This is a genomic window from Sphingobium cupriresistens LL01, assembly GCF_001046645.1.
GTDB classification, from domain to species: domain Bacteria; phylum Pseudomonadota; class Alphaproteobacteria; order Sphingomonadales; family Sphingomonadaceae; genus Sphingobium; species Sphingobium cupriresistens.
On record NZ_KQ130434.1, the window covers coordinates 2,103,262 to 2,160,932 of the forward strand.

Annotated in this window: 50 protein-coding genes and 1 pseudogene (2 of these 51 only partly in view); 20 read left to right on the forward strand and 31 right to left on the reverse strand. The window is 64.1% G+C overall.

The annotated features are described in order from the left end of the window. Both V473_RS10135 and V473_RS10140 read left to right on the forward strand, forming a co-directional pair. Window positions 1-119: the 3' end of a S8 family serine peptidase gene (locus V473_RS10135; RefSeq protein ID WP_066603350.1), read on the forward strand. 1,165 nt of this gene lie to the left of the window's left edge; only the last 119 of its 1,284 coding nucleotides appear in the window; its start codon lies beyond the left edge, outside the window; it ends in the stop codon at window positions 117-119. 104 nt (window positions 120-223) lie between these two features. Next, on the forward strand, window positions 224-925 hold the full coding sequence (locus V473_RS10140) for a hypothetical protein (protein WP_066603353.1): 702 nt from the start codon (window positions 224-226) through the stop codon (window positions 923-925). A 116-nt stretch (window positions 926-1,041) separates the two neighbouring features. On the opposite strand, the gene V473_RS10145 is transcribed toward V473_RS10140, so the two are convergent. The 3 genes from V473_RS10145 to V473_RS10155 all read right to left on the reverse strand — a co-directional run bounded on the left by V473_RS10145 (window position 1,042) and on the right by V473_RS10155 (window position 3,793). Further along, window positions 1,042-1,734 carry a pentapeptide repeat-containing protein gene (locus tag V473_RS10145; protein WP_066603356.1) on the reverse strand — a complete coding sequence of 231 codons (693 nt, stop codon included), beginning with the start codon at window positions 1,732-1,734 and terminating at the stop codon, window positions 1,042-1,044. Between the two features lie 153 nt (window positions 1,735-1,887). Further along, complete coding sequence (gene ctrA, locus V473_RS10150; RefSeq protein WP_066603360.1) at window positions 1,888-2,595, reverse strand: response regulator transcription factor CtrA; 708 nt, start codon at window positions 2,593-2,595, stop codon at window positions 1,888-1,890. A gap of 304 nt (window positions 2,596-2,899) precedes the next feature. Continuing rightward, a complete protein-coding gene (locus V473_RS10155) occupies window positions 2,900-3,793 on the reverse strand; it encodes a LysR family transcriptional regulator (protein WP_066603363.1) in 894 nt (297 codons plus the stop codon). Window positions 3,794-3,899: 106 nt separating this feature from the next. Between V473_RS10155 and V473_RS10160 the strand changes: the two genes are divergently transcribed. From V473_RS10160 to V473_RS23530, 3 genes are all read left to right on the forward strand, one after another. Further along, window positions 3,900-4,619: a pirin family protein gene (locus V473_RS10160; RefSeq protein WP_066603367.1), complete on the forward strand. Its 720-nt coding sequence runs from the start codon at window positions 3,900-3,902 to the stop codon at window positions 4,617-4,619. Between the two features lie 105 nt (window positions 4,620-4,724). Beyond that, a complete protein-coding gene (gene wrbA, locus V473_RS10165; RefSeq protein WP_066603370.1) occupies window positions 4,725-5,324 on the forward strand; it encodes an NAD(P)H:quinone oxidoreductase in 600 nt (199 codons plus the stop codon). 307 nt (window positions 5,325-5,631) lie between these two features. Further along, window positions 5,632-6,078 (forward strand): hypothetical protein, encoded by a 447-nt coding sequence (locus V473_RS23530; protein WP_129925976.1) that lies wholly within the window; start codon window positions 5,632-5,634, stop codon window positions 6,076-6,078. Here the strand turns inward: V473_RS23530 and V473_RS10175 are convergent. Further along, a complete protein-coding gene (locus V473_RS10175; protein WP_066603375.1) occupies window positions 6,075-7,034 on the reverse strand; it encodes an acyltransferase family protein in 960 nt (319 codons plus the stop codon). The genes V473_RS23530 and V473_RS10175 overlap by 4 nt on opposite strands. 74 nt (window positions 7,035-7,108) lie before the next feature. Here V473_RS10175 and V473_RS10180 point away from each other — a divergent pair, with 74 nt between their 5' ends. From V473_RS10180 to V473_RS10200, 5 genes are all read left to right on the forward strand, one after another. Further along, complete coding sequence (locus V473_RS10180) at window positions 7,109-7,786, forward strand: RluA family pseudouridine synthase (RefSeq protein WP_066603378.1); 678 nt, start codon at window positions 7,109-7,111, stop codon at window positions 7,784-7,786. After that, window positions 7,773-8,177, forward strand: coding sequence for an alternative ribosome rescue aminoacyl-tRNA hydrolase ArfB (gene arfB / locus V473_RS10185; RefSeq protein ID WP_066603380.1), 405 nt, complete (start codon window positions 7,773-7,775; stop codon window positions 8,175-8,177). The genes V473_RS10180 and arfB overlap by 14 nt, the downstream gene beginning before the upstream one ends. Before the next feature lie 92 nt (window positions 8,178-8,269). After that, window positions 8,270-9,481 carry a glycosyltransferase family 87 protein gene (locus V473_RS10190; protein ID WP_244884366.1) on the forward strand — a complete coding sequence of 404 codons (1,212 nt, stop codon included), beginning with the start codon at window positions 8,270-8,272 and terminating at the stop codon, window positions 9,479-9,481. A 32-nt stretch (window positions 9,482-9,513) separates the two neighbouring features. Beyond that, window positions 9,514-9,996 carry a GAF domain-containing protein gene (locus V473_RS10195; RefSeq protein ID WP_066603389.1) on the forward strand — a complete coding sequence of 161 codons (483 nt, stop codon included), beginning with the start codon at window positions 9,514-9,516 and terminating at the stop codon, window positions 9,994-9,996. 176 nt (window positions 9,997-10,172) lie between these two features. Beyond that, on the forward strand, window positions 10,173-11,270 hold the full coding sequence (locus V473_RS10200; RefSeq protein WP_066603393.1) for an RcnB family protein: 1,098 nt from the start codon (window positions 10,173-10,175) through the stop codon (window positions 11,268-11,270). A gap of 367 nt (window positions 11,271-11,637) precedes the next feature. On the opposite strand, the gene V473_RS10205 is transcribed toward V473_RS10200, so the two are convergent. Continuing rightward, the gene (locus V473_RS10205; RefSeq protein WP_066603396.1) at window positions 11,638-12,456 is read right to left on the reverse strand and encodes an arginyltransferase; all 819 of its coding nucleotides are present in this window, start codon (window positions 12,454-12,456) and stop codon (window positions 11,638-11,640) included. Between the two features lie 112 nt (window positions 12,457-12,568). Then, window positions 12,569-13,816, reverse strand: coding sequence for a threonine ammonia-lyase (locus V473_RS10210; protein WP_066603399.1), 1,248 nt, complete (start codon window positions 13,814-13,816; stop codon window positions 12,569-12,571). 95 nt (window positions 13,817-13,911) lie between these two features. Between V473_RS10210 and V473_RS10215 the strand changes: the two genes are divergently transcribed. Both V473_RS10215 and V473_RS10220 read left to right on the forward strand, forming a co-directional pair. Then, window positions 13,912-14,781 carry an NAD(P)-dependent oxidoreductase gene (locus tag V473_RS10215; protein WP_066603402.1) on the forward strand — a complete coding sequence of 290 codons (870 nt, stop codon included), beginning with the start codon at window positions 13,912-13,914 and terminating at the stop codon, window positions 14,779-14,781. Continuing rightward, window positions 14,778-16,481, forward strand: coding sequence for an amidohydrolase (locus V473_RS10220; RefSeq protein WP_066603404.1), 1,704 nt, complete (start codon window positions 14,778-14,780; stop codon window positions 16,479-16,481). Before V473_RS10215 ends, V473_RS10220 begins: the two co-directional genes overlap by 4 nt. A gap of 15 nt (window positions 16,482-16,496) precedes the next feature. Here V473_RS10220 and V473_RS10225 read toward each other — a convergent pair whose 3' ends face one another. The 15 genes and pseudogenes from V473_RS10225 to V473_RS10295 all read right to left on the reverse strand — a co-directional run bounded on the left by V473_RS10225 (window position 16,497) and on the right by V473_RS10295 (window position 36,233). Beyond that, on the reverse strand, window positions 16,497-17,627 hold the full coding sequence (locus tag V473_RS10225) for a glycosyltransferase (protein WP_066603407.1): 1,131 nt from the start codon (window positions 17,625-17,627) through the stop codon (window positions 16,497-16,499). Between the two features lie 3 nt (window positions 17,628-17,630). After that, complete coding sequence (locus tag V473_RS10230; protein ID WP_066603409.1) at window positions 17,631-18,980, reverse strand: sugar transferase; 1,350 nt, start codon at window positions 18,978-18,980, stop codon at window positions 17,631-17,633. A gap of 160 nt (window positions 18,981-19,140) precedes the next feature. Beyond that, window positions 19,141-21,036 (reverse strand): XrtA/PEP-CTERM system amidotransferase, encoded by a 1,896-nt coding sequence (locus V473_RS10235; protein WP_066603413.1) that lies wholly within the window; start codon window positions 21,034-21,036, stop codon window positions 19,141-19,143. A gap of 11 nt (window positions 21,037-21,047) precedes the next feature. Beyond that, entirely contained in the window at window positions 21,048-22,583 is a 1,536-nt protein-coding gene (gene xrtA, locus V473_RS10240; RefSeq protein WP_066605474.1) for an exosortase A, read from the reverse strand. Continuing rightward, window positions 22,580-23,806: a TIGR03087 family PEP-CTERM/XrtA system glycosyltransferase gene (locus V473_RS10245; protein ID WP_066603420.1), complete on the reverse strand. Its 1,227-nt coding sequence runs from the start codon at window positions 23,804-23,806 to the stop codon at window positions 22,580-22,582. Before V473_RS10245 ends, xrtA begins: the two co-directional genes overlap by 4 nt. Continuing rightward, complete coding sequence (locus V473_RS10250) at window positions 23,803-24,876, reverse strand: FemAB family XrtA/PEP-CTERM system-associated protein (protein WP_066605476.1); 1,074 nt, start codon at window positions 24,874-24,876, stop codon at window positions 23,803-23,805. The genes V473_RS10245 and V473_RS10250 overlap by 4 nt, the downstream gene beginning before the upstream one ends. Before the next feature lie 65 nt (window positions 24,877-24,941). Further along, on the reverse strand, window positions 24,942-26,012 hold the full coding sequence (locus tag V473_RS10255; RefSeq protein WP_066603423.1) for a FemAB family XrtA/PEP-CTERM system-associated protein: 1,071 nt from the start codon (window positions 26,010-26,012) through the stop codon (window positions 24,942-24,944). Beyond that, complete coding sequence (locus V473_RS10260) at window positions 26,009-26,854, reverse strand: XrtA system polysaccharide deacetylase (protein WP_066603433.1); 846 nt, start codon at window positions 26,852-26,854, stop codon at window positions 26,009-26,011. The genes V473_RS10255 and V473_RS10260 overlap by 4 nt, the downstream gene beginning before the upstream one ends. An 852-nt stretch (window positions 26,855-27,706) precedes the next feature. Further along, a pseudogene (locus V473_RS22905) lies at window positions 27,707-28,621 on the reverse strand (XrtA/PEP-CTERM system-associated ATPase); the annotation flags it as partial. A 23-nt stretch (window positions 28,622-28,644) separates the two neighbouring features. Then, window positions 28,645-30,246 carry a hypothetical protein gene (locus V473_RS10270; RefSeq protein ID WP_066603444.1) on the reverse strand — a complete coding sequence of 534 codons (1,602 nt, stop codon included), beginning with the start codon at window positions 30,244-30,246 and terminating at the stop codon, window positions 28,645-28,647. After that, window positions 30,243-31,178, reverse strand: a complete 936-nt coding sequence (locus V473_RS10275; protein WP_066603450.1) for an AAA family ATPase — start codon at window positions 31,176-31,178, stop codon at window positions 30,243-30,245. Before V473_RS10275 ends, V473_RS10270 begins: the two co-directional genes overlap by 4 nt. Window positions 31,179-31,192: 14 nt before the next feature. Beyond that, the gene (locus tag V473_RS10280; protein ID WP_066603455.1) at window positions 31,193-32,713 is read right to left on the reverse strand and encodes an XrtA system polysaccharide chain length determinant; all 1,521 of its coding nucleotides are present in this window, start codon (window positions 32,711-32,713) and stop codon (window positions 31,193-31,195) included. Between the two features lie 2 nt (window positions 32,714-32,715). Beyond that, window positions 32,716-33,360: an XrtA/PEP-CTERM system exopolysaccharide export protein gene (locus V473_RS10285; protein WP_066603463.1), complete on the reverse strand. Its 645-nt coding sequence runs from the start codon at window positions 33,358-33,360 to the stop codon at window positions 32,716-32,718. A 132-nt stretch (window positions 33,361-33,492) separates the two neighbouring features. Beyond that, entirely contained in the window at window positions 33,493-34,725 is a 1,233-nt protein-coding gene (locus tag V473_RS10290) for a pyridoxal-dependent decarboxylase, exosortase A system-associated (protein ID WP_066603465.1), read from the reverse strand. Beyond that, on the reverse strand, window positions 34,722-36,233 hold the full coding sequence (locus V473_RS10295; protein ID WP_066603467.1) for an acyl-CoA ligase (AMP-forming), exosortase A system-associated: 1,512 nt from the start codon (window positions 36,231-36,233) through the stop codon (window positions 34,722-34,724). Before V473_RS10295 ends, V473_RS10290 begins: the two co-directional genes overlap by 4 nt. Window positions 36,234-36,332: 99 nt before the next feature. Between V473_RS10295 and V473_RS10300 the strand changes: the two genes are divergently transcribed. Together V473_RS10300 and V473_RS10305 are read left to right on the forward strand one after the other, a co-directional pair. Continuing rightward, window positions 36,333-37,337, forward strand: coding sequence for a GNAT family N-acetyltransferase (locus V473_RS10300; protein ID WP_066603468.1), 1,005 nt, complete (start codon window positions 36,333-36,335; stop codon window positions 37,335-37,337). 27 nt (window positions 37,338-37,364) lie between these two features. Next, on the forward strand, window positions 37,365-37,652 hold the full coding sequence (locus tag V473_RS10305; protein ID WP_066603469.1) for a phosphopantetheine-binding protein: 288 nt from the start codon (window positions 37,365-37,367) through the stop codon (window positions 37,650-37,652). Between the two features lie 28 nt (window positions 37,653-37,680). Here the strand turns inward: V473_RS10305 and trxB are convergent, their stop codons facing one another. Then, window positions 37,681-38,643 carry a thioredoxin-disulfide reductase gene (trxB, locus tag V473_RS10310; protein ID WP_066603472.1) on the reverse strand — a complete coding sequence of 321 codons (963 nt, stop codon included), beginning with the start codon at window positions 38,641-38,643 and terminating at the stop codon, window positions 37,681-37,683. 704 nt (window positions 38,644-39,347) lie between these two features. Here trxB and V473_RS10315 point away from each other — a divergent pair. Further along, window positions 39,348-39,701 (forward strand): YbaN family protein, encoded by a 354-nt coding sequence (locus V473_RS10315; protein WP_066603475.1) that lies wholly within the window; start codon window positions 39,348-39,350, stop codon window positions 39,699-39,701. 102 nt (window positions 39,702-39,803) lie between these two features. On the opposite strand, the gene V473_RS10320 is transcribed toward V473_RS10315, so the two are convergent. Next, window positions 39,804-41,027, reverse strand: a complete 1,224-nt coding sequence (locus tag V473_RS10320; protein WP_066603480.1) for a polyhydroxyalkanoate depolymerase — start codon at window positions 41,025-41,027, stop codon at window positions 39,804-39,806. 127 nt (window positions 41,028-41,154) lie between these two features. Between V473_RS10320 and V473_RS10325 the strand changes: the two genes are divergently transcribed. Further along, entirely contained in the window at window positions 41,155-41,811 is a 657-nt protein-coding gene (locus V473_RS10325; protein ID WP_066603481.1) for a glutathione S-transferase, read from the forward strand. Window positions 41,812-41,855: 44 nt separating this feature from the next. Continuing rightward, the gene (locus V473_RS10330) at window positions 41,856-43,502 is read left to right on the forward strand and encodes a M28 family metallopeptidase (protein ID WP_066605479.1); all 1,647 of its coding nucleotides are present in this window, start codon (window positions 41,856-41,858) and stop codon (window positions 43,500-43,502) included. Window positions 43,503-43,520: 18 nt separating this feature from the next. On the opposite strand, the gene V473_RS10335 is transcribed toward V473_RS10330, so the two are convergent. The 4 genes from V473_RS10335 to acnA form a co-directional block, all read right to left on the reverse strand. Next, the gene (locus tag V473_RS10335; protein WP_066605482.1) at window positions 43,521-44,870 is read right to left on the reverse strand and encodes a glycoside hydrolase family 27 protein; all 1,350 of its coding nucleotides are present in this window, start codon (window positions 44,868-44,870) and stop codon (window positions 43,521-43,523) included. Between the two features lie 52 nt (window positions 44,871-44,922). Then, window positions 44,923-45,624, reverse strand: a complete 702-nt coding sequence (locus V473_RS10340; protein ID WP_066603482.1) for a glutamine amidotransferase — start codon at window positions 45,622-45,624, stop codon at window positions 44,923-44,925. Between the two features lie 253 nt (window positions 45,625-45,877). Then, complete coding sequence (locus V473_RS10345; protein ID WP_148648357.1) at window positions 45,878-46,504, reverse strand: hypothetical protein; 627 nt, start codon at window positions 46,502-46,504, stop codon at window positions 45,878-45,880. A gap of 153 nt (window positions 46,505-46,657) precedes the next feature. Beyond that, complete coding sequence (gene acnA, locus V473_RS10350; protein WP_066603486.1) at window positions 46,658-49,327, reverse strand: aconitate hydratase AcnA; 2,670 nt, start codon at window positions 49,325-49,327, stop codon at window positions 46,658-46,660. 256 nt (window positions 49,328-49,583) lie between these two features. Here acnA and V473_RS10355 point away from each other — a divergent pair, with 256 nt between their 5' ends. After that, window positions 49,584-49,784, forward strand: a complete 201-nt coding sequence (locus tag V473_RS10355; RefSeq protein WP_066603488.1) for a hypothetical protein — start codon at window positions 49,584-49,586, stop codon at window positions 49,782-49,784. A gap of 164 nt (window positions 49,785-49,948) precedes the next feature. Here V473_RS10355 and V473_RS10360 read toward each other — a convergent pair whose 3' ends face one another. The 3 genes from V473_RS10360 to V473_RS10370 all read right to left on the reverse strand — a co-directional run bounded on the left by V473_RS10360 (window position 49,949) and on the right by V473_RS10370 (window position 54,946). Continuing rightward, entirely contained in the window at window positions 49,949-52,714 is a 2,766-nt protein-coding gene (locus V473_RS10360) for a bifunctional aconitate hydratase 2/2-methylisocitrate dehydratase (protein WP_066603491.1), read from the reverse strand. 217 nt (window positions 52,715-52,931) lie between these two features. Then, window positions 52,932-54,689 (reverse strand): DUF885 domain-containing protein, encoded by a 1,758-nt coding sequence (locus tag V473_RS10365; RefSeq protein ID WP_066603494.1) that lies wholly within the window; start codon window positions 54,687-54,689, stop codon window positions 52,932-52,934. A 53-nt stretch (window positions 54,690-54,742) separates the two neighbouring features. Continuing rightward, complete coding sequence (locus tag V473_RS10370) at window positions 54,743-54,946, reverse strand: DUF5818 domain-containing protein (protein ID WP_066603497.1); 204 nt, start codon at window positions 54,944-54,946, stop codon at window positions 54,743-54,745. A 125-nt stretch (window positions 54,947-55,071) separates the two neighbouring features. Between V473_RS10370 and V473_RS10375 the strand changes: the two genes are divergently transcribed. After that, window positions 55,072-55,854 carry a helix-turn-helix domain-containing protein gene (locus V473_RS10375; RefSeq protein WP_066603498.1) on the forward strand — a complete coding sequence of 261 codons (783 nt, stop codon included), beginning with the start codon at window positions 55,072-55,074 and terminating at the stop codon, window positions 55,852-55,854. A 710-nt stretch (window positions 55,855-56,564) separates the two neighbouring features. Next, window positions 56,565-56,894 carry a hypothetical protein gene (locus tag V473_RS22910; protein WP_082679059.1) on the forward strand — a complete coding sequence of 110 codons (330 nt, stop codon included), beginning with the start codon at window positions 56,565-56,567 and terminating at the stop codon, window positions 56,892-56,894. Between the two features lie 31 nt (window positions 56,895-56,925). Here V473_RS22910 and V473_RS10380 read toward each other — a convergent pair whose 3' ends face one another. Next, on the reverse strand, window positions 56,926-57,671 hold the 3' portion of the coding sequence (locus V473_RS10380; protein ID WP_066603501.1) for a DNA adenine methylase. Its footprint extends 58 nt past the window's final position; only the last 746 of its 804 coding nucleotides appear in the window; its start codon lies beyond the right edge, outside the window — the gene reads right to left on this strand; it ends in the stop codon at window positions 56,926-56,928.

A 57,671-nucleotide genomic window follows, 5' to 3' on the forward strand; every position in this document is an offset into this window, starting at 1 on the left:
CGCCGCTGGTCGCGGGTCGGTTGCTGATGCGTGGCGACATCGCCGCGCTGCGCGCCGAAGCGACCCCGCCCACTAAAGGCAAGACGCCGGTCATCTGCGGTACTTGTAGAAATAATTAATAATTTTCAGTGACTTGAAATTTTTCCTGGGCCATCGGGATTAAAGCGAACGTCCCTTCCGTTCTCCTTTCATCGCATCGATATGCACATGAAGGAGACGAGTGATGAAAGCCAAGTTCCTGATCGCGACCGCCTGCCTCGCCGCCCTGACCGCGACGCCCGCCTCGGCCCAGCTTCTGGGCGGCGGCGGTGGCCTGGGCGGATCGCTGGGCGGCGCTTTGGGCGGCGCAGGCGGCGGCCTTGGCGGATCGCTGGGCAGCACGCTTGACGGCGCAGGCAGCCTCGACCGTAGCGTCGATCTCGATAATGGCCGCGTCGAGGCCAGCGGATCAAGCCGCAGCCGCGCCGATGGTTCAGCCACCGGATCGGCGACTAGCAAGGGCAAGACCCGCAGCGGCAGCGCATCGGGTTCTGCCGGTGGATCGGCCAGCGGCGGCCTGGCGATCGACACGCTCGGCGCCAGCGACGCACGCAACGCCGTCGGCGCCGTGCGGAACCGGGCCGGGGAGACGGCCGGCAGCGTGCGGGATCGGGCGACCGATACCGCCACCGCCGCACGGGACCGCGCCGCTACGACCGTCGCCAACGGCCGCGATCGAGCCGGCGCGGCGCTCAACGCCACCCGCGACCGCGCATCGGGCGTGGCGAGCGGCGCAGGATCGGCGGCCGGCAACGCCGCGGGCCAGGGGACGGGCGCGCTCGACAATGCCGCGTCGATTGATGCCAGTGGCCAGCTTTCGGGTGAGGCCAGCGGCCAGGGCTCGACAAGTCGCAACACCCCTACCCCCAATCAGGCGGACGATTGACCCCGCACAGGGCGTGATACGGACGGCGGTCAAGTTCCACGCCGCCGCCCGACGCCCCACCGCCTGACGAACGGGCCGGCAGCCTTTGAGGCCGCTGGCCCGTTCAACTTCGCCGATCAGCGCACGTTCAAGCCCAATTCGCCCAGCAATTGCCCCGCCTGCTCGCGAGAAATCGTCGCGCCGCGGAACAGCCCGGCATTGACCAGCCGCAATCCGCCGATATCCGCCTCGCGCAAGTCCGCGCCATCGAACCGGCACCCGTCCAGCGCCGCGTCGCGCAGGCTGCATCCGTCGAACAAGGTGCCGCGAAAATCGCATTTGGCGAGGTCCGCCTGGCTGAAATCGACTGCGGTCAGCACCTGCTTGCGAAAGGAAAAGCCCGGCAGCCGCGCGTTGACCAACAGCGTTTCGGCAAATTGCACGTCCAGCGCGCTCGCGTCGGACAAGTCCGCGCCGGTCAGTTTGCACCGTTCGAATTTGGCGCCAAACAGCTTGGCGCGGCGCAGCACGCCGTTATTGAGGTCGCAAGCAAGAAACTCCGCCTCGCGCAGGTCCGCGCCAGCGAGCTGCACGAATCCGCCGCGGCACGACTGCCACCGCGTTCCATCCAGCTTCGCGTCGGTGAAATCGGTGCGGCGGACCTGACAGCGTTCGAATATCCAGCGCGACAGGTCCAGCCCCGACAGGTCGGCCTCGTCCAGGTCGCAATCGATCAGATGCGCCGGCAAGCCTTTTTTGGCCAGCGGCGCGATGTCGCCCCTGCCCAGCGTCTGTTCACTCAGGGATCGATCGGCAAACAGGTCATCCATGCTCCCGCCTTAACGCCAACCTTGCCGATGATCCACGGTCGAAAGGGAAAAGGCGATCAAAAAGAGAACATCGTCCGTCAAGCCGACCCGAAACGGAAAAGGCCGGCACCCTGTCGGACCCCGGCCTTTCCACCCCCGTTAACCAGTCTGGGATCAGGCGACCTTGGCCTGCTCCTCCACGATCTCGTCAGGATCGCGCAACACATAGCCGCGACCCCAGACCGTTTCGATATAATTGTCGCCGCTACAGGCCAGAGCAAGCTTCTTGCGCAACTTGCAAATGAAGACGTCTATGATCTTGAGTTCAGGTTCGTCCATGCCGCCATAAAGGTGGTTCAGGAACATTTCCTTTGTCAGCGTCGTGCCCTTGCGGAGCGAGAGCAGCTCCAGCATGGCATATTCCTTACCGGTCAGGTGGACGCGGTTGCCGTCCACTTCCACCGTCTTGGCGTCCAGATTCACCGCCAGCTTGCCGGTGCGGATGACCGACTGGCTATGCCCCTTGGACCGGCGCACGACGGCGTGGATGCGGGCGATCAGCTCTTCGCGATGGAAGGGCTTGGTCACATAATCGTCGGCGCCAAAGCCGAAGGAGCGGACCTTGCTGTCCATCTCCGATATGCCCGACAGGATCAGCACCGGGGTCTGCACCTTGGCCGCCCGCAGCTTTTTCAGCACGTCATAGCCGTGCATGTCAGGCAGGTTCAGGTCCAGGCAGATGATGTCGTAATCATAGAGCTTGCCCAGATCGAGGCCTTCTTCGCCCAGATCGGTCGTGTAGACGTTGAAGCCTTCGGTCGTGAGCATAAGCTCGATCGCCTTGGCGGTGGTCGGTTCGTCCTCAATCAGCAGCACGCGCATGTGAAGCCCCTTGTTGTCACCTCGGCCAATCCCGCCGATGGATCGCAGTCCCGTTCACCCCACCAGAACGGCTTCTGCTCCAAATCATTAACCAAAAAACTTCTGAAGGACAAAGGTTAATTTTTCGCTAACCGGCAGGAATCCGCGAGTCGCATCAAAACGAATCTATTTACAAAGAGTTGAGGGCGAAACGGTCCGCCCGGAGTCAATATGGATTCACCTGCGAAACGACGCTCTCATGCGCCCAAACGTCCATCATCCTGAACCGAGGACGGAAATTTTTCGCTAACCTTAATATTGCGGGTTAACAGCCGTGATGCGTCGTCAGATAGTCCAGCAACGCTTCGACCCGCGCGGGGCGCAGGCGCGACGGCGGCGTGACGAGATGCAGGCCGAAGGGTGCGGGCCGCCAATCGACCAATATTTCCTCTACCTCTCCCTTCGCCAGCGCGTCGCCGATGATGAAGTCGGGTAGCCGGGCGATGCCCACCCCCATGCGCAGCGCGGGCAGCATCGCCTCCCCACTGTTCACGGTGATGCGGCTGCGCACTTGCACCACCACATTTTGCTGCCCCGGCCCGGCAAAGCGCCACACATCAGGCGCCGCGACGTTGGAGTAGCAGAGGCAGTCATGGGTCCCCAGGTCGGCTGGATGTTGCGGCCGCCCCCGTTCGTCCAGATAGGCGGGCGACGCGATGGTATAGAGCGTCACGTCCGCCAGCCGCCGCGCGCGCAGCGAACTGTCGGGCATGTCGGCGATGCGGATGGTCGCGTCCAGCCCCATGTCGACGATGTCGATCTGCGCATCGGACAGATGCAGGTCGACATCGACCATGGGATGCTCCTTGGTGAATTGCGCCACCAGCGGCGCGACGCGCAGCAGGCCGAAGGTCATCGGCGCGCCCAGTCGCACCACGCCGGACAGTTCCGCGGTTTCATCGCGCGCCGCTTCCTCCGCCGCCTGCCCCTCCGCCAGGATGCGATGGGCATGGTCGGCCAGCCGCTTGCCGCTTTCGGTCAGCGCCAGACGGCGGCTGGTGCGGTTGAACAGGCTGGTGTCCAGATGCTCTTCCAGCCGCGTCACCGCCTTGGACACGGTCGCCTTCGACACGCTCAGCGCCTTGGCCGCATCGGTGAAGCTGCGATGTTCAACCACCGCGGCGAACATGGCCCAGGCCTCGAAGTCAGGTAGTCGCATCAGGAAACAATCCGTTTCAAAGCTGCCGATTTAAGAAACGATCCTGATAGCTAGATTGTCGGAAAGCAAGCGGAAGCCTCCGCCTCCGCAACGAAAGGCACTTTATATGACCACGACCACAACGAGCCGCATCGAGCGTCGCCCGTTCGCGTCGCTCGGCCATGCCGACCATGGCTGGCTGAACGCGCGCCATCATTTTTCCTTCGCCGACTATCATGCCGACGACCGTATGCACTGGGGCGCCATCCGGGTGTGGAACGATGACGAAATCGGCCCCCGTTCCGGCTTTCCGCCGCATCCGCACGCCGACATGGAAATCATCACCTATGTCCGCACTGGCGCGATCACGCACAAGGACAGCCTGGGCAACCAGGGTCGCACGGAGGCTGGCGACGTGCAGGTCATGTCGGCGGGCACCGGCATTCGCCATGCCGAATATAATCTGGAGGATGAAACCACCACCCTGTTCCAGATCTGGGTCATTCCCCGCGCCCGTGGCGGGCAGCCCAGTTGGGGCGCCAAGCCTTTTCCGAAGGGCGATCGCTCCGGCAAGCTGGCGGTCCTGGCCAGCGGCTATGACGACGACAAGGAAGCGTTGCGCATCCGCGCCGACGCCCGCCTGTTGGGCGGCACGGTCCGGGCGGGCGAGAGCGTGACTTATGACAGTGCGGACGGCCGCCACCTCTATCTGGTCCCGGCGACGGGCCGGATCGAGATTGACGGCCAGCCCTTCGAGGCCCGCGACGGCGCGGCGATCCTGGGCGGCGCGCCGATCACCATCACGGCGATCGAAGACGCTGAAATCGTTTTGGTGGACAGCATCTGACCCCTTCGGCCCGTCCATTATCCTCCCCCCTCGGATGGGCCGGGCCGCCTGCATCCCCTCATGCAGGCGGCCACCCTTTTCCTCACCCTTTCAAGGAGATACATCATGGCTAAGATATTGGTTCTCTACTATTCCTCCTACGGTCATATCGAGACGATGGCGAAAGCCATAGCGGAAGGCGCAACCGCCGCCGGCGCGCAGGTCGACATCAAGCGCGTACCCGAAACCGCCCCGCTCGAAGTCGCCCAGAACGCGCATTTCAAGCTGGATCAGGCCGCACCGATCGCGACCGTCGCGGAATTGGCCGATTATGACGCGATCATCGTGGGCACCGGCACCCGCTTTGGCCGCATGTCCAGCCAGATGGCGGCCTTCCTTGACCAGGCCGGCGGCCTGTGGGCGCGCGGCGCATTGAATGGCAAGGTCGGCGGCGCCTTTACCTCGACCGCCAGCCAGCATGGCGGGCAGGAAACCACCCTCTTTTCGATTATCACCAACCTGCTGCATTTCGGCATGACCATCGTCGGCCTGGACTATGGCTTCCAGGGCCAGATGGGCGTGGACAAGGTGCGCGGCGGATCGCCCTATGGCGCGACCACGCTGGCCGACAGCGACGGCAGCCGCCAGCCGTCGGAAGAGGAACTGGACGGCGCCCGCTATCAGGGCCGTCGGATCGCCGAAACCGCAATCAAGCTGCACGGCTGATCGCCTTTCGCGCCGTCTAACGAAAGTCGAGTGGGAAGAATCTTGGGTGATATCAGGGCTTGAAACGGCCGTAAGGGGCTAGCGCATCGGCACTATGCGCCAGCCCTTGTTCGTTGATGCTGGCGAGGGGCGACGCCATTTCGAGAATAGGCGAGTTTCGCGCCAATCCTCTTCATCCAGCCTCGCCAGTCGTCCGACAAGCGCGTAACGACACCGGCCTGGACGCTTAACGCGGCGCCAACCCTTTTCATTGACGGCATGGCAGGCCCGATGACGGATAAGAACGGGGGGACCGGAGAATTATTAAATGGCCAGCACAATCAATGCGACGGGCGCGAGCACAGCGTGGGGACAAATCAAGAAGACGCTGGATACGGTCGTCAGTCCCGTGACACCGACGCCAGCGACAATAACTGCCCCCAGCGATCCAGTTACATCGACGCCGCAACCCGTTGTTGCGACCCCTACGGCATCCGAACCGCTGACCTATAGCGCGCCGTCCTCCGGCCCACGCCAGGTGACCGCCGCGACAGCCGCTCCCACCCCAGACGCGACCCTGACCGATCGACTGAGCGACGCGGGCTATTACGCATCCCCCCAAGCCGCCGCTGTCGCCGATCCGGTCGCCACCGCGCAGGCATCAAAGGAGGACAAGGCGTCGCTGACTCAGGCGCAACTCATCGCCCAGGCCGCCTATGCCATTGTTGCCCGCGCAGGGGCTGACGATCGCATGTCTTTGATTCAGGACGGCTAATTCAACCAGCGGCTGGCCGCTGGCGACAGGCGGATCAGCCGGGCGATCGCGAACGGGATCAGCAGCGCCGCCAGCAATAGCCACGGCTTGCCCATATAGGGGGAGAGATAATGGATGATGGCGACATGGGCGTACATGATGACCAGCGACGCCCGCCCCACCGCCGCGACTGGTCCGGCAAAGGGCGCTACCAGCGCAGACAGGCGGAACAGCAATAGGGATGTGGCGATGGCCGATGCGATCGACAGCAAGGGCCAGCCATAATCTGCGGCCTTCATGTTGAGCGTCGGCATGACCCCCGCCAGCCCGACCAAGGCCAGCGCACCCAGCGGGGCGACCATCCAGCCCCGCCACCGCACCCGCGGCCAGAGCGCCCCCACCCACAGCAGCACGAAGGCCATCGGCACGCTCAGCAGACCCAGCGGCGATGCCTGCGTCCACCAGCCCAGCGCATAGGCCAGGACCAGCATCGGCGGCAGAAGCATCGCCCAGCGCCGGTCCAGCACATCGGGCCAGCGGCGGAGCGCGACATTGAACAGGATGCGCGCCATCATTAGGCAGGGCACGAACCAAAAGATGGTGTAAGGCCCGCGCAACCAGAAGCCGCCCAGCAGGATCGGTGCGAGATCATCCGGCCATTGATGGAAGATGGGCCGACCGCCCTTCAGCGGTTCGATGATCTGATCCATCAGGATCAACAGCGCCAGGAAGAGAAGATAGGGCCGCATCTGACCGACCAGTTGCCGCCGCGTGAACGCGCCGACATCCTGGGGCCGCGACAGCATCCCGGACAGCAGGAAGAAGAGCGGCATATGGAAACTATATAGGGCGTCGCGAAGCGGCCCGCGGGTCCAGACATGGCCGACCACCACAGCCCATATGCCCAATCCGCGCGCGACATCGACCCAGTCCAGCCGAAATTGCGCCTGACGCCGATCATGCCCCCTGTATTCCATCGCCTCCACCGCCTATAGGAAGCCGCGCGCGCGTCAATTCCCCACCCCTTATTGTCCCGATCGGAAACTCCTCCTTGGCCCTGCTTACCGACCATGTGCTGTTCATCGATGGCGAAGCCCTCATCCTCGACAAGCCCGCGGGCCTGCCGGTCGATGCGCCGCGCGACGGCTCCATGGCGCTCGAAAATCACCTCGCCTCGCTGACCTTCGGTTTCCAGCGCTGGCCGCTGCCGGTACACCGGCTGGATCGCGACACCAGCGGTTGCCTGCTGCTGGCCCGCAACCCCAAGGCGCATAAGCGCTTCGCCGCCGCGTTCGAGGCCGGGACGGTGGTCAAACGCTATGTCGCGGTGATCGAAGGCGTGCCGACAGAGGATGAAGGCACGATCGAACTGGCGCTCAGCAAGATCAGTTCCGCGGCGGAAGGATGGCGCATGATCCCGGCCAAGGCGGGGAAGAACGCCATCACCCACTGGCGCAAGGTCGCGGAAAAGGACGGCCGGTCGCTGATCGCCTTCTCCCCCCAGACCGGGCGCACCCACCAGATCCGCGTCCATGCGCTGCATGGCCTGGGCTTCGGCATCGTGGGCGATCCGGTCTATGGTGACGGGGAAGGAGCCATGCTGTTGCACAGTCGTTTCCTGAGTATGCCGCGCGGCGACAAGCCCGCGGCGGAGGCGAGCGCCGCCCTGCCTGCGACCTTCGCGGCGGCAGGCTTTGGCCAGGATTTGCTGGACGATGCCGGACTTTGACATTCCCGATGATGCGCTGGAGGAGCGCTTCATCACCGGCGGCGGGCCGGGCGGGCAGAATGTCAACAAGGTGGCTACGACCGTCCAGTTGCGCGTGGACCTGTTCAAGCTGGCCCTGCCGCCCTACGCCTATCGCAAGCTCAAGGAACTGGCCGGATCGCGCCTGACATCCGGCAATGAGATCGTGATCCAGGCGTCCCGCTTTCGCACGCAGGAGGCGAACCGGCAGGACGCGCGCGATCGCCTGAGCGCCATGATCGCCAAGGCCCATGTCCGCGACGCCCGCCGCATCGCCACCAAACCGGGCAAGGCGGCCAAGGCCCGGCGCACCGACGCCAAAAAAGCGCGCGGCACGATCAAGCAGGGGCGTGGAAAGGTTCAACTGGACTGATCTAAAAGTTCGGTTGTGACGTCCGATCTTAACCGATTAACCAACTTTTCTGGCTATAGGGGTCACCTAGATGGACTTCTATGGGGTGTGGTGTGATCGGATCAAGCCATCAGGATGCGCGTCGTTCAACGATCCTGCTGCTATGGATTTGCGGAACTTTTCTTGGGCCTTTCTTGATGCTTTCGGACCTGATGCAACTGGATGGCCTACGTTTGAGCGAGGTGCGCCTAGTCATCGGCCGTGATTTCTTGAACGTGTGGACTGCCGGGCAATTGACGCTCTCCGACAAACTTGCGCTGCTTTACGACTATGATGGATACCGTTTATGGCAGTCAGCCATTTTCGGACCACTTGATCCCTATAATTACTCCTATCCGCCACATAGCCTATTTCTGGCCATGTCCTTCGGCGCGTTACCCTATCCGATCGCCCTACTGGCATGGACGCTGATTGGCGCCGGTTTCTTTGCCTGGACCGCGCGCGCCTACATGCCGCCCCAACTTTCCCTGTGGACGAGTATCCTGACGCCTGCCGCGCTGGTCAATATCTGGGCGGGGCATTACGGATTCGTCATTGGCGGCATGTGGCTGCTCTTCTTTTCCCTGCTCGCTCGTTTTCCGGGCCGGGCCGGAGCGATTGCGGGACTGTTGACACTCAAACCGCATCTGGGAATGCTGATCGCGGTTACTTTGCTGATCCGCAAGGCATGGCGTGCGATCGGCGTAGCTGTGCTGGTCACAGCCGGGTTGATTCTGGCGAGTGGCGCGATTTTCGGTTGGGATTTATGGCGCGACTGGTTGCTCGAAACATCGTCGCTGCAAACCCGCATTCTTCAGGATGAAAGCTATAAATTCTATTTCTTCATGATGCCGTCCGCCTATGTAGCGTTGCGCGGTCTTCCGATGGAAATCGCGACTTCGGCACAGATCGCCGTCGCCGCCTTTGCCTTGTGGTGCGTCTGGAAATCACGGTATGTGCGCAATGAGGAACTGGCTTTCATTGCCGCCTCCGCTACCGTCCTGACGCTTCCCTATATTTTCAACTACGACCTCACCGTCGCCAGCCTTGGATTTGCAGTCTGCCTATTCGGTCGTTGGAAGCAATTGAACAAAGCGGAACGAGCCGCACTCTGGTTCGGCTTTGCCGCACCTTTGCTCGTGATGGTCGATAATCTTTTTGCACCTGCTTCCATCGCGATGGCCATGTTCGTTCAGGTGCGTTGCGCTACCGGGCGCTCCCCCGTGCATTTGTCGGGGCTGACGCGGCTATTGGATCGCTCACGCCCTTGGCGCGTGATGCCCTAGCCCTTGGGGAACGGACATCCTATATGTCCGCGATGTACGACTTCGCCCCCTCCACCGCCGACAAGCCCACCCTCTACGCCGACCTGCTTTCGGCTGCCGATGCGCTGACAGCATCGGAGCCGGACCCGGTCGCCAACATGGCGAACCTGTCCGCCCTGCTCTGGCAGTTCCTGCCCGATCTCAACTGGGCGGGCTTTTATCGCATGGTGGAGGAAGAACTGGTCCTTGGCCCGTTCCAAGGCAAGCCCGCCTGTATCCGCATCCCGGTCGGCCGCGGCGTATGCGGGGCGGCGGCGGCGGCCCGCGAAACGCAATTGGTGGAGGATGTCCACGCCTTTCCCGGTCATATCGCCTGCGACGCCGCCAGCGCATCCGAAATCGTGGTTCCGGTGCTGCACGACGGACGACTGATCGGCGTGATCGATCTCGACAGTCCGCTGCTCGCCCGGTTCGACTCGGATGATGCCAGGGGGCTGGAGGCGCTGGCGGCGCGGATCGCGGCGCGTATTTCCTGATCGGTTAACCCTGTTTCTTTACGGCGTGTCTTGGCATCGCCCCTTTCCGCCCCGTTTCGGGACAGGATTTGACGGCCTGGATCATGGATAGCCGCGGATCGCCATGCTAAACGAAGCGTTAGCATTTTTGGGCTGCGCATCCGGTTGGCGCGCCATGAAAACAGGGAGTGTTAACCATGCGGACTCCAACCCTATTGCTTCTGGGGGCGAGCATTGCGCTGGCTGGCGTCGCCACACCGGCGATCGCGGGCGGTGCGAACGGACCACGCCCCGGCGGGTCGATGCCGCACCCCGGCCCCCGGCCCGGCGGTATACACATGCCGCGTCCCGGCGGCGGCGGCTGGAACGGAAACTGGAACAAGGGCGCGCATCGCTGGGGGCAGCGCCATAACGGCCGCTGGTTCGCCGGCTGGCGCGCGCCGGGCGGGTGGGGCGGTTATCGGCGCCCGGTCTATGGCTATGTCCTGCCGCAATATTGGACCAGCCCCAATTATTATATCGCCAATTATGGCGCCTATGGCCTGCCCGCGCCAGCCTATGGCTATGGTTGGTCGCGCTATTATGACGATGCAGTGATGACCGACCGTTATGGTCGGGTCTACGACCATCGCAGCGACATCGACTGGGATCGGTACGAAGGCGGCTATGGTCCCGATGGCGATGACGCCTATTATGACGAACCGCGCCGCGACAATGGCGTGGACGGCGCCGCGATCGGCGCGGTGGTGGGAGGCGTAGCGGGCAACCGCATCGCCGGACGCGGCAATCGCACCGCGGGCACGCTGATCGGCGCCGGCGTCGGCGCCGTGGCGGGCCTGGCGATCGACAAGGCGGAAGACGGACCGCGCCGCAACGCGCCGCCCCCGCCGCGTCGTCCGGGCGTGGGCTATGACGATGGCTATGGCTACGCCGACGACAGCGTCACCACCCAGAACGATTATGAAGGCCGCTGGACCGGCACCTGGACCACGGATGACGGGCGGCAGGTGAGCGGCACCTATGACGGCCGGTTCGAGGGCGAAGTGCGCGGCGCTGGCGTCGACTATGACGCGCCGCCTTATGCCGGGGCGTCGCATTGGTCGGCGGGTCCGGGCCCGGTGGTGCAGCAGGGCGGCGGCTATATCGCGGGTGGCTATTATTATCCTGCACCGGTGGTGACGACCGTCACGATACAGCCCGCCCAGACGACAACGACTACGACGACCACCTACGTCACCGAAACGGTTCGCCAGCCGGTACGCCGCAGGGCCGTTCGAAGCTGCCGCTGCAAATAAGCGCTGGTCAGGCGAGTCACGACGCCGGACCAGCGCTGGATCGGGGTCGGGCCGCACAGGCCCGACCCCTTTTTTGCCGATCGAATTTCGGAGAACTGAAGGTGTCGCCCGGTAGTGGTCGGCCCAGATGAAAGTCCTGCCCGACGCATCGCGCCAGACACGCCAGGGTCCGCTGCATGTCATCAGGATCTAAACCTCGACCAGCCCGCGCGTTGGCGTTTGGCGCGGCACCGTTCTGTTTTACCTAGCGCAGCAATGGCGGCAAAATCGGTTCGAAGACCGACAAGACAAAAGCGCATCAGGTTGCAGCAACCGAAACGGATGGCACAACCACCATTGAACGATCGACCTTCGCCGATCTGGCTGTCTATTTGCGGTACATGCCCACCAGTTCGACGGGAAGCGGCGGTTCGTCACGCTGTTGCGCGCCGCGAATGGCCTGCGCCTGCTCGTGCGGGTCGAACCGGACCCAGCCGCTGCGGCTGAGCTTTTCCAGCGGGCGATAGCGGATCTTATATTGCATCCGCTGCGACCCATCGACCCAATAGCCCAGATAGACATAGGGCAGCCCGGCGCTCGCCGCGCGGGTGATGTGATCCAGGATGATATAATTGCCCAGGCCCGGCCGATGCTCCAGCGTGGTGTCGAAGAAGCTGTAGATCATCGACAGGCCATCGCCCTGGCGATCGGTCAGGCAGGCGCCGATCAGCTTGCCGGGGCGGCCATCGACGCCCGGTTCTCGATATTCGATGATATAGCTGTCGACCGGGGTCTGTTCGACCATGTCGGAGAAGTCCATCTCGTCCATTTCGGTCATGCCGCCGCCGGGATGACGATCGACCAGATAGCGCTGGAGCAGGGCGAACTGTTCTTCGGTGGACCAGGGCTTACAGGCCGTGACGATCAGGTCGCTGTTGCGACGGATCAGCTTGCGCTGGGTCGCATTGGGCTGAAATTCGTTGGCGCAGACGCGCACCGACACGCAGGCGGAACAATCCGCGCAGCTTGGCCGATAGGCGACATTCTGGCTGCGACGAAAGCCGATTCGGCCCAGCGCGTCGTTCAGCTCCGTCGCATTCTCGCCATTCAGTTCGGTAAACACCTTCCGCTCGCTCTTGCCCGGCAGATACGGGCAAGGGCTGGGATTGGTGACAAAGAAACGAGGGAAACGGAAGGCGGCGGTCACGCTCCAGGCTTCCTTTCATGGCGGCGGACATCAGTCATGTTTTCGACTATGCCGCCCCGATGTTCCTCTGAAAAGGGCGTTTACCACGAAAAATCGTGGTCCGCTCCCGCCGTTACGCAACCTCGATCGGCGCGACCTCATAACCGGCCTCGCCCAGCGCCGCGATCAACCGTTGCAGATGGCCGCGGTCGCGCGTTTCGCACTCGACGTCCAGGGTCAATCCTTTGGCCGGAAGGTTGGTGAAGATACGCTGATGCGCCAGTTCCAGGATATTCACCGCTTCCTGATCGAAGATGCGGGCGACATGGAACAGCGCGCCGGGGCGATCCTGCAGGATGATCCGCAGGCGCGCCAGACGGCCCGACCGGGCGAGGTCGCGCAGCAGCACATTGGCGAGAAGGCGGGTGTCGATATTGCCGCCGGTCAGCACCAGCCCGACATTGCGCCCGGCGAATTTCTCCCGATAGGTCAACAGCGCGGCGAGTCCCGCGGCGCCCGCGCCCTCCACCACGGTCTTTTCGATCTGCAGCAACAGGCTCAACGCCTCTTCCAGCCGTCGTTCGCTGACCAGCAGCACGTCGTCGGCCAGCCGCTCCACGAAGCGGCGAGTCAGCTCGCCGGGCTGCTTGACGGCGATGCCCTCAGCCAGCGTATCGCCATCGCAGGCCAGGTCCGCGCCCTTGATGAAGTCGTACATCGACGGATACAGTTCCGCCTGCACGCCATAAAGCTGGATATCCGGCTTCATCGCCCGCGCCGCGGTGCCCATGCCCGAAAACAGGCCGCCGCCGCCGATCGGGATGATCAGCGTGTCGATCTCCGGCGCATCTTCCAGCATTTCCAGCGCGACCGTGCCCTGCCCGGCCATGATGTCGGGTTCGTCGAAGGGATGAACGAAGGTCAGGCCCTGTTCCTCCTCCATCAGCCGCGCATGGGCGTAAGCGTCGTCGAATTTCTCGCCATATTGCACCACGGTCGCGCCATGGCCCTGCGTCTGCGTGATCTTCACCGTGGGCGTGGTGGTGGGCATGACGATGGTGACGGGCACGCCCAGCCGCTTGCCATGATAGGCCAGACCCTGTGCATGATTGCCCGCGGATGCCGCGATCACGCCCTTGGCTTTGGCTGCGTCATCCAGCTGGATCAGGCGATTGAGCGCGCCGCGTTCCTTATAGGCGGCGGTGAACTGGAGATTTTCGAACTTCAGATAGACGTTGCAGCCCAGCATGTTCGACAGCGTCTGGCTGATCAAAGTCGGCGTCTTGACAATCGAACCCGCAATCCGGGTGCGGGCGGCAAGGATGTCATCGACGGTGATGGGCAGCGGCAGGGCGCTTTCGATCTTGGCGAGCGTGTTCATGTGCGGGCACCTAAACGAAAATTGCGGGCGAAGAAACTGGCACTGTCGGAAAACTGGCCCTATGGCGGGAACCACGCACTAAATGTACGAGGCATATGGCTAATATCGCGTTTATCGGCCTGGGCGTCATGGGCAGCCCGGTTGCAGGGCACCTGGCCAAGGCGGGGCACAGCCTGACCGTTTACAATCGCTCCATCGGCAAGGCGAAGAGCTGGGCGGAAGCCTATGGCGGCGCCGTCGCGATCAGCCCGGCCAAGGCGGCGGAGGATGCGGAGATCGTCATCAGTTGCGTCGGCAATGACGATGACCTGTCGCAGATCACGCTGGGACGCGAAGGCGCTTTCCGATCGATGAAGGAAGGCAGCCTGTTCATCGACCATACCACCGTGTCGGCACGGATCGCGCGGCAGCTGTTCGTCGAGGGCGAGAGCCGCGGCATCCATAGCGTCGACGCGCCGGTGTCGGGCGGTCAGGCGGGAGCCGAGAATGGCAAGCTGTCAATCATGTGCGGCGGCAGCGAACCGGCGGTGGCGGCGGCGAAGCTGGTGATGCAGGCCTATGCCGCGCGGATCGTGCATGTCGGCGGCGCAGGCGCGGGCCAGACGACCAAGATGGTGAACCAGATTTGCATCGGCGGCGTGTTGCAGGGCCTGTCCGAAGCGCTGCGCTTCGCCCAGGCGGCCGAACTTGACCTGGACAGGGTGTTCGAGGCGATTTCCGGCGGCGCGGCGCAAAGCTGGCAGATGGACAATCGGTGGAAGACGATGGCGCAGGACAGTTTTGATTTCGGCTTTGCGGTGGATTGGATGCGCAAGGATCTGGGCCTGGCGCTGGAGGAAGCGCGAGCCAACGGCGCCACATTGCCAGTGACCGCGATGGTCGATCAATTCTACGCCGACGTGCAGGCTATGGGCGGCAACCGTCAGGACACCAGCGCGCTGGTGCGCCGGATCACCCGCGCATGAAACCCCTCTATATCGCGACCATTGCTGCGCTCGCCCTGCCCCTCCCCGCTTACGCCTCTGGCGTGATCGACAATGTCAACGGCATCGCGCTGGACCCCAGCGGCAAGGTCGTGCGCTTTGGCGCGCTGCTGATCGACGATGACGGCAAGGTCGAAAAGCTGCTGCCGGGCCGTTATCAGGAGCCCAAATATGAGCGGCCCAAAAAGCCGAAAAAGGGGCAGCCCTGGCCTGAACCGCCCAAAGGGCTGGCGTTCAAGCTGGATGCGGGCGGCAAGACGCTGATCCCCGGCCTGATCGACGCGCATGGGCATGTGATGGGCTATGGCCTGTCGCTGATCACGCTCGACCTGTCGGAAACGCGATCGCTGGCGGAGGCGCAGGCCAAGATCCGCGCCTATGCGCAGGCCAATGCCGGGCGCAAGTGGATCATCGGCACCGGCTGGAATCAGGAACAATGGGGTCTGGGGCGCTTCCCCACCGCCGCAGAACTGGACGCGGCGGTCGGCGACATTCCGGTGTGGCTGGAGCGGATCGACGGCCATGCCGGCTGGGCCAACAGCGCGGCGATTCGCGCGGCGGGCATCACGCCTGCGACCAAGGCGCCGATGGGCGGCCGGATCGAGATGGCGGGCGGCAAGCCGGCCGGCGTCTTCGTCGACAAGGCGATGGACCTGATCCAGAAGGTAACACCGCCGCCCGCGCCCAAGGACCGCGACATCGCGTTGGAAAAGGCGCAGCGCGCGCTGCTGGCGGTTGGCATCACCGGCATTGCCGACATGGGCACCAGCATTGAAGACTGGCAGGCGTTTCGCCGTTCGGCCGATCGCGGCGCGCTGCGCGTGCGGATCATGTCCTATGCCTATGGCATCGACAATATGGTGCTGATCGCCGGGCCGGAACCAACGCCCTGGCTCTATGACGACCATCTGCGCATGGGCGGCGTGAAGCTATTGCTCGACGGCGCGCTAGGCTCGCGGGGCGCATGGCTGCGCGCCGACTATGCCGATGCGCCGGGCCAGCGTGGCTTGCCGATGATCCCCGACACGCAGTTGCGCAACTTCATGAGCCGCGCGGCGATGGATAATTTCCAGGTCGCCGTCCACGCCATCGGCGACGCGGCCAATCATGAATTGCTGAACGCGATCGAGGAACTGAACGACACCTATAAGGGCGACCGGCGCTGGCGCGTGGAACATGCGCAGATCGTTAGCCCTAGCGACCTGACCCGCTTCGGGTCGCTAGGCGCTATCGCGTCGATGCAGCCGGTCCATGAAGCGTCGGACTGGCGGATGGCGACGGCGCGGCTGGGCGAAGCCCGGCTGAACGGCGCCTATGCGTGGAAGACGATGCTGGACAACAAGGTGCCACTGGCCTTCGGATCCGACGTGCCGGTGGAAAGCCCCAACCCCTTTGCGGGCATCGCCGTGGCCATGAGCCGCGAGGATGGCAAGGGCGAACCCGTGGGCGGCTGGAGGCCCGATCAGCGCGTCAGCTTTGAAGCCGCGCTGGATGGTTTCACGCGCCAGGCCGCCTATGCCAGTTTCGCCGACAAAAAGTTCGGCAGCCTGGTCCCCGGCCAGCGTGCCGATTTCCTGCTGATCGACCGCGACATTTCGACGGCACGTCCCGCCGACATCCGCCAGACCCAGGTGCTGGAAACCTGGATCGGCGGCAAGCGGGTCTATGTGAAGGGGCAGTAGCGCAGCGCGGCCGATTTAGCGCGACTGGGCGGGGTTCCAGACGGTGACGGTGCGCCCCGTCATCGCCTTGGCGACGCCCTGAAGGGTCGCGGCATAGGCGATCAGCACATCGACCAGCGCGGCGACAGGACCGCTCTTCGCCCGCACGCCGATCCACAGCAGCAGCGCCACGCCCAGCGCACCCGCCAGATAGAGCGCCGGCGACACCCGCATCGCCAGCGCGCCCGCAGCGAGTCCGCCGACCAGAATGAACAGCCCGCCAAACCAGCGGACGATCTTGCGCGACGCATATTTGAACCGGTCCAGGGCGCCCAAACGCCGCAACTGCGGCCGCAAATGAACATGGGTATGCCAGGCGCGCGCCGCGATCCGGACCTTACGCCGATATTCGTCTTTGCGAGCTGTCACCAGCCGTTCGCGCGCGATCACATCCTTCGCCTTGATGAGGCGCTTGCCCGCGAACAGGACCGCCATGGACACGGTCAAATCGTCCAGCACGCTGTCGGGGAAATCGGGATAGAGGCTGCGCCGGATCGAGAAGATGGAGCCATCGGCGCCCAACACATTGCCGGTGCGCGATTCCTCATCCTTCAACCGTTCCTCGATCCGCCAGTAGAGCGACCCGACCGAGGCGGTCGCGCTATCCTCCGCGCCAATATAGTGGAGCGACCCCAGCACGCCGCCGACCTGACTGTCGGCATAGCGGGCGAGCAGGCGCTCCACCGCTTCCCCGTCCAACAGCACATTGGCGTCGGTGAAGATCAGTATCTCCCCTCGCGCGCGGACGGCCAGTTGCTTCATGCCATGCGCCTTGCCGCTGCGCCCCGGCCCACGGATGAGCGTCACCAGATCGCCTTGCGCGGCGATCAGGTCGCCGGTGCCGTCGGACGAACCATCATCGAAGGCGAGGATTTCAAGGGTGGGATGAAGCTGCTTGAGCATCGCCAGATTGGCAAGCTTCTCCGGCATCGCCGCCGCCTCATTATAAGCGCAGAACAGCAGGGAGGCGCTGGGGGATGGGCTATCGACCGGCGTTTCCGCTACGGTCGGTAGCGCGCGCAGGATCAGCGGGTAGACAAGAAACGGCCACGCCACCGCGAGCAGGCAGAGCAGAAGGACAACGCCAAGGATCAGGTCCGTCGCCATCGCTCAATAGGCCTTGTGATGGACCAGCACGCCCAGCGTCGCGAAGATGATCCGCAGATCGCGCCAGACCGACCAGTCGCTGACATATTCGAGGTCCGACTGAAGCCGGTCGATCAGATCCTGATGATGATCGGTGGAACCGCGATGGCCGCGCACCTGCGCCAGGCCGGTCATGCCCGGCTTGATGCAATGCCGTTCCCAATAGCGGGCATCGACCTCCCAATAGAGGCTGTCGCCGGCCTTGGCGGCGGCGGCGTGGGGACGCGGGCCGACGATGCTCATGTCGCCCTTCAACACGTTGAACAATTGCGGCAGTTCATCGATGCTGGTCTTGCGCAGGAAGGCGCCGACCTTCGTCACCCGATCGTCGTCGCGCCGGGTCAGGGTCGCCGCCTTGTGGTCGCTCGCCTCCGCCCGCATCGAGCGGAACTTGTAGATGGCGAAGGGCCGGGCGTCCTTACCGATGCGCGGCTGGCGGAACAGCGCGGGGCCGGGGCTGGTCAGGCGCACCGCCAGCGTCGCCGCGATCAGGATCGGCGACAGCAGGATGGTCGCGACCGCGGCGACGATCAGGTCGAACAGCCGTTTGATCAGCCGATCGCGGAAATGGAGCGGACCGCCGGCGACGATAATGGTGGGCTGACCATCCAGTTCATCGATCCGCGCCGGGGCGAAGCGCAGCAGTTCTGGGACGACGATCTCTCCCCGCGCCGACAGCGACTTGAGCGCCGCCGACCAGTCCGCCATCCGATCGAGCGGACAGGCGACGATCACCCGCTCCGCCATGCCGACCGCCGCCGCCAGCCGCGCCGCCATGTCGGCGTCATGCCGTTCGGGATGGAGGTTGGCGGCATCGGCGTCGATCAGGTCCATATGCGGCCCGGTTTCGATCGCCACGCCGTCCAGAATGACCGCGGTCAGATGCGGCACATCGCCCAATACCCGCACCGCGAGTCGCACGACCGCCAGCCGCACCAGCGTCACCGCGATGGCGCTGAGCGTAAGGCCGGTAATGAAGGTCAGGCGCGACAATTGCTCGGCGATCTTGCCCAGATAGACGATCAGCAGCATCAGCAGCGCCGCCTGCGCCAGCGCCCACAGCGCCCGCACGATCCCCCGCCGCACCCGGTCCAGCGTATTGATGCCATAGGCGCCACCCTGCACCGCCAGCAGCGCATAGAGCGGCGCGACCATGGCGAACATGACGAGGCCATGGGGTTTCCCCGGCTCGCCCCAGAGCGCGCCCAGCACGAACCAGTTGGCGGCCAGGAAGGCGCAGAACAGCCCCGCCATGTCGCCAGCCAGACACAGCGCATAAAGCCGCAGCCGCACGATTTCCTTCGAGACTGTCACCGATGCGCCCTGATTATCGCCATGCGTTCCGTTGGCACCGGGAGAGGCGGGTTGCAAGGGGTTCGCGTCCCCCCACCCGTTCGCTTCGAGCGCGGTCGAGAAGCGCCCAACGCTGTGCCCGCGTTTCTCGACCGTGCTCGCAACGAACGGATCTGGGTGGTTAGACCGCGAACAACCGCGTCAGCGCCTTGTCCAGCATCAGCAACTGCCACAACAGCCGGCCATGATCCGACACGCCCGATCGATGGTCCGCCGCGACCTTCGCCAGCATCCTGGTGTCGAACCAGCCGGTCCTGGCCAGCGCGGAGCCGCCCGCGATCGCGGTTGCCTCGCCCGCCAGAGCGCCCCGGAACCAGGCGCTGATCGGCGTCACGAAGCCCATTTTCTGGCGATAAAGAATGTCCTGCGGCAGGAACGGCTCCATCGCCTTCTTCATCAGATATTTGCCGCTATTGCCGCGGATGCGCTGCGCCACCGGCAGGCGGGCGGCGAATTCGACCAGACGATGATCCAGCAGAGGCTCGCGCGCCTCCAGGCTGACGGCCATGCTCATCCGGTCGGTCTTGGTCAGGATGTCACCGGGCAGCCAGATGCGGATGTCGGCATATTGCGCCCGGTCGAGAGGATCGCGCGCGGGCGCATCCTCCATCGCCTTGATATAACGGTCCTCGGCGCGATAGGCGCCCAGCCGGCCCTTCATCTCCTGGCTGAACAATCGCTGGCGCAGCGCGTGCGGCGTGACGCCTACCGACGCGGCATAGGCTTCCCCGCCCTCCCCCGCCAGTTCCAGGAAGGTCGATTTCGCGCGCAGCGCGCGCGGCGCCCAATCGGCCTTGGGATAATATTTACCGAGCGTCCCAAACAGCGGCTGGCGCACCGACGCCGGGATCAGGCTGCGGAAACGCTCGCCCTGCATCTGGAAGCGATGGCGGCGATAGCCGGCGAATGCCTCGTCCGCGCCGTCGCCCGACAGCGCCACCGTCACCTGCTCACGCGCCAGTTCGCACACGCGGAAGGTCGGCAGCGCAGAGGCGTCGGCGAAAGGCTCGTCGAAATGAAAGGCCAGCCGGTCGATCAGCCCATAATCGTCAGGCGATACGATCCGGCTGCGATGGTCGGTAGCGAAGCGGCGCGCGATGCGATCGGCATAGGCTGTCTCGTCCAGCGCGGCGACGTCGAAACCAATGGTGCAGGTCTTGACCGCCTGGGACGAGGCTTCAGCCATCAGCGCGACGACGCTGCTGCTGTCCACGCCCCCCGACAGGAACGCGCCCAGCGGCACGTCGGCGACCATGCGCGATCGCACCGCCTGCCGCATCAACGCGACCAGTTCTTCCTCCAGCGCTTGCGGTGACGCCTTGGTCCGGTCGGCGAAGCTGATATCCCAATAGCGTTGCGGCTGCGGCAAGGGCCGCCCGCGCACCAGCCGCAGCGTCTCGCCCGCGCCCAGCTTGCGCACGCCCGCGACCAGGCAGGCGTCGTCGGGCACATAGCCATAGGCCAAATAATCCTCGACCGCCGACAAATCCGGCGCGCGGCGCAGCAGGGGGTGCGCCAGCAGGCTCTTCAATTCCGACCCGAAGATCAGGCTGCCATCGGACAGCAACGCATAATGGAGCGGCTTGACCCCCAGCCTGTCGCGCACCAGCCACAGCGCCTGCGCCCGCGCATCGAACAGGGCGAAGGCGAACATGCCGTTGAAGCGCTGCACGCACTCCTCGCCCCATTGGCGATAACCATGCAGGATGACTTCGGTGTCGCTATGCGTGCGGAACACATGGCCCTTCGCCTGCAATTCTGCGCGTACCTCGGCGAAATTATAGATTTCGCCGTTGAAGACGACGGTGAGGCTCTCATCCTCGGTCAGCATCGGCTGAGCGCCGGCTTCCAGGTCGATGATCGACAGGCGTAGATGGCCGAGCCCCACGCCCGGCGCAGTCCAGATGCCGCTGCCGTCCGGCCCGCGATGCGGCATGACGTCCAGCATCGCGCGCACCCGCGCAGGGTCCACGGGCTTGGCCGTTTCGAGATGGAAGATGCCTGCTATGCCGCACATGCGAATAGGCCCTAGCGGATACCGACGCTGCGGTCAGCCAAAACCCGCACGTCGCCCAAATCGGTCAGGAACGCGGCGATCGCCGCGTCGGACGACCGCCCTTCGGCGTCTTCCGCCGACACCAACAGGGCGACGGCACGCTGATCCTGCCCCAGCAGCCGGGCCTTCATCGTCGCCAGCTTGACCGCAGGCTTGCTGCCGGACAATGCGCCGCCGCCTATGCCGTAAAAGCTCACGACGTGGCGCACCACCGGGCCAGGCGCGGTGATCTGCTCGCCCCGGCCATAAGCGGGCGCGCGGGCCGGCGACGACCAGACCCACTCGCTGTCGGGATCGGCCGCCCCCTGGCCGAAGCCCACCAGTTCGCGCCCCTCTTCCTGTCGCGCATAGGCGGCGATGGCGAGGTCCACGACTTGCCCTCGTCCGTTGCGGTAGCGGCCGATGACGAAATGATCCGCGCCATCGAAACGCGGCGTCCACGGATAGGCCTGGCGCGCGTCGGTCCGGGTCCAGCCCTCCACCATGGGCAGGGTCAGTGCAAGCGGCAGCGGATCGGCGGTCGCGGCGGTCGTGGCGAGCCACAGGGGCGCCGCGACGATCATCGCCAGCGCACCTCCGGCAATTGTGCCGGTGCGCGGCGACGCACGCACCGCGCCTTGCAGGGCGCGCGGATCGAACCAGGGATCGCCCGGCTTGCGATCGAAGAAGGGCCAGGCGGTGGCCATGACGATCGCCATGACGATCGCAAAAAAGACCCAGCCATAGACGACATGGTCGAAGCCCACGGCGGCATCGACGGTGGTGAGATGGGCGACCAATATGGTGGCGAAGGCGCGCACCCCATTGGCCAGCACCGACAGGCTGAGCGCTCCGGCGAGGAACACCGCGCGGCGCGACCAGCTTTTGAAGCAGACATTGCAGACCAAAGCGCCATAGGCGGTCATCGCGATCAGGAATTTCGCGCCCGAACAGGCCTCGGCCACTTCGAAATAGCCGGTCGGCGTCGTAATGAAGATGCCCTCCATATGCGCCGGCACGCCAGACAGGTCGAGCAGCAGCATGGCCAGCCGCGCCGTCACCAGTTGCAGCGGCGGCACGATCTCCTCACCAAAGGGCACCATGAAAAAGGCGTAGAAAAGCGGGAAGAGCAGCGCCCGCGCCACCGCCGGGCCGAGCAGCGCGATGGTCGCACCCTGCAACATCATAATCAGTGCGCCGTGGCGCACCATCGCCACGCCCGCCGCTGCGCCCAGCAGCCAGGCCAGCGCGCCCGCCCCCAGCCAGACCAGCCCCGGCGTCCAGGCGACCGGCTCCAGTTGCCGCAATCCGGGCAGGCGCTGCTGCACCAGCCAGGCGATGAGGAAGGGGATGAAGAGGCAGTGGCCGAAGGTGGAGGCGTTCCACCAGATCGACACCATGCCCCGGACATCGGCGAAGAACAGCGCGATGATCGCAAAAGCGACGACGCCCAGCGCGATCAGATGACCGCGCCAGCCGGTCAGGTCTGTGAGCGGCATCCGGTCCATGGAGATCGCCCGTTCGTTCACGCCGCGCACGCGCTCTGGGCGGGCGATCCCAGCAGCAGGTCGGGCAGCGCCGCCAACGTAGCGGACCAGCGATAGCGTTCCTCCGTCCGCTTGCGCCCGGCGAGGCCCAGTCGCTGCGCACGCGCAGAGTCCGCCAGCAGCGCGACGATCTTCGCCGCTTCTTCCGCCGGATTGGCGGCGACCAGAAAATGGACGTCGTCGCTGGCGTCGATTCCTTCGGCCGCCTGCGGCGAGGCGACGACTGGCCTCGCCATCGCCATCGCCTCCAGCACCTTGTTCTGGATGCCGCGCGCGATCCGCAGCGGCGCGACGACGACATCCGCCGCCGCCAGCCAGCCACGCACATCGGGCACTCCGCCGGTCACGATCACGCCGGGCAAGTCGGCCAACGCCTCCACCGCCTTGGCCGGATTGCGCCCGACAATGGCGAAGCGGGCATCGGGATGAACGATGCGAATGGCGGGCAAACTCTGGCGCGCGAAACTCTCGACCGCCTCGACATTGGGGCGATAATCCATCTGCCCGGTGAAGACGAGCAGCGGCCCCTCCCCGCGATCGACGGCAGGAAAATCCGCCGCCGGATCGAAATAGTCCAGCGCCACGCCATTCTCGATTGCGACCACGCGGTTGGCGTCCAGGCCGCAAGCGTCGCGGAACAGGGCGGCCTCCGCTTCACTGACAAAGCTGCTGATGTCGGCGCGCGCCGCCGTCCGCCGTTCGAAGTCGAGCAACACTCGGCCCTCGCGCCGGTTGATCCAGCCCATCGGTCCCGCCCCTTCTGCGCCATAGGTCGCATATTTGGCGGAATCGAAATCGACGAAATCCATCAGGAAACGCACGTCAGCGGGCAGCACGGGCACGAAATGCGCCATCTGCGCCGAATAGGCGACGACGGCGCGGATCGGTCGCTGCGCCAGCGTCTGCGCCACCCAGCGATGCAGGCCGGGATGATCGAACAGCGACACGAGGAGCGACTGGCGTTTGGCCAGACCCGTCAGCCCGGCGACCAGTTTCGACCGGTCGCGCATCAGCACGCACTGGCTGACCGCGACCTGCGCCATGTCGCTTGCAAAACCCATGTCGCGATCATCGTCGGCAAAGCAGCCGACATGGACGGGCGCGATTTGCGCCAACCGCTGGAGCAGGTGATAGGAGCGGATCTTGTCGCCCCGGTCCGGTGGAAAGGGGATGCGGTGGCAGAGGAAAAGTATCTCGCCGGTCATCCCAGCCCTCGCGCAATATGCGGCCCGATCAGGTTGGCGATCGATTCGGGCAGTTTCTTCCAATATTCGACCTTACGCCGATATTGCGGAGACAGCGGATTGACGTCGCGCGTCTCCTTACCCGGCGCGGTGCGCAGATGATAGCCGAGCGGTTCGCCCTCGAACCCCCAGGTCTTCTTCCAGGCGGCGGGGCCGGTGCCGACCTTCGACCGGCCGAAATCGAAGACGGCGCAGCCCCGCTCGCGTGCGGCCCGCATCAAACTGAAATAGAGAAATTCGTTGGATCGCATCGCGCGTGCGCCTTCGCCCGCGCCATGCCAATAGGGCATACAGGCGCCGCGATGATAGAAGCTGATGACCGCCGACAGCGGCACGTCATCCTTTGAAACCAGAGCGATGTCGGCGTCGTCGCCGAACCGGTCCATGATCTGGTCGAACAAGGCGCGCGGGAAGACCGGCGTGCCCAGATTATGAACGCTATGGGCGTAGAGCCGGTAATGGATGTCGCGCATCCGCTTGTCGCGCCCCGTCTCGAATTGCAGGTCATTCGCCATCCCCTTGCGGATTTCCGCCCGGTGGCGCTTGGGGACGGCCTTCAGTTCCGCCTCGTCATCGGCCGCGAGCGCACGCGAGAAGCCCAGATAGGCGTCCGCCTTCTCCTGCCAAATCGGACCGCCGGGCGCTTCCCCGCCGCGCAATTCCAGCGTGTCGCAGCCCAGTTGTTCCGCCAGGGTCCAGGCGGCGTCGGCCAGCGCCGGCCCGGCCTTGCGATGGCTGGCCAATATGCCGCCATCGACGGCAAAGCCACTCCCCACCAGCGCACGTCCAAACAAGATCGAACGGATATAGGTCAGCGGCAACAGGCCGACGATCGCCCCGTCGATCTGGCGCGCGACCAGCATCTTGGCCTTTTGCCCGGTGCCTGCTTCGACCCCCATGATCCAGCCAGGCCGATGGAAGGGGGTCGAAGCCGGCTGGGCGCAGACCCAGGCGTCGATCCCGGCGACGGTCACGGCATCGGACAGGCGCGCTTCATCGACGATGACCCCCAGACCGGTGATTGCATTCATGGACGTCATTCCCTCGTCACCCCCGCCCGAACCTAGCGGTCAGGATTGAATATTTTGTATGCGTATCAACCAAGGCCGCGCGATATCATCGGCCCCAGCAGATTGGCGACGGGCAGCGGCAGACGCTTCCACAGGTTGATCCTCCGTTGATATTTGGCGCTGGTCGGATTGACGTCGCGCCTGGCGCCATCCGCCGACCAGCCATGATAGACGCGCGGGACAGGATCGAAGCCGAAGCTCTTCTTCCACGCCGCCTGCCCGCTGCCAACCTTGGAGCGGCCGAAATCGAACTGGCTCATGCCACGCGCCCGGCCATGCCCCATCAGCCGATAATACATGAGTTCGTTGGAGCGCAGCCGCCGCGCATCGGCGACGCCGCCGCCCCAATAGGGCATCACCCGCCCCTGATGATAAAGCGTCAGCACCGCGGACACAGGCCGATCACCTTCGCGCACCACCAAAATGTCGGCATCCTCGCCAAACTGTTGCAACACCGAGTGAAACAGCTGTTTGGGGAAGACAGGCGTGCCCAGATTGCGAACGCTGGCCGCATAAACGCGATAATGGTCGCGCCGCAGACGATCGCTGCGCCCGGTTTCGACATTGAGCGACGAATTGGCGAGCGCCTTGCGCAGTTCGGCGCGATGCTTGCGCGGGATGGCGCGCAGGTCCGCTTCGTCATCTGCGGCCAGCGGCCGGACAAAGCCGACATATTCGCCTTCGCGCCGCTGCCAGTCGCCGCCCGGCGCAGGCCCGCCGCGCAATTCCAGCGGCGGACCGCCTCTGTCGCCCGCCAGCCCCTGGGCCGCAGCGGCGAGCGCTGCTGTCGCCCGGTCATCCGCAACCAGCAATCCGCCATCGACCGCAAAAGCCGACGACACCAGCGCATCACCGAACAACCGGCTCTTTACATGGTGCAGAGGCAACAAGCCCCGAATTTGGCCAGAGGGCGCGAAGGCGGCGAGCAGCAGCGCGCGGTGCCCCATCGCCTGCGTGATCGCGCGCAGCCAAGCGGTGCGATGAAAGGGCGTGCCGTCGGAATGGGCCATGACGAAAGCGTCGGCAGCCTGCGCCTGAGTGGGATCGTCAACGTCCAGCATCGTGACGCCCAAGCCGGCGAGATTGCCGACCATCATGACGCGCGCGCCGCTTCCGCGTCCGCCAGCGCATCGACGCGAGTCCAGGCGAAATCGCGGGTCAGGCGACGCAGTTTGGCCGCCATCACCGACAGGTTGCTGTAATGACGTAGGCGCGACCGCAGCGGCGCGCCCGAAACGCGCGGTTGGTCCGGGTCGATTTCCCAGGGATGGAAATAGATGATCGCGGGGCGGCCAGCCTGGTCATTGACCTGCCGGATCGCCCAGCGCGAAAAGGCGTATGGCAGCAGGCGGAAAAAGCCCCCACCCCCCGCCGCCAATGTGCGCTTGCCCCATTTGGCGGTGGTGACGGGCAATTCGACCAGATCCGATCCCGCCACCGGCTTCCAGGCGAAGCGCGGCGAATCGGGCCAGCCATAATGGTCGTGCCGGATCGGCGCGACGCTGGAGGAATAGCGATAACCTTCCTCCGCCAAGATCATATGCGCCCAGGGCGTGCGCGGATCGATGGAGAAGCTGGGCGCGCGATAGCCGGTGACCGCCTGCCCGCTCGCATCCTCCAATATGGCGCGCGACTTGCGCAGGTCGGCGCGAAATTCTTCCGGGGTGAAGGTGAAAACGCGGGCATGGTCGTACCCATGGCTGGCGACTTCATGGCCGGCATCCGCAATGCGCCGCATGAGCGCAGGATAGCGCTCCGCCACCCAGCCCAGGGTGAAGAAGGTCGCTTTGACGTCGGCCTGCGCGAACAGGTCCAGCACGGCGTCGCTATTGGCTTCGACCCGATGGGTCAGGCCGTCCCAGTCGGCACGCTTGAGCGTGCGCTCGAACGCGCCGACCTGGAACCAATCCTCGACATCGACAGACAGGGCGTTCTGCATGATTGTCTAACCTTATCCGTCATATAGGCGTCAGGCGGCGACGCCTGCCTGTACATCCGCCATCCGCTCCTCACGCTCCACCCAGTCCACCAGCAGGGTCAGCACGCGGCGCAGGGCCGTATCCTGCTCCTCGGCGCGGAACTCCAGCGCCGACAGCCGTTCCTCGATCAGGGTGAAACAGCCCTTGAGCGCTTCCGGATCGATTTCCGCCTGTACCGGCTGGCCAAAGGGAATGTGCGACTGCACCGCCCGCAGCGATGCGATCTCGGCGCGCAGCGCCTCGATCTCACCCAGCATGTCGGCGCGCAGAACCTCGATATCGACGGCATCCACCGTGGCCAACGCTTCTGCCGCCGGTTCGACAAAGGATTCGGGTCCGGCTTCAACCGACTCGGCTTCGACCAACGATTCGACGTCATCGAAAGCCTCGACCGCGACCGACGGTTCGGCCTCCACGACGCTGTCGGCTTCGTCCTGCTCCAGCGCGAACGGCGCCGCAACATCGGCAACCTCCGGCTCGGCTTCATCTTCGACGGGGTCAAGCTCGGCTTCCGGTTCGACCACAGACTCCACCGCTTGCGGCGGCGCAAAGGCGGCGAAGGCCGGGCGGGCGAACGGCGCTGCGACGCTGGGCGTCACAGGCTCTTCGACCGCATAATCGTCTTCCGGTTCGACCGGATCGAAGGCGGCCGCGGCGACCGGTTCGATCTCGGCCGTCGTCCTGTCCGGCCGCGCCCAGGCGGCATCCAGTTCGATAGTGTCTTCTTCGGCCAGCTCATCGGCAACCTGATCCTCGGCCGGATGGTAGCTAAAGGGTGGCGGGGCGGGCTGATCCTCGATCTGTTCCTCCTCGACGCTCTCCTCCGCGACCGCCAGTTCGACGGACTCCTGTTCGACCGCTTCCGGTTCCTCGGCGACATCGAGCAGCGACGGCGCAACCGGCGCCGGCGCGATATCGACGTCCAGGCCCATATCCGCCACGACGGCGTCCACGACCTCCTCGTCGATGACGTGCAATTGTTCGATCGCGCCCAGCAGCAGCACCCGGCTGGCCAGCGCGTTCAGGCGACGGGGCACGCCATTCGTCGCCGCATAGAGACCGGAAAAGGCACCCGGCGTGAAGGCCGGATCGCCGCTCCAGCCCGCGATCGCCAAGCGATGAAGGATATAGGGTTCGACTTCATTGGCCATCATCGGTTCCAGATGATGGGTCGCGATCACCCGCTGGCGCAACTGCTCCAGTTCGGGCGACTGGAGAAGGTCGCGAAACTCCGGTTGACCCAGCAGGAATATCTGGAGCAAGGACTGCCCCCCCAACTGGAAGTTGGACAGCATCCGCAATTCCTCGATCGCGGAAACGGGCAGGTTCTGCGCCTCGTCCACGATCAGCAGGCTGCGTCGCCCGGCGCGCGCCTGGGCATGAAGCATGGCTTCGACCTGTTGCAGGATCGCCGCCTTGGACAGGCCGTCGGTAGACAGGCCGAAACTCTGCGCGGCGAGGCGCAGCATGTCGTCGCCCTCCACCTGGGTCGACACGATCTTGACCGCGGTCAGCCGCGCCGGATCGATCGTCTGCATCAGATGGCCGACCAGCGTCGTCTTGCCCGCGCCGATATCGCCGGTGATGACGATGAAACCTTCACCCTGCGCCAGGCCATAGCCCAGATAGGACAGCGCCTTGCGATGAGTCGCGCTTTCGAAATAATAATGCGGGTCCGGCGTCAGCTGGAACGGACGGCCCTGCAATCCGTAGAATTGATCGTACATCTCTTCGTCTCCAAGGCGACCGGTTAGAAGCTGTAGCGCAGGCCGACCTGCCCCATCGCGCTGATGATGGTGTCCAGATCATCCGCCTGCACCCCGTCCAGGCCAAGCGAGGCGGAGGCGGACAGGCGGCGAGACAACCCCTTGTAATAGCTGGCGAATGACCCATAGTTCAACACATCTGGCCGTCCACCGCTGGCATCGAAATAATTCACGTAGCCAACCAGATCGATGCTGTCGCGATCGTTGAACATATAGCTGACCGACCCGTTGCCATACCAGTTTTCGTCCCGCGATCCGCGGATCAACACGGTCTGGCCGTTGGGCGTGATGAACTTGCGCTGCGAATAGCCCGCGCCAACGCCCCAGCCCCACGGCCCGCGCCGCAGCGAATATTGCGCCGATACGCCGCGATAGCGGAAATTGGCGTCGGTGATGCCCGACAAGGCATCGTTGAAGCACTGGCCACCGCCCGTGGTGGAGAAGGCGCAGCCGGTGATGTCTCCGGTGAACGGATTGCGCGCGACGTCGAAATTGCTGCCCGACAGGGCCGCCACGTCGGCGGTGATCATGCGCCCGAAACTGTCTATCCCGTCGAAGACGATGATAGCCACATGGCTGTCGCGGCCCTGCCACAGGAAGCTGCCCTGATAGGTCATGCCGCCATAGCGTTCGCCGACCCGCGCCTGGAGCGTCGTGCGACGGCTGGGCCGCCACAAGACGCCCGCGTCCCAGATGATGTCGTCGAAATTATAGACCAGTGCGCGCGGCGAGCTTTTGTCGGTGACATAGCGGCCGTTGCGGATCAGCGGCACGCCGGCCGCATCCAGTTCGGGCGAGCGCTGGCTGATCTCGATCTTTTCATAGCCGATGCCGCCGACGGCCGCGAGCGTGGGCGTGAGTGGCACGGTCGCATCGACCCGGCCCCACAGGTCCTCAAACCGCTGGTCAAGCTGGCTGGCGTCCTCGCGGTCATAGCCGCCGCTGGCGGTCAGGCCGACGCCCGGCAGCACCGTGTCCGGCGAAAAACCTATCGATCCGTTGAGGCTGTGGGTCCAGCTATCCGCGAAGGAGCCGCCGGCCTGTCCCTGAACGCTGTTCTGGCCGACGCTGTCATCGACCCGCGCATAGCCCAGGCGATAGCCGGCGTTAATATTGAAGTCGCCAAGCTGCGTCGTATAGGACGGCCCGACATAGCCGGACCAGACCTGGCTGGTATAAGTGTCCCGTTGCGTCGACGCGCCCGACAGGCCGTCGGTGCGGACCCGCGTGGCGAGGCCGCCTGCCTGGATGCCCAAACCGCGCGCGACATTGATGGTCGCATGACCAAAACCGCTCAGCACATCCTGATCGACTGCCTGGCTGCTCCAGCCGAAGCTGTGATTATATTGCAGATCGACCGCCGCCTCGACGCGCCTGTTCTGCACCTCGGCGGTCAGGCCCGCGGTGACATTGGTGTAGGTCAGCACGTCGCCGCCGCCCTTGAGCGGTCCCATCACGACCTGATCGACCCCGATATAGGGAACGACATCGACGCGCTTGTCATCGGGCGACGATTGGGCATGGGCGGGCATTGCAGCGGCCAGCGCGACGCAGGAAGCGCCTGCGATCCAGAGCCGAACGATCATGACTGGGATTCCCCCTTGGCGTAATAGCTGCCGAAACGGCGGCCGCCACTGTTGAAGCGGACGGCATTGAGCAAGAGCTGCACCTGCGCGCCGCCCTTCAACAGGCCCGCAGCGTCGCGCACCGCGCTTTCGGGCGTCTTGTCGGCGCGCACGACCAGCAGCGCGATGGCGGCATGGCTGGCGAGCACGGCGGCGGGCGATGCCGCCAGCAGCGGCGGCGAATCGAAGATCACGATGCGGTCGGGCCGGCCATCGGTCAGCCGCTTGAGCAGTTGTTCGGTCCGGGCCGAGGCGAGATATTCGGTGTCGTTGTTGCTGCGCTGCCCGGCGGGCAGCACGGCAAGCGAGGGAATGTCGGTGCGGATCACGCAATCTTCGATCGCAACCATCGGGTCAGCGAGCGCGTCCATCAGGCCGGGGCCGGCCTCCAGCCCCAGTTGCGCCGGGATGCCGGGCTTGCCGAAATCGGCGTCGACCAGCAGGATTTCACGATCCTTCTCCGCCGCCAGGCTGAGCGCCAGGTTGATCGCGCAGAAGGTCTTGCCCTCCCCGCTATGAGCGGAGCAGACGAGGATGCGGTTGCCGCGCGGGTTATTGCGCAGTTGCGACAGCAGGTCGCGCTTGAGCAGGCGGAACTCCTCGCTCATCGTCGTGACCGCACTGTCGGGGCGCAGGAAACCCTCCTCCGCCAGCTTGATCCGGTCAATCGCCTGCACCGGCCCGGTCCAGGCCGGGGCACGGAAGGTCGGCGCGCCGGGAGCATCGGTCACGAAGGCCGCAGGCGTCGGACCGGCGACAGGCGCCAGCGGCAGGTCAGCGGGCACATCGACCGCAGGCGCGGCGCGGCCACGCAGCGCAGCATTAAAGTCGTAAATCTCGGTGGCCCGCTCGATCAGAGATCCCCGGCCCTTGATGGAGCTGTGCTGATTCATGTTCCCTGGCTCCTTCACGCCATACCGCGCTGGACGAATTCGACGACGACCAGCAGCAAGCAGACGGCCACCAGCCCCCCGCTCGCACCGGCGAACCATTTCATGCGTTGCCGATCGACCGCGACCTGCGCCGCGCCGACCGTCTGGCTGATCGATCCGGCGACCGGCAGGCCAAGCGCCTTTTCCAGCCGCGCGGCGGTCGGGAATGCGCCCTTGAGCTGGCCGAGCGCGAAGGCGACCCCGATGCCCGCGCCGATGCCCAGGATCAGCACGCCCAGCAACAGCAGCGGCCGGTTGGGCGCCGACGGCGCGGTCGGGGTGCTGGGCGGCTGGATGACGCGGAACTGGACGGCGCCGGTTTCGGTCTTCACTTCGCCGCGCAGCCGGATTTCCTCACGGTCGCTCATCAACTTGTCATATTGGGTCTTGAGCGCGGTATAGTCACTGTCGAGCTTTTCCTGCTCGGACGCGACTCCGGGTTCATCGACCTGTTTCGACATCATGGTGTTGAGGTCGTTCTGCAACTGCGCCTTGCGCGTGCTGAGCGCCTGCACCGTGGCGGCGCGTTCGGCCTGCATCGACTTGATCGACACATAGGCCGGATTGGGGGTGCCGCCCCCGCCGCTCGCACTACCGCCGCCCGACTTGCGCAGGGCGTCAACCTCCCGTTGGGCCGCGACCACGTCAGGATGGCTGGCGGTCCAGCCGCGCGCGCGCATCGCCGCCAGGTTGGACTGCGCCTGCGCCAGCGGCGTCGCGCCGCCCGACGCGCCAACGCCCGGCAGGGTGGCCGGCGTGCCGGCCAACTGGCCGTTCATCGCACTGAGCGCGCTCTGCGCCTGCACCAGCTGCGAATCGATATTGTTGATCTCCATCCGCGCCGCGTCCATCCGCTGGCTGATCGATCCCGCGCCGGGCAGCAGCCCGACATAGCGCTGGGCGAATGCGACGCGACGCTGGTCGGCCGCTTCCAACTGCTTGCCGCGCGTCGCGATCTGCTGGTCCAGGAAGGCTAGGCTCTGCTTGGTCTGGTTGCGGTCGCCCGACAAGTTCTGTTCCTGGAAAATGTCGATCAACTTCTGCACGATCTGCTGCGCGATGCGCGCATTTGCGCCATCGGACAGGCTCGAATCAGCCGAAATGGCACTGATGTCGATCATGCTGGGGTCAGCCTGCGCCATCACCGTGATATTTTCGCGCAGGGTGGTGATCTTGGCGGCGATGTCGCGCGGGCCGGACACCGATTGGGACAGGTCGGTGTCGCGCACCACCTTTTCCAGATTTTCGGCGCTGGCCAGCGTGCTGCGCACCCGGTCCAGATCCTGCTGCGACTGGACCTGCGTGATACCCACCGTGTCCTGGAGCAACGATTGGGTGTTCACATAGACCCGCGCCTTGGACTGGTAGCTGTTGGGAATGAGCGCGACGCCCAGCCATCCCAGCATACACAGGCCCCAGGCGACGCCAAGCGCCACCCAGCGGCGGCTCCATATGCCATGGAGCAGGACGAGCAATTCATCGTAGAGGCCGGCCATGGTCAGAACATGCTTTCAGGAATGATGATGACATCGCCGGGCGCCAGCATGACATTGGCCTTGGTGTCGCCCTTCTTCAAAAGATCGCCCAGGCGGACCTGATATTCCTTCTGCTTGCCCGTATTCTTGTCGAACCGAACCAGTCGCGCGCGGTTGCCCGCCGCATATTCGGACAGGCCTCCGACAGAAATCATCGCGTCGAGCAGGGTCATGTTCGCGCGATAGGGGATGGACGCGGGTTTTTCCGTCGCGCCCACGATCCGCACCTGCTGGCTGAATGTGCCACTGAAATTGTTGACGATCACCGACACCAGCGGATTTTCGATATATTGGGTCAGCGCCAGCTTGATATCATCGGACAGCATCTTGGGCGTCTTGCCCACCGCGGGCATGTCCGTGATCAGCGGCGTGGTGATGCGACCGTCTGGACGCACCTGCACCTTTGCGCCCAGTTCGGGATTGCGCCACACGAAGATGGTGAGGTCATCAAGCGGGCCGATGATATATTCTTCACCCGGCCCTTCCTGCGTCGACACGAAAGATGCGGGCGGCAATTGCGGCCCGGACGGCGCGGAGGCGCAGCCCGACAAGGCGATAACGGGTAGTGATACGCCGATCAAAAGCCTGGAAACCGACACAAAACGCATAATCTCACCTCTTTGTGCGGCCATGCGCCGGCGGCCGCCAAAGAGGGCAAGGCAACCGGTCAGCACATGGCTTCGGGCCTCTTCTTGCCGGGAAAGGGTAAAGATACCGTTAGGAGTTAAGTCCCAAGCTAATCAGCCAAGTAAAAGTTCGCGAGGACTTGGGTGGCCAAGAAATGCGGCAGGACTTGCCGACGCGCCATAAGCCCCGGCCAGGAAGATGGCTATCAGGTCGCCTTCCCTGACCGGCGGCAGCGCCACCTTGTCGCCCAGCCGGTCGATCGGGGTGCACAGGCACCCCACCACCGTCACCGGCTCCGTCGCCGGGGCCGCGCCAAAGCGATTGGCGACCGCGATCGGATAGTTGCGCCGCACGACCGTCCCGAAATTGCCGCTGGCGGCGAGTTGGTGATGCAGGCCGCCATCGACCACGACGAAGGTTTCGCCCTGGCTGACCTTCACGTCTATCACACGGGTGAGGTATATGCCCGCCTCCCCCACCAGCCAGCGACCCAGTTCTATCGCGAAGGCGCTGCCCTGCAAAATGTCCGGCAAATTCTCCAACGCGCTGTCCAAAGCTACGCCAATCGGGCGAATATCGAGCCGCTCATCACCGGGGAAATAGGCAAGGCCAAAGCCCCCGCCCAGATTGACCAGCGGCGGCGATGCGCCGACATCGTCCGACAGCCGCGCCGCCAGCGCGATGGTCGCCGCCTGGGTTTCGATGATCGCCAGCGGATCGAGATTCTGGCTGCCGGCGAAAATATGCCAGCCCCGCCAATCCGCGCCCGCGTCGATCATCGCCCGCGCCAGCGCCGCGGCCCGGTCGGCATCGACGCCGAACGGCTTGGCCCCGCCGCCCATCCGCATCCCCGATCCTTTGAGGTCGAAGTCCGGGTTCACCCGCACCGCCAGGCGCGGCGCCTTGCCCAGATTGTCCGCCACGGCCAGCGCGCGGCGGCCCTCCCCCTCCGACTCCAAATTGATGGTCACGCCCGCGAAGATCGCGGCTTCCAGTTCGTCGTTGCGCTTGCCCGGTCCTGCAAAACTGATCCGATCTGGCGCCATTCCGGCGGCCAGCGCCATCTCCAGTTCGCCGCCCGACGCGATGTCGAATCCGTCCACCTGGGTTCCCATCCGCGCCAGTAGCGGCGCATAGGGGTTGGCCTTGATCGCATAATGCAAGTGCAGCACTTCGGGCATGGCGGCGCGAAAGCGACGGACCTGCGCTTCGACGATATCCATGTCATAGACGAAGAGCGGTGTGTCGCCCGCCTCGTCCACCAGGCTCGCCGCGCCGCAACCGCCGACGATCAACATGCCTTCTTCCTGCGCGAACCAGGCGGGTATCGGTCCCATCGGCTTCATGCGCCATGCGCCTTGGCCAGCGCGACCCGATCGATCTTGCCGTTGGGGTTACGGGGGAAATCTGGGCGCACGACGATATCCTTGGGCTGCATGAAATTGGGCAGTTCGCTCTTGAGATGCGCGGCGACGGCGTGCGCAACCGCAGCGTCACCCGCGCGGATCAGCAGCCGCACCGCCTGCCCCAGCCGCTCATCCTTTATCCCCAGCGCCACCGCTTCGGCGACGCCGGACACGCCGACGGCGGCCTCCTCTATCTCGGTCGGGCTGATCCGGTTGCCCGCCGATTTGATCATCGCATCGTCGCGGCCGACAAAATAGAGCAGGCCATCGGCATCCCGACGCACCGTGTCGCCCGACCAGACCGCCATCCCGCCATAGACCGATGTCGCGGGCGCGGGTTTGAACCGCTCGGCGGTCCGCGCCGGATCGCCCCAATAGCCCTGCGCCACCAGCGGGCCGCAATGGACCAGTTCGCCCGGTTCTTCATCGTTGGTGATGCCGCCGTCCGTGCGGACCACCAATATCTCGGCGAAGGGGATGGCCCGGCCCATCGAATCGGGATGACTGTCCACCAAGGCGGGCGGCAGATAGGTGGAGCGAAACGCTTCGGTCAGACCGTACATCGGGTAGAGGTCGGCCTGGGGGAACAGCGCGCGCAGCTTCGCCACCAGCGGGCGGGTCAGGGCGCCGCCGCTGTTGGTCAGACGACGAAGCTTGGCCGCCACCGCCTCCGGCCAGTCCAGTTCGGTCAGTTGCACCCAAAGCGGCGGCACGCCGGCCAGCGTCGTTATGTCGCGTCGGTCGACCAGCTTCATCACGTCGCGCGGCGTCAGATAGTCGAGTGGATAGACGCAGCCGCCGGCATACCAGGTGGAAAGTAACTGATTTTGGCCATAGTCGAAGCTGAACGGCAGGACGCAGGCAGTACGATCCGCCTGCGTCAGTTGGAGATAATCGGCCACTGCTACCGCGCCCAGCCACAGATTGGCGTGGCTGAGCATCACCCCCTTGGGCCGTCCGGTCGAACCGCTGGTGTAGAGGATCGTCGCCAGACCATCGGGCGCTGCCGCAGACGGGCCGATCGCCTGGCCACCGCTCATCGCGCAGGCGGCGTCATCCTCGCGGTGCAGTTGGCAACCGGCCGGGACTTCATCGGGCGACAGACTGTCGAGTCGCGCCGCGGTCCCGATCAGCAGCAGCGCGCCGCTGTCGGCCAATATGTGTGCGACCTGGGCATGTTTGAGCAGCGGGTTGACCGGCACATGGACCAGGCCCGCGCGCGGCGCTGCCAGCGGCATCAGAGCGGCGACCGGCCCCTTGGCGATCCAACTGGCGACTCGCGCGCCCTTTTCCAGCCCAAATCCCGCCAGCCAACCCGCCAGTCGTCCCAGCGTCTCTTCCAGTTCGGCATAGTTGTAGCTGCCTGAACGGCCGTCCAGCGCGGCTCGCGCCGGATCGCCGCGCAGCAGCAGATGGTCGATCGGCCGCACCTGAGCGCCATCGATCATCGGGCTATCCGTGGGCAAAGGCGGGCTTAACTCCATTTCCAGACTTTTCTCCTATGCCGCACGTTGGTTTTGGATCGCGGTTGGGGCGGAGATAGTCGGTTGCTGACGCCAAGGGAATATCAGATGCTCGATGAAGCGCGGCAGGCTTTGGCCGGCCGGCTCGACCGCGCGCCTGGATTGGCCCTGTTCGACCGGATCGACTGGTTCGCGGCTCTGCACGATCGCTGCTTCCCTGACCAGCCCGTCCGTATCGTGCAAGCGCAGGAGGGCGATGCGCAGGCCTGGCTGTTCCTGCTCGCCCCCGCCCCCCGCCGCGCCAGCGCGCTCGCAAACTGGTACAGCTTTGCCTGGGCGCCCGTCTTCATCGGCGAACCCGATGCTGCGACCCGGCAGCGGCTGCTCGAAAGCCTGGCCCGGCATTTGCTGGCGACCAGCGCGCAGATCGATCTTTATCCGCTGGAGGATGCCGCGCCGCTGCTGGCCGCGTTGCGGCGCGCCGGCTGGTTCGCGGTGCGGCGGACGATGGGGGGCCGCCACTTGTTGCAAGTCGAAGGGCGCAGCTTCGCCGATTATTGGGCGTCGCGGCCGGGACGGCTGCGCAATCTGGTCAAGCGCAAGGGGCGCGGCGATCCTTTCGCATTGTCGATCGCCACGCGGCTGACCGACGGTCTGTGGCGGGACTATGTCGATGTGCATGACCGCAGCTGGAAGGTGGCGGAACCCGGCCTCGACTTCCTGCGCGACCTGGCCGAGCGGGAAAGCGCGGCAGGGACGTTGCGGCTGGGTTTCGCGCGCCTGGACGGGCGCGCGGTGGCGGCGCAGCTTTGGACGGTCGAGGATGGTATCGCCCTGATCCACAAGTTGAGCCATGACAGCGCCCATGACCATGGTTCCCCCGGCACATTGTTGAGCCATATGATGTTCAGACAGGCGATCGACCATGATCGCGTGCGCATGATCGACTATGGCACCGGCGACAATGGCTACAAGACCGACTGGATGGACAGGCGCGTTCCGCTCCACCAGATCGACGCCTTCAACGCGCGTTTCGCCTCTGCCTGGCTGCCTGCGGCAAGGACCGCCATTTCCGCGCTTGTCGGTTAGGCTTTAAGCCCCTATTTAGCGCGCATCATGCGGGCGCAAAATTCTCAGCCGGTCGACCGGACTCTCGATGTGGACAGCCTGATGCGGGCGCTGCTGCGCGACGTGCTCAGCCTGCCGCAAACCCAGGTCGATAGCTTCGACGCGGACACCCCCCTGTTCGGCGCGCTGCCGGAACTGGATTCGATGGCGGTCGCGGGCCTGCTGACCGAGATCGAGGACCGCTTCGACATCCTGATAGAGGATGACGATATCGACGGCGACACGTTCGAGACATTCGGGTCGCTCGTCGCCTTTGCGCAGGGCAAGCTGGCCTAGCCCACACCGTCCCGCCCGCGGCGGAGGCTTACGCCTCCACCAGTTCCTCGAAATCCTGTTCCGCCAGGAATTTCTCGACGTCGAGCGCGGCCATGCAGCCCATGCCCGCCGCGGTCACGGCCTGGCGATAGATTTTGTCGGTGACGTCGCCCGCCGCGAACACGCCCGGAATCGCCGTGCGAGTCGTGCCCTTTTCCACCAGCAAATAGCCCTCGTCGGTCGGCAGCTTGCCGGTGAACAATTCGGTAGCGGGATGATGGCCGATCGCGACGAAACCGCCATCGGTCGGCTCATGCGACTTTTCGCCGGTCACCGTGTCAATCAGATCGACGCCGATCAGACCTTCGGGCGTCCCGCCGCCGACGAAGCGATCGACAGCCTTGTTCCACAGCACCTTGATGTTCGGATGGGCGTGCAGCCGCTGTTGCAGGATCTTTTCCGCGCGCAGCGAATCGCGACGGTGGATCAAGGTGACGTCATGGCTGTGATTGGTGAGGTAGAGCGCTTCTTCGACCGCGGTGTTGCCGCCGCCGATCACAACCACCTTCTTGCCGCGATAGAAGAAGCCGTCACAGGTGGCGCAGGCCGACACGCCCTTGCCCTGCAAATGCTCCTCGCCCTCCACGCCGAGCCATTTGGCCTGCGCGCCGGTGCAGATGACCAGCGTGTCGGCGACATAGAGGGTGCCGCCATCGCCGCGCAGGCGGAAGGGGCGTTCGGACAGATCGACGTCGACAATCTGGTCGTACATCATCTGCGCGCCGACATGCTCGGCCTGCGCCTGCATCTGCTCCATCAGCCACGGTCCCTGGATCACATCCTTGAAGCCGGGGTAATTTTCGACGTCGGTGGTGATGGTCAATTGCCCGCCGGGCTGCATCCCCTGCACCACGATCGGCGCCAGGCCCGCGCGCGCGCCGTAAATGGCGGCGGACAGGCCCGCGGGGCCGGAACCGAGGATCAACATGCGGGTGCTGTGGGTGGCGGTCATATCAGGCTTTCAACTGCGATTCGGGTGGGCGACAGAGATAGGCGGCGAGCGGCGGGGTGCAAGCGAAGGATTTGCTTGGGGGCGTGGAAGCGGCGCTGTGGCGGGGCGTTCGGCAAGCGACGGGCCGAAGTTCACACCATTGTCGGGCTTTGCGGGGCGATAATGTATGCGAAGCCACCGGGACGCTCCTGCGAAGTAACGTCGCGGTCACGCCAGGGTCGCAGCGGTGTGACACTGAGGTCATGGCGAACCGGCACCCAGGCGACGATGACGCGACACCCACGCGGCGGGAACGCACCACCAGCGCAGCGGCGATGCAACGGTTCGTTCGACGGGGTGGGGTGGCAAGGAGAGGGAATGGCTGAACGATTGGCTCCATCCGACAGGATAGATCAGAAGAAATCCTACATTGGAAGGGGCCGGTGCGGAAAGCCGCCTGTATTGAAACCACCAGAAGCGAACTGCTCTCCCTCCCGCAAGCGGCAGGAGAATGGCAAGCCCCCCCTTGTCGGTCATAACTGACAGCATTATTTCAATCGACGGCGAGATACGCTGCGGCGCTGCCCGTGCAGCGCCCAGTAAAAATGCGAAAGCTGAGACGTTCCCAACCATTCCATTCCTCATCCATCTTGCCATCTCACCGCGCAGCTGCGAAGCAATAGCAGCGCAGGCGCGCTCATAGCCTCCGCCCCGATTGGAGCATCATGCGGCGCCATCTTTACCTCATCGCAGGGTTTCTCTCGATCGGCCTCGGCACGATCGGCGCCTTCCTGCCGCTGTTGCCGACCGTTCCTTTCATGATCCTCTCGGCCTTCTGCTTCGCCCGGTCCAGCCCGCGACTGGAGGCGAAATTGCTCGACCACAGGCATTTCGGCCCGCATATTCGCCGCTGGCGGGAACGCGGCGCGATCAGCCGCCGGGGTAAGAAGGCGGCGCTGGCCGCCTTCGCCTTCAGCGTTGCGCTTGCGCTGATCTTTTCCCCCTTCCCCTGGTTCCTCATCCCCGTCGTCGCCGCGCTGATCGGCGGCAGTTGGATCTGGACCCGGCCGGAGGGTTAAAGGAGGGCGGCCATGGGCCAGGCGGCGGACCATCGCGCGGAACGCAGCATCATCGCCGTCACCCCCCTTGTCCGCTTGAACGATCCCGGCGACGACCCGTCGTCAGTTCATCGCCAAAATCATGTTCCGCACCTGCGGATAGACCTGCTTTTCCCATTTGCTGCCTGAAAATACGCCATAATGGCCCACGCCGGGCTGGAGATGGTGGCGCTTCAAATGCGGGCGCAGGCCGGTGCACAGGCCATGGGCGGCGGATGTCTGGCCCACGGCGCACACATCGTCCTTCTCGCCCTCTACCGTCAGCAACGCGGTATGGCGGATCGCGCCGGGATTGACCGGGCGCCCATGCACGGTCAACGCGCCCTTCGACAGCAAGGTCCGCTGGAACACCTGGTCGACTGTTTCCAGGTAGAATTCCTTGGTCATGTCCAGGACCGCGAAATATTCCTCGTAGAAAGTCTTGATCCTGTCCGCCTCGACCGTCTTGCCGTCGGCCAGCAGCTGGTACAGTTCGCGATGCTGCGATCCATGCCGCTCCATGTTCATGGACATGAAGGCCGACAGTTGCAGGAAGCCCGGATAGACCTCCCGCCCGCGCCCGGCATAGCGGAACGGCACGACGGAGATCAGATTCTCCTCAAACCATTCGATCGGCTTTTCATTGGCCAGGTCGTTGACGACGGTCGGCGCCGCATTGGGATCGATCGGCCCGCCCATCAGCGTCATCGATCGCGGCGTCGCCTGGTCCTTGTCCTCCGACATCAGCGCCACGGCGGCCAGCGCCGGCACGCAGGGCTGGCACACCGACACCATATGCGCGCCGGGGCCGATCTGCTGGAAGAAGCGGATCACATAGTCGACATAGTCATCGAAGCCAAAACGCCCGGCTTCCAGCGGCACGTCGCGCGCATTCTTCCAGTCGGTGATGTACACGTCATGGTCGCGCAGCAATGTTGCGACCGTGCTGCGCAGCAAGGTCGAAAAATGGCCCGACATCGGCGCCACGACCAGCACCTTGGGTTGCGCCGCCTCCACATCATCCTTGACGAAGTGCAACAGGTCGCCAAACGGCAGGTCGAGCGTGATTTCCTCGCGCACCGACACTTCCGCATTGCCGCTGGTGACGGTGTGAATGTCATAGGCGGGACGCTTGTGCGTCAGCTTCGCGCCCTGGAACACGTCCATCAGCGCAAACATACGGCGCGGCATCGCCCAATCCGCCATCGGCCCCAATTTGTCGCGAACACCAAGTGCGATCTGCGCCCCGAAACGCGCTGGCGCCAGCATGTCGTTCCAGGCCTGATAACCACTGTAAAGCATACGCATGATGAAGGTTGAGCCTTGTCCTGTGTGCGCGAACCGAATCGGTATTTCGATGAAACGCTATACATGCTTTTTATGTTGCGCCGCATCATCATAAATGTGAGGCTGATCGTAAGCAGGAGGGTATGCCATGGCGATCGCGGAACTCACTCTTTCCAGCAAGAATTATTCCTCCTGGTCGTTACGCGGCTGGCTCTTGTGCCGACTCGCGGGGTTGCGGGTGGTGGAAAAGACGATCGCGCTCGATGATCCCGAAAATCGCGCCGAACTGCTGCTCCTGTCTCCTTCGGTGCTGGTGCCCCGCCTGACGCATGAGGACGCCAGCGTGTGGGACACGCTGGCGATCGCGGAATATCTGCACGAACTCTATCCCAATGTCGGCATGTATCCGGCCGATCGCATCGCCCGCGCTCATTGCCGGTCGGTGTCGGGGGAAATCCATTCGGGCTTCGCCAATCTGCGTTCCGCCCTGCCGATGAATTTGAAGGTGCGCCACGCGCGCTTCCCAATCTTTTCCGGGGCCAAGCCCGATATCGACCGGATTGAAACGATCTGGGCCGAATGTCTGGGCAGCTACGGCGGTCCCTGGCTGTTCGGCGAGGAGCCGACCGTCGCCGACGCCATGTTCGCGCCGGTGGCCCAGCGCTTCCTGACCTATGCCGTCCCGCTGTCCGCCACATCCGCCGCCTATTGCCAGACGATCAACAGTTGGCCGCTGATGCGCGAATGGATCGAGGATGCGCGCAACGAACCGGAAGAGATGGCCGAACTCGAAATCGAGTTCTGAACGCCCTTTCGCCCATCGTCGCAGCGGTTTAGACCGGCGGGATGATGACACGCATCCTCGCTTTGGCCCTCGGCCTGACCGCCGCCCTGCCCCTCCACGCCCAGACCGACCCCAAGCAGTTGGAACGATCGGTTCGCACGCTGGCGTCCGACCTGTTCCAGGGCCGTGCGCCCGGCACCGTGGGGGAGGAACGGACGATCGGCTATATCGTCGCCCGCTTTGAACAATTGGGTCTGGAGCCCGGCGGCCCGGACGGCCAGTGGGTGCAGACTGTACCGTTGCTCCACACCCGCCTCGGCCAGGCGGAAACGCTGTCGATCGCGCAAAATGGCGCGTCCACGCCCTGGAGCTTCGGCAAGCAGATCTATCTCTCCACCCTGCAACCCAAGGACAATGTCGCGATCGCCAAGGCGCCCTTGGTGTTCGTGGGCTATGGCGTCTCCGCCCCCGAACGCGGCTGGGACGATTTCAAGGGCTTGGACCTGAAGGGCAAGATTGCCGTCTTCCTTATCAACGACCCGGATTTCGAGGCGGCCAAGAGCGAAGACCCGTTCGGCAAGTTCGGCGGCAAGACGATGACCTATTATGGCCGCTGGACCTACAAATTCGAAGAAGCCGCCCGCCACGGCGCGGTCGGCGCGCTGATCGTCCATGACACGCCGGGTGCGGGCTATGGCTGGAACGTCGTCACCAGCCCGGCTGGCGAGAATTACGATCTGGTCCGCGCGCCCGACAAGCTGACCAGCCTCCAGGTGCAAGGCTGGGTCGAGGGCGCGGCCGCGAGCAAGCTGTTCGCCGGCGCGGGCCTCGATCTCGCCGCGCTGCGCAAACAGGCGCGATCGGCCAAATTCAAGCCGGTCGCGTTGAAGGGCGCGACCTTCTCCGCCGCCTTCCCGGTGACCCAGGAAGTGGTGCAGAGCGCGAACGTCCTCGCCCGCATCCCCGGCGCCAAACGCCCTGACGAAACCGTCATGTACGGCGCCCATTGGGACGCCTATGGCGAGGGCGCGCCGGACGCGCAGGGCCGCATCTATCGTGCTGGAGCCAATGACGACGCGCTCGGCATGGCCGGCCTTTTCGAAATCGCCCGCGCGTTCAAGGCGGCGCCTGCACCCGACCGCTCGGTCGTCTTCGCCGCCTGGACCGCCGAGGAACGCGGGCTGCTGGGGTCCGAACATTATGCCCAGAACCCCGTCTATTCGATCGACAAGACCGTCGCCAACCTCACCATCGACGTGCTCCAGACCGCCGGCAAGGCGAAGGACGTGATCCTGATCGGCAAGGGCCAGAACAGCCTGGAAGACGATCTGGCGACGTTCGCGGCAAAGCAGGGCCGCGTCATCACACAGGAAAGCCTGCCCGAACGCGGCCTTTTCTACCGCGCCGACCATTTCTCCATGGCCAAGCGTGGCGTGCCCGTCCTGCTGATGATGGGCCTGGCGGGCGCATCCGACCTGGTCGAGGGCGGCCGCCCCGCGGGCCAGGCCTGGATCGACGCCTATACCGGCACATGCTATCACCAGGCCTGTGACGCCTGGGGGCCGGACTGGCGAATGGAGGGGGCGGCGCAGGATATCGACCTGATGCGCGACATCGGTCGTGACTTGGCGAACTCGACCCGCTGGCCGGAATGGAAGGCCGGTTCTGAGTTCAAGACCATCCGCGACAAAAGCGCCTCGGCGCGCAAGTAAAACAACGAAGGTAGGTCATTAACTCAACCGATAGAGCCCCGCCCCGTGCGGCGGCAGCATCGCGCTTACCCGCTCCCTCTGCTGCGCCAGCGCCTTGCCCGCCCACAAATCGCGCACCGCGACCGGCCCGCTAATTCCCAGATCGCGCAGCCCGATCCCGACCTCGCGCGCCTTGTCGCCGGTATTGAACAGTGCGACATAGCGGCCCTTGCCACCCTGCGCGATCGCCGACCAGACGCGCACGCCATCCGCCACGAAATGCGGGCAATTGCCTTCGCTTGCCTGATTGACCGCCAGCACCTCTTCATTAGTCAGCAGCGCCAGCGTCGGCGCATCCAGATGCCGCAAATCGCCCCCCATGATGAGCGGCGACCGCGCGATCGCCCATAGCGTCATCAACGTCTGCTGCTCATCGGGGGTGAAGCGCGCATCCCGCTCCCCCAGCGCCAGCCGCCCCAGCGGTAGCATGTCGGCGTCGGGCCATGACCCCGGCCCGCGCCAGGGCGTCCAATTCTCCAGCCGTGTGAACTGCGCCTCCAGCATCGCCCAATCATCCCAGAAATCGTCGGAGATGCGCCACATCTGCGCATATTTGCGGACATGATCGCCGCGGATCACCGGCGTTTCACCTGGCGACAGGCTCAACATGATCGGCCACCCCGTCGCCATGATCGCCTTGTGCGCCGCTTCGATCTCCGGCGCATGGGCGTCATAGGGCCGGCTCATATCGTCCATCTTGACGAAATCCACGCCCCAGTCGGCATAGAGGCGAAAGATACTGTCATAATAGGCCTGCGCGCCCGGCCGCGTCATGTCGACGCCATACATATCGGGGTTCCAGGAACAGATGCTTGCTATGTCGGCCACATCCCTCGCGCGATAGCGCGTCCCCAGAATCGGCAGGTTCGCGTCCACCGCCGCCCGCGGGATGCCCCGCATTACATGGATGCCGAACTTTAGGCCAAGCGCATGGACCGCCTTGGCCAGCGGCGCGAAGCCCTTGCCGCCCGCGCTCGACGGAAACCGATTTGGCGCCGGGATCATCCGGCCATAAGCGTCCATCGCCGGCTTGGGCGTGGCATTATAAGTATAGCTCGACGCTTCCGGCTCATACCATTGGATATCGACGGTGAAGATATCATAGCCGAACGGCAGCAGCTTTTCCGCCATGATGGCGGCCGTCTCGCGCGCTTGGCGCTCGGTGATGGTCGTGGCGAAGCTGTTCCAGCTATTCCATCCCATCGGCGGCCGGGGCGCCAGCACCGCCTTGCCCGGCTCGGCAGCATCCGCCGCCCGCGCGACGCTAACCGCCGCCATCCCCGCCATGCCGGCCGCGAACAGATCGCGGCGGCTCGTTTCCACTGTCATCTTCTTCATTTGTAGGAGTTAATAGAGAGGCCGCGGCAAGATCAAGCCGCAACTAAAGTCTCGTTCCCGCCAGCCATTCGCCGATCATTGCCCTGCCCGCGGCTACCGCGATCGGGCCATGCAGGTCGTGATCCTCCCGCAACGCGATACCGCATTGCTGCGCCACGTCCAAGTCGGCCCAAAAATGGGTCAGCCAATCCTCGAACCGCGGGTCTTCGCCCATCTCCGCATGAAATTGCAGCGCCAGCAGATTGGACCCGCGCCGGAACGCCTGATGCGCATATTTGGGCGTTGATGCCAGCAAATCGACATTGTCGGGCAGATCGAACGTGTCGCTGTGCCAATGCAACACCGGCACATCGATCAAATGGCGCAGCGGCGACGCCATGCCCGCCCCGTTCACGCTGACCGGCGCAAAGCCCAATTCCATATGCCCGCCGGGATAAACAGGCGCGCCCAGCGCCGCCGCAATCATCTGACTGCCCAGACACACGCCCAGCGTCGGCCGATCGGCCGCCAGCCGCGACGCCAGCTTCTCGATCTGCGTCGATATCCAGGGGTGGATGTCCGTTTCATACACGCCCATTGGCCCGCCCATCATGATCAGCAAGTCGGGATCGCACAGGTCCACGCCCGCGAAATCGGGGCTGGCGACATCGATCCGGTCGATATGATAGCCGGCCGCCTCGATCGGCTGCAAATAGCCTGCGGCGCCTTCGCGCGGCACATGTCGGACGATCAATGCTCTTTTCATTATCCCTTGTGCTAACCAGCATCGGCGCGCGACGCCAGCCCAGCCTTTCTTGGGCGTGGAAAATTGCGGCTATCGGCTTGGCCGCGCGCAGCAGCCGTGATTTAACCAATCAGTTCGCCGAATCCGTGCTCCGACAGGGAGCCGTCCGCCGTCGATGCGCCCATAGACGCAGTAAATGCTTTCATCGGCGCATCGGACGAGCTTTGGTCGATCGGGCAGCAATCCGCGTCAGTGGCGACTTGGCTTCACTTAATTAGCCCGGCGGCCTTTTGCGAAAATCAAGCAATGCTTCCGCCAGATAGCCGCGCAACACGGCGCGATCTATTTTTAAGCGGGTATTTTCTCCCCCCGCCAGGCAGGAAGAAAGCGCCGGCATAGCCTGACCATAAGCAAGGCGTTCCTCCCCGCTTCCCGCCTTGCTGCGCATCAGCGTATCGATCGCCGGCGCGTTGCGCGCGACGGCGCAATCCGCATAGGCTTGATAGGCGCTGGTCCCTTCCGCCACGACAGGCGCAGGCGCGTCCGGGCGGGCGGGTTCCACTGGCGGCGTTGCAAAGCGGTTAAGATAAAGCTGTTCGGCCAACGCGCCGCGCATCCAATTGCCCTTCATGCGCAGCTTTCCGTGCCTCAGACATCCCTTACGACTTTTAGCGATAGCGTTGAAACGGGCTGTTTCTTCCCGCGTTCCGGGGCGCGTCGCCAGTGCATCCGCCGCCGTCCGCGGCGACCCGCGCACCACGCACCGCGCAAAATCGATCATGCTATCTTCGGCGGCGTCACGGCCATATGCGCCGAAATCCCTCGCCGCCGGCGCATCGGCCTCCTGCGCCTGCACGTTCGTCCCCGCCAGCAACATGACAATTGCGATGCTCATCTTCACGCGCCATCTCCTTCGGGTCAGCCTCATGGCTTTCAGACGGTCATGACAAAATTATGATTGGTCGGGTGCCGGCGGCGCTTTTACCCTGAACGCATGAACAAAGGGCTTTTCCCTCCAGAGAATACCCTTTGTTCAGGTCATCGGCGCAACCGATCAAGCCGCCAGCTTGCGCAGCACATATTGCAGGATGCCGCCGTTCAGGAAATATTCCAGCTCGTTGATCGTGTCGATCCGGCACAGCGCCGTGAAGGTGAAGGTCGATCCGTCGGCCCGCTTCACGATCACGTCCACATCCTGCCGGGGCTTCAAACCCGCGACATTCTGGATCGTGAATGTCTCGTCGCCGGTAAAACCATGCGTGTCCTTGCTCTCGCCATCCTTGAACTGGAGCGGCAGCACGCCCATGCCGACCAGGTTGGAGCGGTGAATACGCTCGAAACTCTCGACGATGACCGATCGGACGCCCAGCAGGTTGGTGCCCTTGGCCGCCCAGTCGCGCGACGATCCCGTGCCATATTCCTTGCCGCCGATCACCACCAGCGGCGTGCCGTCGGCCTTGTGCTTCATGGCCGCGTCATAGATCGGCATGGTTTCGCCGTCATAGCGGGTCATGCCGCCTTCCACCCCGTCCAGCATCAGATTCTTGATGCGGATATTGGCGAAGGTGCCGCGCATCATCACTTCATGATGGCCACGACGCGAACCATAGCTGTTATAGTCGGCCTGCGCGACCTGATGCTCGCTCAGCCATTGGCCCGCGGGCGAGGACGCCTTGATCGACCCGGCCGGCGAAATATGGTCGGTCGTGATCGAATCGCCGAAGATCGCCAGTGGCCTGGCCTCGATGATGTCGGTGACCGGCGCCGGGGTCATGCTCAGCCCCTCGAAATAGGGCGGGTTGGCGACATAGGTGGAACCCGCACGCCAGCTGTAGGTGTCCGACCCCGTCACGTCGATCGCCTGCCAATGCGCGTCGCCCTTATAGACATTGGCGTAGCGCGCCTGAAACATGGCGCGATCCATGCACCCGGCCATGGTCGTGGCGACTTCGTCATTGGTCGGCCAGATATCTTTGAGATAGACGTCGTCACCCGTCGTGCTGACGCCGATCGGCGTGGTGATGAAGTCTTCGATCACCGTGCCTTTGAGCGCATAGGCGACGACCAGCGGCGGGCTGGCCAGGAAGTTCGCGCGCACGTCAGGCGACACACGGCCTTCGAAGTTGCGGTTTCCGGAAATGACGGCGGCGGCGACCAGGCCATTGTCGTTAATCGCCGCGCTGATCGCGGGCGCCAGCGGGCCGGAGTTGCCGATGCAGGTGGTGCAGCCATAGCCGACCAGGTTGAAGCCGATCGCGTCCAGATGTTCCTGAAGCCCCGCCTTGTTGAAATAGTCGGTGACGACCTGGCTGCCGGGCGCCAGCGACGTCTTGACCCAGGGCTTGGGCTTGAGGCCCAGTTCGTTCGCCTTCTTGGCGACCAGGCCGGCCGCGACCATGACGCTGGGGTTCGACGTGTTGGTGCAACTGGTGATCGCGGCGATGGTGACGTCGCCGTCGCCAATGTCGAAATCCTCGCCCGCTACGGTCACGCGCTGCTGCGCCTTCTTGTAGGTATTGACCAGATCCGCGTTGAACACGTCATCGACGTCCGGCAGGGCGACGCGGTCCTGCGGGCGCTTGGGACCGGCCAGGCTGGGGACGACGGTGGACAGGTCCAGTTCCAGCGTGTCGGTGAAGACCGGCTCGATCGCGGGGTCGATCCAGAAGCCCTGTTCCTTGGCATAGGCTTCGACCAGCGCGATATTGTCGTCAGTGCGGCCCGTCAGGCGCATATAGTCCAGCGTCTTGTCATCGATGCCGAAGAAGCCGCAGGTTGCGCCATATTCGGGCGCCATATTGGCCAGCGTCGCACGGTCGGCCAGCGACAGGGTGGCGAGACCGGGACCGAAATATTCGACGAAGCGCCCCACCACGCCGCGCGCGCGCAGCATCTGGGTGCAGGTCAGCACGAGGTCGGTCGCGGTGACGCCTTCCGTCAGATTGCCGGTGAACTTGAAGCCGACGACTTCTGGGATCAACATGGAAACCGGCTGGCCCAGCATCGCCGCTTCCGCCTCGATCCCGCCCACGCCCCAACCCAGCACGCCCAGGCCGTTGACCATCGTGGTATGGCTGTCGGTGCCCACGCAGGTGTCGGGATAGGCGACGGTGATCCCGTCCGTATCCACCGATGACCACACCGCCTGCGCGATATTCTCCAGATTGACCTGATGGCAGATGCCGGTGCCCGGCGGCACGGCATAGAAATTGGCCAGGGACTTGCTGCCCCATTTCAGGAAGTCGTAGCGTTCCATATTACGCTGATATTCGATTTCCACATTCTGTTCGAACGCCTTGGGCGTGCCGAACTCGTCGACCATGACGCTGTGGTCGATGACAAGGTGGACGGGCACCTGCGGGTTGATCTTGGTCGCGTCGGCGCCCAGCGCGTTCATCGCGTCGCGCATCGCGGCCAGATCGACCACGCAGGGCACGCCGGTGAAATCCTGCAGCAGCACGCGCGCGGGGCGATACTGGATTTCGCGCTGCGCCTTGCCCCGGTCCTGCTGCCAATCGACGATCGCCTGGATGTCTTCCACCGTCACCGTCACGCCATCTTCAAAACGGAGCAGATTTTCCAGAAGCACCTTCATCGAAAAAGGCAAATGCGACACGTCGCCCAGCTTCGCCGCGGCCTTCTTCAATGAATAATAGGCAATGTCCGTGCCGCCCACGTTCAACATGTCGCGCGTGCCCAGAGTGTCCTGTCCGATGGCGGTCATAAGATGTGCGTCTCCTCGCATGGCCTCGGCCAGAGGATGGCGCGTTTCCACCAGAAGCTCGCAGAACGGCGATCATAAACCGCACGGCAAGGTGGCAGGGATGCGCCCCAACCCATGGTCGAAGCCGGTATGTCCCGATGCTGCGGTGCCATAACATTTGAGGGGTTCAAGTCAAATGGCGCCGCAGCCTGAACCCCTTATGTAGGGATATGTTTCGCACATTGAAGCGTTGGTGGCGCAGAAAGGGGAAACAGTCATGGAAGCACATCTTTCGCCCGTCGAAACCAGGATATCTGCTATCAATCCGCAATATCGTGAGGGACGGGCAATCCCCTGTCCCGACTGCGGCGGCAACCAGTGGATCGTGGGCCGGGTGGTGGCGGAATGCGCGCGATGCGAAACGCCGCTGCCGCTCGCCGCATCGCAACATCGCGGGTGGATGGGCGGCTGGTCCTGAGGCTGGGTCAGACCGACCATACCCATTCAACCCCTCTCCGTTCGTTTCGAACGAATCCGGTCTTCCGTTCTAAGAACTGCCATAAACGGCAATGCCGCCGCCGCATTTCCCAATGGGACGAACGCGGCGGCGGCATTACTTACAAAGGACAATAGTCCCCTGGATCAGTGCGCCACAGACGGCGCGAACTTGGTCAGGTCGATGCCGACGACCGCGCTCTTATATTCGTCCATATTGGGCGTGCGGCCCAGTATGGTCGACAGCACCACGACCGGGGTCGACGCCAGCAGCGATTCCCCCTTCTTCTCGTCCGTATCCTCCACGACACGGCCCTGGAACAAGCGGGTCGAGGTGGCGAGGACGGTGTCCCCCTTGGCGGCCTTTTCCTGATTGCCCATGCACAGGTTGCAGCCGGGACGCTCCAGATACAGCATATTCTCGTAACTGGTGCGGGCCACATTCTTGGGCGCCACGTCATCAAACTCGAACCCGGCATATTTCTTCAGCACGTCCCAATCGCCCTCGGCCTTCAGCTCGTCGACGATATTATAGGTCGGCGGGGCGACGACCAGCGGCGCCTTGAACTCGACCTTGCCTTCGCTCGCCTCGATATTCTTGAGCATCTGGGCCAGTATCTTCATGTCGCCCTTGTGCACCATGCACGACCCGATGAAGCCCAGATCGACTTTCTTTGTGCCGCCATAGTAGGAAACAGGCCGGATGGTGTCGTGGGTGTAGCGCTTGGACACGTCGGCATTGTTGACGTCCGGGTCGGCGATCATCGGCTCGTCGATCAGGTCGAGATCGACCACGATTTCGGCGAAATATTTGGCGTTGGCGTCCGGCGTCAGCGCGGGCTTTTCGCCCGAACGGATTTCCGCGATGCGCTTGTCCGCCAGGGCGATCAGGCCGCGCAACGTGCCGGCGGCATTTTCCATGCCCTTGTCGATCATGATCTGGATGCGCGACTTGGCGATTTCCAGCGACTCGATCAGCGTTGCGTCTTCCGAAATGCAGATCGACGCCTTGGCCTTCATCTCGGCCGTCCAGTCGGTGAAGGTGAAGGCCTGATCCGCCAGCAGCGTGCCGATATGCACTTCGATGATGCGGCCCTGGAACACATTTTCGCCGCCAGACTGCGCCAGCATCTGCGCCTGGGTCGCGTGGACGACGTCACGGAAATCCATATAGGGCTGCATCTTGCCCTTGAACGTGACTTTCACCGATTGCGGGATCGGCATGGTCGCCTCGCCCGTGGCCAGCGCCAATGCAACCGTGCCGGAGTCCGCGCCGAACGCCACGCCCTTCGACATGCGGGTGTGGCTGTCGCCGCCGATGATGATCGCCCAATCGTCCACGGTGATGTCGTTCAGTACCTTGTGGATCACGTCCGTCATCGCATGATAGACGCCCTTGGGGTCGCGCGCGGTGATGAGGCCGAAATTGTTCATGAAGCTCATTAGCTTGGGGATGTTGGCCTGCGCCTTCTTGTCCCACACCGATGCCGTATGACAGCCCGACTGATAGGCGCCATCGACCAGCGGCGAAATGACGGTCGCCGCCATCGCTTCCAGTTCCTGCGCGGTCATCAGGCCGGTCGTGTCCTGCGACCCCACGATGTTCACCTTCACGCGCACGTCCGACCCCGCGTGCAGCACCTTGCCGGGCGTCACGCCGACGGCGTTGCGGTTGAAAATCTTCTCTACGGCGGTCAGGCCCTGACCCTCGACCGTGATTTCCTTGTTCGGCGCGAACACCAGCGGCGCTTCCACGCCCAGCGTTTCGGCGGCGAACGTCTGGAGCTTCTTGCCGAACACGATGGCGTAGCTGCTGCCCGCCTTCATGAATTCCATCTTCTGCGGCGTGAAGGCGGCGGCGACATCGACCAGTTCGTTGCCGGCCTCGTCCGTCAGCTTCTTGTTCTTCACGTCGATCTTGAGCACGGTGCCGGTCGCGACCGAGAATTTCTCCTCCAGCACCGGATTGCCGTCATTGTTCAGGATCGGCTTGCCATCCGGGCCGGTCATCTTGACCCAGTTTTTCAGGTTGATGCCGATGCCGCCGGTCACGTCCACGGTGGTCGCGAAGATCGGCGAAATGCCGTTGGTGCCGCCGACGACCGGGGCGTAGTTGACGAAGGGCACATAGGGGCTGGACTGTTTGCCGGTCCACAGCGCCACATTGTTGACGCCCGACATGCGCGACGAACCTACGCCCATCGTGCCCTTTTCTGCGATCAGCATCACGCGCTTGTCCGGGTGCTGCGCCTTGAGCGCCACGATTTCCTGCTGCGCCTGCGGCGTCATCATGCACAGGCCATGCAGTTCGCGGTCGGAGCGCGAATGCGCCTGGTTGCCCGGCGAGAGGAGGTCGGTGGAAATATCGCCTTCGCCCGCAATATAGGTGACGACCTCGATCTCGTCCTCGACCTCCGGCAGCTTGGTGAAGAATTCGGCCTTGACGTAGCTTTCCAGCACGCCCGTCGCCACGGCGTTGCCCGCCGCATGGGCGTCACGCAGGCGGAACATGTCGGCATCGTAGAGGAAGAACTGGGTCTTGAGGACGTCGCCGGCCTGACCTGCAAGCTTGGCGTCATCGCCCAGCGCGATGTCCAGCAGCACGGCGATCGAAGGGCCGCCCTTCATGTGGCTGAGCAGTTCGAACGCGAAGGCCACCGTGATTTCCGGGACGATCGCCTGACCCTGGATGATCTGCTTCAGGAACGCCGCCTTGACCGCCGCAGCGCTCGTGGTGCCCGGCAGCGTGTTGTAGATGAAGAATTTCAGCGCGTCGGCGCGATGTTCGCTGCCCGCATCCCGGATCAGGGTGATGATCTCAGCGACCAGTGCACCATCGTCGATCGGCTTGGGCGCGAGTCCCTGAGTCTTTCGGCTGTCGATTTCGGCCAGATAATCCAGGTAAATGCTCATCTCGTTCCCAACGTCATAAAGTGTACGGACTCGACGCGCAGCGCCACTTGCCGATCTTTATGCCCGGTCTGGGAGCTGACGCGGTTCCGGTACGGCAAGAGACGCGCATTGGCAAGTCGCCGCGGCGCAGCAAAATGATGCCGCCATCTATACCAATTGGCCGGAAACTGCGACTTTTGCTATTACTCTGAGTAAAGAATGGACTTAAGGATGATGGCTATCCCTTGGCCTTCTCCGCCGCGATCCAACTGTCCATCTGGCTGTCCAGCACGGTCAGCGGCACGGCTCCCTGCGCCAGCACCGCGTCATGGAATCGGCGCAGGTCGAATTTCGGCCCCAGCGTCGCCTCCGCCTTTGCGCGCAACGCCCGGATCTTGATCTCCCCCAGCTTATAGCCCAGCGCCTGACCCGGCCAGCTGATATAGCGGTTCACTTCCGCATCGATATTCGCGTCGGACAGCGCGCTGTTGGTCTTCATGAAGGCGACCGCCCTGCCCTTGTCCCATCCCTTGGCATGGATGCCGGTGTCCACCACCAGTCGGCAGGCGCGCCACATTTCGTAGGACAGCCGCCCCATCATCTTTTCGGGCGTGTCGTACAGCCCCATCTCTTCCCCCAGATATTCGGTATAGAGCGCCCAGCCCTCAACATAGGCGGTGAACCCCGCCAGATATTTGCGGAACGGCGGCAGCGGCAATTCCTGTTGCAGCGCGATCTGGTTATGGTGGCCCGGCACCGCTTCATGCGCGGTCAGCGCGGGCAACTCCCAATAAGGCCGCTGGTCGAGCTTGGAGCTATTGACGAAATAGGTGCCGGATATCCCGCTTTCCGGCGCGCCGGGCATATAATAGGCCGTCGTCGTTCCCTCCGCCTCGGCCGCCGGGATAGCTTTCAGGCCATAGGGAAGTCGCGGCAGCGTGCCGAAATAGCGCGGCAGCAGGCCGTCGATCGCCTTGGCCTGCCGCGCCGCGACGCGCAGCAATTCCTCCGGCGTTTTCGCATAATAGCTGGGGTCGGTGCGCAGATGCGCGATATAGGCCGCGCGGCTGGGATAGCCGGCCTTGGCCGCTATGGCGTCCATCCGCTTGCCGATACGGGCGACCTCTTCCAAGCCGATCGTGTGAATCTGGCCGGGCGTCAGGTCCGTGGTGGTATGCGCCTTGACCCGGCTGGCATACCAGGCCGCCCCGCCCGGCAGCGACGACGCGCTGTCGCTCTTGCGGCAATGGGGCAGATAGTCCGCCACGAACAGGTCGTGCCATTTGCGATATTCGGGCGTCAGCACGTCGCGGATCAGCGTAACGGCGCGTGCCTGCATCGCGCTCCAGTCGGCATCGCTGATATCGCGCGGTCTGGCGCGCGCGAACGGTTCGTAGAAGCGCGTCTCTTCCGGCTTGCCCGCCACAATGCCGCTGATCGTCCTCGCATAATTTTGCAGCACCGAACAGGGCTGGACATAACCGCTCTTGATCGCCTGCCGCGTGATCGCCAGCGCGTCGCCATTCTGCCGGGGGTAAAGCGCCAGCCGCGTCAGATAGCTGTCATAATCGGCGCGATTATAGAAAGGCAGGCCGTCCGCCATGCCGGAAAAGCCCTGATGCCAGCCATAATAGGTGGTGAAGAGCATCAACCGCTCGGCGGGATGCGCGTCGCCATCAATATCGTCGCGCAACATCCACAACAGCACATCGCGATTCACCCGGTCCGCCGGGTCGAGCACATCGGCCGACAGCGTCTGCAATCGGGCGGCAAACCCCCGCTCCGCCTTGATCTGCGCATCCCGCGCGCCCAGCGATATGTCATAGATGCGGTCGTCATAATCGCGCACGCCCCGCGTTGTGGCCTCGACCGGATGGGTCGAAAGATACCAGGACCAATGGTCATCTATGACCTTGGCCAATTGTTCATGGGGCGTTTGCGCCTGCGCCAGCACTGGGGCGGCGACGGCGAGCATCAGGGATAGAATCTTGCGCATGGAGGCAATGGTTCGCGCGTCCGCGCGCTTTTGGCAAGGGGGAGAGCCAGCGTTCAGGCGGCCGCTACGCCCTCCGCCTCGACAATGCCGTCTCCGGCATAATAGCCCTGCACCCGCACCCGTTTTTCGACATGATCGACGGGCACGCGCAGCAGGACCAGGCGATAACTGCCGCCCAGGTCGCGCTGGAGCAGAAAGCCGGCCTCATCGCGCAGCAATCTGCCGGTTTCATCCACTCCAGCGCCAATCTCTGTCATCGCATCAATCTATCGCGGCCAACGAAATGATACCACCCTGAACTTTGCGCTACCAAGGGGCATGATGTGCTCGACGGACGCAAGACACAACATCTCTTCCTTCCTGATTTCCGAGGCAAGCGGATATGACCGCGCGCGCTTTCGGTGAACTCGCGTTCGGTTTCCTCGAACGTAAAGAGAGTGCAAGTCAAGAAAAGCCGCCCCGCCGCTGGAGCTATGATCAAGCAGACCGGCGCGCACAGGTTTTTCGTCGCGTGGGCGATGGTAGCAAGGAACAAGGTTGGTCGCTCATCGGCGCGATGATGCAAGCTTTCGATGAGACGCTGCAGCAGCAACGGATCAAAGGATACAAGGGTAAGGATCGATTGCAGGATGGCGATCGTCGCATTCTACTAACTTTGCTCAAGCGCCTGGATTTCAAAACGGGACGGCTCGACCCTTCCTACGCAGAGATAGCGGCTAAAGCCGGATGCCATCGAAACACTGCTATAAAAGCCTGCTATCGATTTGTCAGATGGCTCGGTCTTCGTTGGGTGCGCCGCACTGCCCAGGCCGACACGGCCGGCCAGAAGGGACCGCAACGCGAGCAGATTTCGAACGCCTTCTTTTTCGAAATTCGATCGCTACCTAGCCGCGTCAAGCAACGGTGGCGCGAGGCGGTCAAACGCCACTTCGCAAAAAAGGGACAGCAACCGCCAAAGACAATAACCAACTATGGCGAAGGCGTGCGCCCCGTTGACAATCCCATTTGGCATCCTGAGTTCCGATCAAGAATCGAAGCGGAAGATCGTCGCGGCAAGGCCGGATCGCGTCAGCTAAATGAACGGTTGGAGGCTCTCGGCCGCGCGCTCGACAAGGCAGCTAACGCGGGCACTCACAATGTGCACTGTCCTAGGAAAGATATTTAAAGATACTAAAGGACTGGCTTCGCCAGACGTCAATTTGATGAACCCACCACCATCGTCGCTCAATCAGGCAATCAAGCGCCCTCAACACACGTCGGGGGCCGGTGTCGCTGCGCGCCACCGGGGCCGCCCAGGGGGCGCCAGGTCGAAATTTAAAAATTGCCACCGGCGGTGCGCCAGCGGCACCGTAGCTGCATCAGATCGCATCACGAGCGTATCGCTTGAGATTCAGCTGGAGCGCAGGTTCTAGCCCGGTTTGAGGCGGACCGCATCACTGCATCAAAAGGGACATAAAAAGCGCGCGGGCGAGGCGGGGGATTAAGCGCGCAATTTGGGGTCGCGGCCGCTGGCATCCCCCTGCGGGCGGACCCACGCGGCCGATCGGGCCTGCCGTGCGGTCGAGACTGGACGCGGAGCGGTGAACATGGTGGCTGGCCGCGAAATATTCTTGCATTCGGGTCGGCGCCGCGACGGGGCAAGGTGATTGCCAGTTGACCGACTCGGCAATCGTTCTTCATATGTTCTTCATGAGACACGACATGGAGCGCATTGATGAAATTCGCGACGCCGTCGCAAAGCCCTAGAGACACGCGGTTTCGACAACCGCAGGTTTATTGCGGAAGTGCGGGCCGGATTGCGTGATGAAGGCCCGTACATGATCGGGGCACTCGCCGTGGCGGCGCTCTGCCGCATGGAAGTGGCCGTCGACTAATGTGGCGCGTTATGTCGACGATCTAAAGGTTGCCACATGCCTGTTCAAAGCGGCGGCCTGGCACAAGGCGGTGAAGGTCACCTGCGTATGCGGACATTTTGCCGTGTTCGATCCGCACGGGCTGTTCTGGCGCTACTATCGTAAGGGATGGAGTGACGATCTGCGCGATGTGGGGGGTAAGATGTGGTGCCGCATCTGCAGGGCGTCATCAGGCCGCAAGGTCCGTCCGCGTGGTATCGACCTACTCAGCCTATACCAGGGTACACGCATCACGCTGCCGCTGCCTGACGAACGGGAGTGGAAGCGTCTGGTCAATCGATACAGGGGATGAGGGCCGACGCATCAGCGCCGACCCTGTTGCTTTATGGCAATTCGAAGTTGCTCACGATCAATTCGGTCACCGGCTTGGGCTGGCCGCCGCCGATGGAATAGGTGGTGGCGACATCAGCCGCGTGAAAGCGGCCGAACGTCTCCCGCGCGCCGTCGGTAGCGTTGATGGACAGTAGGAACTTGCCCTTTATGCCGGCCAGCTGCTCGGCCAGCTGGGCGAAGTCGGTGCGAGAAAACACGTCCTGGCCATAGTCCGTCTCGCATCCCCAATAGGGCGGATCGAGATAGAAGAGCGCGCCGGCATGATCGTAGCGCCGGATGAAGTCCGCATAGCCCAGCTGCTCGATGACGACACCGGCAAGGCGATCGTGGATATCCGCCAGCATCGGCTCAAGCTTTGCGATGTTGAAGCGGCCGCCGTTCCTGGCATCGACGCCAAAGGCCCTGCCCTGCACCTTCCAGCCAAAGGCAAGCCGCTGGAGGTAAAGGAACCGAGCGGCGCGCTGCAGATCCGTCAGCCGGTCAGCCGGCAGCGCCCGCAGGCGATCGAACTCGGCCCGGCTCGACACCCGCCAGCGCAGCATGTCGATGAAATAGGGGTAATGTTCCTGGAGGGTGCGGAAGAAGTTGGCCACATCGCCGCTGACGTCGTTGATCGCCTCAGCCCTCGGCCGGACCTTGCGGCGCAGGAAGATACCGCCCATACCGACAAACGGCTCGGCATAGCTGTCATGCGGCACTTGGCCGATGATCGACACCAGACGAGAGGCAAGATTGC

Bases quoted from the DNA above. Each gene is read 5' to 3' on its own strand.
- V473_RS10245 (WP_066603420.1), bottom strand. From the start codon at position 23,806: ATGACCGGCGAGATACTTTTCCTCTGCCACCGCATCCCCTTTCCACCG.
- V473_RS10285 (WP_066603463.1), bottom strand. From the start codon at position 33,360: ATGCGTTTTGTGTCGGTTTCCAGGCTTTTGATCGGCGTATCACTACCC.
- wrbA (WP_066603370.1), top strand. From the start codon at position 4,725: ATGGCTAAGATATTGGTTCTCTACTATTCCTCCTACGGTCATATCGAG.
- V473_RS10355 (WP_066603488.1), top strand. From the start codon at position 49,584: ATGGAAGCACATCTTTCGCCCGTCGAAACCAGGATATCTGCTATCAAT.
- V473_RS10315 (WP_066603475.1), top strand. From the start codon at position 39,348: ATGCGGCGCCATCTTTACCTCATCGCAGGGTTTCTCTCGATCGGCCTC.
- V473_RS10305 (WP_066603469.1), top strand. From the start codon at position 37,365: ATGCGGGCGCAAAATTCTCAGCCGGTCGACCGGACTCTCGATGTGGAC.
- V473_RS10195 (WP_066603389.1), top strand. From the start codon at position 9,514: ATGTACGACTTCGCCCCCTCCACCGCCGACAAGCCCACCCTCTACGCC.
- V473_RS23530 (WP_129925976.1), top strand. From the start codon at position 5,632: ATGGCCAGCACAATCAATGCGACGGGCGCGAGCACAGCGTGGGGACAA.
- V473_RS10220 (WP_066603404.1), top strand. From the start codon at position 14,778: ATGAAACCCCTCTATATCGCGACCATTGCTGCGCTCGCCCTGCCCCTC.
- V473_RS10375 (WP_066603498.1), top strand. From the start codon at position 55,072: ATGACCGCGCGCGCTTTCGGTGAACTCGCGTTCGGTTTCCTCGAACGT.
- V473_RS10260 (WP_066603433.1), bottom strand. From the start codon at position 26,854: ATGCAGAACGCCCTGTCTGTCGATGTCGAGGATTGGTTCCAGGTCGGC.
- V473_RS10360 (WP_066603491.1), bottom strand. From the start codon at position 52,714: ATGAGCATTTACCTGGATTATCTGGCCGAAATCGACAGCCGAAAGACT.
- V473_RS10270 (WP_066603444.1), bottom strand. From the start codon at position 30,246: ATGATCGTTCGGCTCTGGATCGCAGGCGCTTCCTGCGTCGCGCTGGCC.
- V473_RS10340 (WP_066603482.1), bottom strand. From the start codon at position 45,624: ATGAAAAGAGCATTGATCGTCCGACATGTGCCGCGCGAAGGCGCCGCA.
- V473_RS10145 (WP_066603356.1), bottom strand. From the start codon at position 1,734: ATGGATGACCTGTTTGCCGATCGATCCCTGAGTGAACAGACGCTGGGC.
- V473_RS10295 (WP_066603467.1), bottom strand. From the start codon at position 36,233: ATGATCGATGGCGCTCAGGTGCGGCCGATCGACCATCTGCTGCTGCGC.
- arfB (WP_066603380.1), top strand. From the start codon at position 7,773: ATGCCGGACTTTGACATTCCCGATGATGCGCTGGAGGAGCGCTTCATC.
- V473_RS10210 (WP_066603399.1), bottom strand. From the start codon at position 13,816: ATGAACACGCTCGCCAAGATCGAAAGCGCCCTGCCGCTGCCCATCACC.
- V473_RS10320 (WP_066603480.1), bottom strand. From the start codon at position 41,027: ATGCGTATGCTTTACAGTGGTTATCAGGCCTGGAACGACATGCTGGCG.
- V473_RS10235 (WP_066603413.1), bottom strand. From the start codon at position 21,036: ATGTGCGGCATAGCAGGCATCTTCCATCTCGAAACGGCCAAGCCCGTG.
- ctrA (WP_066603360.1), bottom strand. From the start codon at position 2,595: ATGCGCGTGCTGCTGATTGAGGACGAACCGACCACCGCCAAGGCGATC.
- V473_RS10370 (WP_066603497.1), bottom strand. From the start codon at position 54,946: ATGACAGAGATTGGCGCTGGAGTGGATGAAACCGGCAGATTGCTGCGC.
- V473_RS10140 (WP_066603353.1), top strand. From the start codon at position 224: ATGAAAGCCAAGTTCCTGATCGCGACCGCCTGCCTCGCCGCCCTGACC.
- V473_RS10330 (WP_066605479.1), top strand. From the start codon at position 41,856: ATGACACGCATCCTCGCTTTGGCCCTCGGCCTGACCGCCGCCCTGCCC.
- V473_RS10280 (WP_066603455.1), bottom strand. From the start codon at position 32,713: ATGGCCGGCCTCTACGATGAATTGCTCGTCCTGCTCCATGGCATATGG.
- V473_RS10160 (WP_066603367.1), top strand. From the start codon at position 3,900: ATGACCACGACCACAACGAGCCGCATCGAGCGTCGCCCGTTCGCGTCG.
- acnA (WP_066603486.1), bottom strand. From the start codon at position 49,327: ATGACCGCCATCGGACAGGACACTCTGGGCACGCGCGACATGTTGAAC.
- V473_RS10325 (WP_066603481.1), top strand. From the start codon at position 41,155: ATGGCGATCGCGGAACTCACTCTTTCCAGCAAGAATTATTCCTCCTGG.
- V473_RS10175 (WP_066603375.1), bottom strand. From the start codon at position 7,034: ATGGAATACAGGGGGCATGATCGGCGTCAGGCGCAATTTCGGCTGGAC.
- V473_RS10215 (WP_066603402.1), top strand. From the start codon at position 13,912: ATGGCTAATATCGCGTTTATCGGCCTGGGCGTCATGGGCAGCCCGGTT.
- V473_RS10275 (WP_066603450.1), bottom strand. From the start codon at position 31,178: ATGAATCAGCACAGCTCCATCAAGGGCCGGGGATCTCTGATCGAGCGG.
- V473_RS10200 (WP_066603393.1), top strand. From the start codon at position 10,173: ATGCGGACTCCAACCCTATTGCTTCTGGGGGCGAGCATTGCGCTGGCT.
- V473_RS10290 (WP_066603465.1), bottom strand. From the start codon at position 34,725: ATGAAGCCGATGGGACCGATACCCGCCTGGTTCGCGCAGGAAGAAGGC.
- trxB (WP_066603472.1), bottom strand. From the start codon at position 38,643: ATGACCGCCACCCACAGCACCCGCATGTTGATCCTCGGTTCCGGCCCC.
- V473_RS10250 (WP_066605476.1), bottom strand. From the start codon at position 24,876: ATGAATGCAATCACCGGTCTGGGGGTCATCGTCGATGAAGCGCGCCTG.
- V473_RS10155 (WP_066603363.1), bottom strand. From the start codon at position 3,793: ATGCGACTACCTGACTTCGAGGCCTGGGCCATGTTCGCCGCGGTGGTT.
- V473_RS10365 (WP_066603494.1), bottom strand. From the start codon at position 54,689: ATGCGCAAGATTCTATCCCTGATGCTCGCCGTCGCCGCCCCAGTGCTG.
- V473_RS10225 (WP_066603407.1), bottom strand. From the start codon at position 17,627: ATGGCGACGGACCTGATCCTTGGCGTTGTCCTTCTGCTCTGCCTGCTC.
- V473_RS10335 (WP_066605482.1), bottom strand. From the start codon at position 44,870: ATGACAGTGGAAACGAGCCGCCGCGATCTGTTCGCGGCCGGCATGGCG.
- V473_RS10255 (WP_066603423.1), bottom strand. From the start codon at position 26,012: ATGATGGTCGGCAATCTCGCCGGCTTGGGCGTCACGATGCTGGACGTT.